We start from the raw sequence: 49,041 nt of genomic DNA, 5'->3' as shown, positions 1-49,041 counted from the left end.
CATTCGTTAACTAAAATGCACAACGCTGATTTGAGTAAAACAGCATAAATTCATGGTTTAATGCGTGCTTAGAAATCAGTTGTTAGACAGTCTGACGTACGGTGGTGTGAGAGGTCGGGGACTAGCCGTCCCCTCCTACTCGATTCAATACTAAAGGCAGATCTATCAGTGATCCTAATGTTTCAAAAACGCTTACTAGCGGGATTCTTATATCATGGAGGTGGTTCTAGTTAAAAACCGTGATACGTGGTAATATCTTTTTTGAACGGGGGGGAGACTCGATGAATTTAAACTCAATAGCAGCTCGCTTCAAACAAGTCACTTTTAAGAAAAGAATTATTTCTATCTTTCTCCTCAGCATTCTAATTCCTTTTATATGTCTTGGAGTTGTATCTCTCTACACGATTAATTCGATCATTACCAATAAAGTTGAAAGCTCCATCCAAAGCAGCTTGAAGCAGGAAGTATTGGCAATGGAGAACACATTGAATAACTTAAATCATGTTTCTCAGCAGATCGCTTTTGGTAGTGGGAGCAATCGACTGTCTGAACAGCTGCAGCATCAGATCGACCCTTATGAGCTGATAAGGCTTCGTAATGAGATTAAGAATGAACTGAACGTGATTACCTTCTCTAATCCGAACGTAGGATTAACGATGTATTACTACTCGGATACGGGGACGTACGATTTCGAAAATTTTGCAGTCAGGGGTCAATTCAATCCGGAGCAGCTTCCAATTATGTCGAAATATCCGGAAATTACTTACTATGGTCCTCACAAAAGTTACAACAGATCCATTAATCAGTTGGTCTTTAGCACAATGCGGAAAGTAAATTTACCGGAACAAAACGTTTATTTATACATTGAGACAGGTTTTAACGCCACCAAAAATTTATTTGCTTCTGATAGTCAGCAAAATAAATCACGACGGCTGATTATTCTAGATAATGACGGAAGAATTGCTTTCAGCCAAGATAATCAAAACTTCCATGAGAATAGTTTGTTTCCTGATTATAGCCCAGAGGACGAATCAGGTTCTTATGGTCAATACGTGTGGTATAAAGAAACAAGTAATCAAGGCTGGAGCATCGTTTCAATTCTCCCCAAGAATGTATTGAATCAGGAAAAGAACCAATGGTTATTTCAAATGACCGGTTTCTTCTTGATTTTCGTTCTAGCAGCGGTCTTGATGGCATGGTTGTTGTGGAAAATGCTATATAAGCCATTGGACAAGTTCAATACGGAAATTAAGACCTTTATTCAGTCCAATTCCGAGGAACGCACAGATTTAACGTTTATACCAGAATTTGATTATTTGCTCTATCAAATCCGTAACATGAAAAGGAAAATATGGGAATTATATGGGGAAATTGAACAGAAAGAAAAGCGGAGAGCGGATCTTGAGGTTGAGAAGCTATTGTATCAAATTAATCCCCACTTCCTAATGAATACGTTGGATACCGTCCATTGGTTGGCTATGATGAATGGGCAGAAAGAAATCGATAAATTAGTTCTCTCCTTAAATAAACTGTTGAATTATAATCTTGGTAAAATGGGAGAAGCAACTACCATCGGCGGTGAGATTCAAGCCTTAAAGGAGTATCTTCAACTGCAAAAAATTCGATATGATTTCCAATTCGATGTCGACATTGATGTAGATGATGATGCGATGGCGTTATCGATCCCCCGTTTTATCCTGCAACCTTTGGTAGAGAATGCTCTTTACCATGGTGTTAGCGATGATGGATATATTCATGTATCTATCCAGTTAAACGATGTGCTTGAGATTACCATCCAAGATAATGGCGCAGGAATGTCGCAAGAGAAGATCGATCAGTTGCTGCGGGATGATACGATGGAAAGCCAAAAAGTAGGAATGGGAATCGGTATGAAGTACGTGAAGCGCATCTTGGAAGCAAACTACGGGGAAAAGTCAAGATTTGAAATTAAAAGCGAGATTGGAAAAGGGACGGTCGTTTCTCTACGCGTTCCTGTTTCAGGAGGTAATTAAAACTATGATTCGCGTGCTGATCGTAGACGATGAGAAGATTGTTCGTAAGGGACTGGTCTCCTTCATGCCCTGGCAGGATTTCGGAATGGTTGTTGCAGGTGAGGCCAATAATGGGGAGAACGCTCTGCAATTCATGGAGACCAACAGGGTTGACTTATTGCTTACAGATTTGTCTATGCCTGTTATGTCTGGGATCGAATTAATGAGGGAAGTGCGGCAAAGACATCCACACATTCAGATTGTGGTTTTGACGCTGCACCAGGATTTTGAATATGTGCAGGAGGCACTACGGCTGGGGGCCATCGATTATATTGCAAAAACCCAGTTGGAGAAAGAGCAGTTTGAAGACGTATTGCGTAGAATTGCTTCGCTCATGGATAAGAAGGATTCGTTCAATAGCCCTCCTATTCAACAGTATGAAATCGGCCGCGTGGATGAATTGTTTGTTTTATACGCCTTACATCAACAAAGCGATGAAATGAAGTCCGGTATTTCCCTGCCTCTAGGAGCAGTTGAGGCAGATGTTGGCGTATGGTATTGGACGGACATGCTGCCGAATGCTATCTCGCCTAATCCGAATTATGCTCTTATTTGCTTCAAAGATCTGAAAGATATGGACCGGAAATCGCTGTTACGGCTTCTTCGGGTCTATCGAAAGAACGACTTGTTCTATGACTATGATCCAACGCAATCCCTTCAGTTCGTTCACAGCGGAAGCATACTGAGTCGGGGAAATGATGAAACAGGTTATGAAATGAATACCGTTAAGCAAAGATGGTTATCCTCAGAATGGATATTGGACGATCAAGTTTTTGACCATATGATTCAAGAGCTAAGAGCGATGAAGCTTCAACCTATAAGATTGACTCGAATTTTCTTTAGTTTAACGGATGAATGGAACCGACTGTATCATCAAATTCTTTCTAACCCCATCGTAGTGGAAGATTTCTTCTCCAGTTGGGTTCAATTTGAGGCATGGTTAAGAGATTCAAGGGAAACGATTCGACAAGCCAATTCAAAGCCTCAATATTCTATTGAGATTCAGAACAGCATTGCGAAGGCGATGACTTTGGCACAACAAATGATGGATCAGCCTGTCAGCGCTGGGGAAATGGCGAAGATGGTCAATATGAGCAGCAGCTATTTTAGCCAGTGTTTCAAACAGATCGCAGGACAAAACTACACCGATTATATACGGGATATACGTATGGAGAGAGCAAAGGAATATTTGAAAAATACAACAAAAACCATACAATGGATTGCGGAACAGATCGGTTACAATGATGAAAAGTATTTCAGCCGTTTATTTCGAGATCAAGTAGGCGTGCTGCCAAGTGATTATAGACAGAGAAAATAATGATAGGGTAGATATTCGTCCGAAAAAGAGGTAGAAATCTTTCGGGCGTTTTTTCTATTTTTATGTAATTGTCGACCTCATTAAATAGGATCATCTAACTTAAGAATATGTGTCCAATGATAAAATGAGATTGTAAAGATCAATCGTTAGAGGGGGAAAGGCAATGAAAAGGATTGTAATGACGATAATAGCTGGGCTGCTGGTAACGACAAGTTTAAGCGCTTGTACTGGTAAAGATCAGAGTACGAGTCCAAGCAGCAGTCCAACAAGTAAAGATAACGAGGTTAAAACGGATCTCATGGCCAAGTTCCCTGAGCCTGTGCAAGTTGCAATAGGTAGAGGAATTGACCCGAATTATAAGTATGGGGGCAGCGATACTGCAGAAAGCAATGTTTACACGCGATGGATGAAAGATACGTATAACATTGCTGTCACTCATGCGTGGGAAGCATCAAATGCAGACTATAGTCAAAAAGTAAGCTTGGCTATCGCCAGCAATGATCTGCCGGATGCGATGTTGGTTAACGAATCCCAAGTAAGGCAAATGGTGAAGTCAGGACAATTAGCCGATTTATCGGAAGTTTACAAGAAGTATGGAACCGATAGATTGAAAAAAATCTATGATTCAAATCCAGGACTGCTGGATGGAGTGACCTTTGACGGCAAATTGTATGCACTTCCAGAAACTACGCTGCCTTCGGCACCGATGACTTGGATCAGGAAGGACTGGCTCGACAAGCTGGGGCTCCAGCCGCCTAAAACACTGAAAGATCTTGAGAATATTGCGAAAGCATTTATAGACAATAAAATGGGCGGAGACAACACGCTTGGTATCGTTGGAACTCAACAGGGAGGGGCTCTATATGCAAACTTTCTTTCATCTGGAGACCATTATTTAAATTTCTCGCCGTTGTTCTTTGCCAATAACGCTTACCCGGGTATCTGGGTCAAAGATAAAGACGGTAATGCGGTTTACGGATCCACCCTGCCTGAGACTAAACAATCGTTAGCCACAATGCGCGACTGGTATGCCAAAGGAATCCTGGATAAGGAAATGGGACTTCGGAAAAGCACGCAGGAGGTCATCTCAAGCGGGAAAACGGGGATTTTCTTCGGGCCTTGGTGGTCACCCTACAATTTGACGGATTCGATCAAGAACGATCCGAACGCCAACTGGCGGCCATATGCGGCTCCATTGGACGCAGCGGGGAAATTTAACTCCAATCAAGCAACGGGCAGTTCATTTATCGTTGTGAAGAAGGGATATAAGCATCCAGAAGCCGTTATGAAAATGCTCAATATCCATGTAAACGAAAAAGATCCTAGTTATAAAACGGCTGTCGGCAAAGAAATGACTTCCCAAGAAATTCCTTTGTTCCTTATCATGGGTCATGGCGATCAATTGGAATATGCGGTCAAATCCAGCCAGAAGGTTCTAAAGGGCGAGATGAAGCTGGAGGAAGTAGATAAGCTGAACTACGGTTTTGCTTATGAACTTGCTTCTCATGTCAAAGGTGTTAAGAAAGAGCCGTTTGACAACTATGACATACCAAATTGGAATCAAAAAGATGAGTTCTTCACACACCTGTATGCGCATTTGAACGGTGGATCCGCATTCGTTGATGCTCTGCCCAAAATTAATTGGGTGAAAAGCCTTACAACGGCCCAAACGAAAACGATGCAATCCAGATGGACCAATTTGAAGAAGATCGAAGACGAGATGTTTCTGAAGATCATTATGGGAAGCGCTCCAATCGATGAGTTTGATTCATTCGTGAACAAATGGAAGGAACAAGGCGGAGATCAGATCACTAAGGAAGTAAATGAGTTGAAATAAAAATAGAATGAACAAGACGGGTGCCTTGCTCACTCGTCTTGTTCGATCTATTAAGGGGAGATTGACATGTTAAACCGAGGAGTCTACAAGCATTACTACCTCATGCTTCTGCCTGGATTGTTATGGCTTTTCTTTTGTAATCTGCTCCCAATGTATGGAATACTGATTGCATTTAAAGATTTTAATCCAGGCATTGGCTTATGGAAGTCTTCGTGGATCGGACTGGAAAATTTCCGTTATATGTTCGAACTCGATGATAGTAAACAAATATTTCAGAATACGATTTTTATTGCTTTAATGAAAATGATTGGTAACTTGATCGTTCCCTTAGTATTTGCCCTTATGTTAAATGAAGTGAAAAACAGGCTGTTCAGCCGTTCGGTTCAAACGATTGTGTATCTGCCTCACTTTCTATCGTGGGTCATTATTGCTGGCATCATGCTGGATATTTTCTCTCTGACAGGCCCGATTAATCAGATGTTGTCTGGTTTCGGCGTTGATCCAATTCTGTTCTTTGCCAATGCCAATATTTTCCCTGGTCTTATTATTGCAAGTGATATTTGGAAGGAATTTGGTTTTGCCGCAATTATTTTTTTCGCGGCCCTGACGTCCATTAACCCTGAAATGTACGAAGCCGCAGCCATAGATGGGGCTTCCCAGTTTAAACGATTGATCAGCATTACACTTCCGAGTATATTACCGGTTGTTGTTCTGTTGGGCACATTAAGCTTGGGAAATATTCTCAATGCCGGATTCGATCAAATATTCAATCTTTATAATCCGACCGTATATTCGACAGGTGATATTATTGATACGTGGGTCTATCGGGCAGGCTTACTTGATATGCAATATGGATTGGCTACAGCGGTTGGACTTCTTAAATCCGTTGTCGGTCTAGTCTTGATATCTCTCTCTTACGGATTAGCCTACCGTTTTGCGAATTATCGAATTTTCTAATAGATAGGTGTGATGATGATGATTGAAGAACGTTCATTACTTTCTAGGATAGGAAATGGTTTTAATATACTCCTTCTTATATGGATTACGCTCCTTTGTATTTTACCCGTGTGGTATACGTTAGTAGTCTCACTGAGTGATAAAGCGGCTGTAGCTGCAGGGCAAGTGTTTTTTTGGCCTCAAGGTTTTACCTTTGGCTCGTACCTAACGATTATAAATGACGAGCAATTTTTTAGATCGTTCTTTATTTCTGTACAACGTGTACTCTACGCAGCCGTTATTACATTTTTCGTTGTGTTATTAATGGCCTATCCGCTCTCCAAAACATCGAATGATTTTAAACCGAGAAATGTCATCATGTGGCTTCTGATTTTTTGCATGCTATTTAGCGGTGGGTTGATTCCCTGGTATATGACGATGAAAAACCTTGGTATGATTAATAGTATTTGGGGTCTTGTACTTGGAGGCGGCTTACCTGTTTTTAATGTCATACTGGTCATGAATTACTTCCGGAACTTGCCGAAGGAAATGGAAGAATCCGCGCTGATGGATGGTGCCGGACCGTGGCGTATTCTGTTCGGCATATTTTTACCTTTATCTACGCCTGTGTTAGCCACGATCCTAGTGTTTACGATTGTAGGTCATTGGAATGAATTTTTTCAAGCTCTAGTATTAATGACGAAGAATGAGAATTACCCTCTGCAGTCCTATATTCGACAAGTGGCGCTCGTGATTGATCCTTCCAAAATGGATGCGGAATCCGCCAAGAGACTTACAACCTTATCCAACCAGACGTTGAATGCGGCGAAAATTTTTATTTCTATGCTTCCTCTATTGGTGATTTATCCGTTTTTTCAAAAATACTTTGTTAAAGGAATAACGCTTGGTTCCGTTAAGGGCTAAAAGTTGTTCCGAAGGGGATATTCCAATAGTTCAATGGGAACTAGACGAATATTCCCTTTTTGAGGCATATTTAATGTGAGGAGGGCAGCCAACCAACAATCTGTAATACCGTTAACACGACCTCAATGACGATAAGAATCACGACAATCCATTCTACGAACAGACCTCGGATCGAATGACTAATCGTCGAAAATCCTTCTAAGATATGATAAAGAATATCTGTTTTACTTTTCAAGATGGTATAGCGGTCATTTAATTCAAAAAACACGATCATCTCTTCGTAAAACTGGCTTGCTGAGCTATGCGTCCAAGTCAACTCAGGTTTATCCAAAATCATGATATAAGCTAGCGTATTATACTCATGGCGGACGATCTTGGCGGTCGTTCTGGCCAATTCCTTGTTGCCAACACGAAGCTTTCCTTTTTCCAATCTATCAATCATGATTTCGAGGTTATCTTGAATCTTCCCGAGTTGGTCCTCGCTTCTCTCGAGTGCCACGGATTTGGCGAGAACTGTCGCGATCATTTCAGGTAAAAAGAACTCATACTCCGAGGTGACCACATATTCATCCGTCAAGGTCAAACTCTCGTTTTCGTCGATATGCAGACTATAGTCATCTGTGAATTTATCGGCTCTTTCGAGTGCGATATCAGGCTCGAAAGATTGAATAAACTTCAATAAAGCCGTGATTTCATCCTGATGTGTCAGATTCACGAAGACAACACTTCCAAAGGAAAAGACCAGCACTTGCTGCAAATCATCTAATTCCTTTTGATAGATCTTTTGAAGAACTTTATGCCTCAGGATTAATGGCTGTTCCCATGTGTACTTTTTGGGAATGCCACTATGAATCGCAATTTTGTTCAGATCAATTTCATTGGTAATCGCCAAAGCCTTAAACGTAATATCTTTCATGGTTCACCACTCATCATCTAACTAGCATATATACTCGCTAGTATTAGCAGTAAATGGTAAAAATACTCCTGTATCAAAACTACAGAATTCTCCCTAACAGGGTTCCAGCTTGTTTTGCAATTACTTGAGGCGGGTAAGGCATTCCGTTTCGGATCCACCATTCAATTATTCCTACATAAGCGGTACCCGCAAATTGCAACATGACATCTTCTTCAATGAAATCCGCATTTCTTCCGCCTTCTCTGTCAATCTCACCTTTGAATCCTTCAATAAAAGAAGCAAGAAGCCGAGTTCTGAAAGCTGACGGGACACCTGTACTCGCTAACATGGTTGAAAAAAACAAATGATTTTTCTCGAAATATTCAAAGTAAGGTACAAGAGCCTCGTTCCAATCCATCTCACATGCCCATTCATCCATCTCTCCTAATTCATTAAGATGTGTTTCTATGAGTTTATCCAATAAATCAAATTTGTCCTGATAATGAAGATAAATGGTTCCACGATTCAAATTTGCTCGGTCAGCAATATCTTGAATTGTTATATCATCGAAATTTTTTTCAGTCATCAGTTCAATAATAGCTTTTTTCAAAGAATCCTGTGTTTTAAGAATTCTCCGATCCACTTTAGCCATCGTCTATTCACCAAACTTTCTAAGATAATTAACACTTTCAGTACTTGTGTTGAGATATCAACAAATCACGTTTCTTTAACCATTGAATTTATGTACTTGATTATATAATAATAGACACATGTTGGCTAATCAAATACTTTTGGTTAGTCATCTTAATCTGATTTATGAAAAAGGAGACAACACCCATGTGCAAAACTCACGTTCTACGTGTTCCGGCTGCCAAAGCGCCATTTGAAAAGGTTATTATTGAAAGAAGACAATTACGTCCGGATGACGTCTTGATTGATATTAAGTATAGCGGTATTTGCCATTCTGATATTCATAGTGCATACGGGGACTGGGCTGGCGGGATTTTCCCTATGGTGCCTGGCCATGAAATCACCGGGATTGTAACGGCAGTAGGGGAGAAGGTAACGAAATTTGCTGTAGGCGATCGCGTTGGTGTAGGCTGCTATGTGGACTCTTGCGGAGAGTGCGAGTACTGCCTACGAGGAGAAGAACAGTATTGCTCCAAAGGTTTTGTAGCCACCTATAACTCCTTGGACTATGAGGGCAATCCAACCTATGGCGGTTACAGCCAAAACATTGTCGTTACCGAAAGATTCGTTGTGCATATTCCGGATCATATGGAGTTAGATGTAGCCAGCCCACTTTTGTGTGCCGGAATTACCACCTACTCCCCTTTGAAACGCTGGAATGCCGGTCCGGGTAAAAAGGTAGCTATTCTAGGGATGGGGGGGCTTGGACACGTTGCGATACAATTTGCGCATGCGATGGGTGCTGAAGTTACAGTATTAAGCCGGGCAAAAGATAAGGAAAACGAAGCGTTGAGCTTTGGCGCAGATCAGTATTTTTCAACGCTTGATCCTCAAACCTTTAACACGTTAGCCGGTCGTTTCGATCTGATTCTAAACACCGTATCCGCCAAGATTGATGTCGATTCGTACTTATCGCTGCTTCGCGTAGACGGGACACTTATTAATGTCGGCGCACCGGCGGAACCAAGTCAATACAACGTATTCTCCCTAATCATGAGTCGTCGTAGTATTGCGGGGTCTTTAGTTGGTGGACTTCCGGAAACGCAAGAGATGCTTAATTTTGCCGCCGAGCATGGCATTACGCCTCAAATCGAGATCATCCGTGCTGAGCAAGTAGACGAAGCGTATGAGCGAATTTTGCGGAGCGACGTGCGCTACCGATTCGTTATCGACATATCAACTTTATAGAGTTCCTATTGCGTCTTCATTAGGAAAGTGTAGACTGTAAGCGATGGGAACAACAGCGCAAAAACAAATACGTAACTTTATCGGAGGAATTTATAAAATGGAAATCAGAAGAGTTGGATCTCAAGCTTCGGGAAAAGGATTGTCTGAATATTTTACCGGCACGGTTCGCATTGATCCACTGTTTGAAGCAGCCGAGCCTGCACGCGTAGCTGGAGCCAGCGTTACGTTCGAGCCAGGTGCACGGACAGCATGGCATACTCATCCGCTCGGTCAAACGCTGATCGTCACGGCAGGCAAAGGGCGGGTTCAACGCTGGGGTGGTCAGATCGAGGAAATTAGTCCCGGAGACGTGGTCTGGTTCCCGCCGGGCGAGAAACATTGGCATGGAGCTTCGTCCACCACAGCTATGACTCATATAGCCATTCAAGAACGTCTTGACGGCCAAGCGGTTGAATGGATGGAGAAAGTCAGTGACGATCAATACCAGTCCTAAGATCGTTCTCGTCAGAAAGAAGTTTTTTACAATAAGACAACAACCGAGGGAATTTTATACAAAAACAAGTGAAACCCTGCTATAATACAAAAAGAGAAAGGATGTGCAGATTTTTGCCTTACGTGGCACCAGCTCAGGATGTATCTTATAGCGATTTAAATATTTTCACTGCATATAAAATTTATGAGGTTGTGAAAGAAAATCAACATACTTTTTTATTACTGAATGATAAAGGCGAATTAGATGAACTACATAAATCATTGATTCGTGGAAGGTATCCCACTTATAAAATGGCTGTCATACATAATAATCTTTTTCTTTGGATATGCGTTAAATTCATTAAAACAATTGTGCCAAGAAAACAAATAGCGAAAACTTAGAATCAGAAGATAAACCTATTCTTTTCCCTTTCACCTGAGAGGAAGAATAGGTTTTTTTTCGTTTCCGGGAGTGTGACATTTTTCACATACAGATTTGCGTACTCGATCCTGCTGATGGATATGAATATGGTATCCAAGGTTCATAACGGGATGAAGGCTTACATGCGGCATATTTCTGCGGGGCAGTTCTCGCAGTGACAGATATCTCGGAGGTACGTCACATTCTTAATGACAATTTGCCCATGATCAAATGCAACAGCATCTTCCTTCTTCATATCACTTAACATGCGATTGACACTTTCCCGCGTAGCCCCTATCATATCAGCCATTTCGGTATTGTTAATCTTATAGTTAATGTGGATGTGGTCACCTTGGGGTACGCCATACGAATTACTTAACCGTATTAATAATGAACAGAGCGCCCCAGGCTTGCCGTACATCATTAAATCGCGAAATTTCGTTTCTGTCATTCGGTGCATAAGTCCCATCCATTTCATGAATTCAATGGCGAGGTCTCCGTGCTGCCATAGCAGGATCTCGAGGTCTTTTCGCTGAATCACACCAAACTCACAATCCTCAGTCACTTCGCCGCTAAAGCTTTGCAAAGAGTTCTGAAAAGGATCAATTTGCCCGAATAAATCACCTGTTTGGTGAAGATACAGAATGAAGCTTTTACCCGATTCAGATAGCTTGGTGATCCGCACCCCGCCTTGGATGACATAATACAACCGATCTGCGAGATCGCCTTCCCTGAACAAGAAATCCCCCTTTGCAGCGTGTTTCCGATACATGATGCTTTGCAGTCTATCGAAATTTTCTTCAGAAAAGAAATTCATTATACCAGTAGGTGCTTTCGCTTCTTTCAAGACCATAGGGACCAACTCCTCGACGGTTCGTTATTATCTTTATCATAACGTCTTTGGTTAATGTTGGTTATCGGGAGTTCTACTGATCTTTGAAGGCAATAATCCCCATCTTCTGTGAGGAAAATCACACTGAGAATCCCTACTCCCCTGATCATTTACTAAGGGAATAAACTGTGAATTCACATAATCTCCTGATAGGGAAATCAGGGTTTTCCCTGACTTACAAGATGTTTATTAACATCTACAATGATAAGTAAGGAAATTCTGCACTGCCGCGTCAAAACGGAGGTGGCCCAAATGGCGATAGACGATGCAACCATTTTAGAAAAGCTAGAGCGATTACGAAGTTTGACATCTTGCGATTTCATAGCACTGGCGCTTCTTCAAGAGCATGCTGGGTGCAACCGCTGGCAATATGTAATCGGCAACAGTAATGATCGATATCAACAAATGGTGATCAAAAAAGATCAGGGATTAGCTGGCTCTGTTCTGCGTTTAGGCAGATGGGTGAAACTTGATGATACTCATCCCAAGCGTCATCAAGAAAGACTCCATTGTCCGCTCATGCTCGCCGAACAATTGCAGACGGCAGCCGTATTTCCACTCATGCCTATCGTTAGCTCGCAGATCAGGGGTTTGCTTTTCATCGGTAAACGAGAACAAACCAGTTTTGAACACGATGAATTGCTAGCGGTTCAATATAACATCGACACGTTGGCGTCTTATCTTTTTGTGGCGGAGGGCGGCGACGCGCATGAGTAAGTCGATGAAATCGACTTACAGCCGTCCAGAGTGGCCGACGCGCCCGCGTAAGTCGAAAAAATCGACTTACAGCCGTCCGAAGTGGCCGACGCGCCCACGTAACGACTTACWGCCGTCCGAAGTGGCCGACGCGCCCACGTAAGTCGAAAAAATCGACTTACTGCCGTCCGAAGTGGCCGACGCGCCCRCGTAAGTCGAAAAAATCGACTTACWGCCGTCCAGAGTGGCCGACGCGCCCGCGTAAGTCGATGAAATCGACTTACAGCCGTCCGAAGCGGCCGACGCACCCGCGCAAGTCGGATGAAATCGACTTAGGGCCGATCGAGCCCGCCCTTACGGGGATTCATTTATTTTGTTATGATGGGATGAAAAGGGGGCGGGTACGCTGAAAATTCTTGTAGTGGATGATCACGCTGTAGTTAGATCCGGCTTAATGATGCTGCTCCATGGCAAGCATAATATGGAAGTGATCGGAGAAGCAGCTGACGGTGAAGAGGGGATTGTGGCGGCGGGGCGGCTGAAGCCGGATGTGGTCTTAATGGACCTGAACATGCCAGCTGGCATGGATGGGCTAACTGCGACGGCGGAACTGCGGCGATTAATGCCCGACTTGGCAATTCTGATATTAACGATGCATGACGATGATGAATACTTATTTAGAGCCATTCACGTTGGCGCTTCGGGGTACATTTTGAAAAGTGCACCGCACGAGGAGTTACTGACAGCGATCCGCTCCGTTGCAGCGGGGAATGCCTATCTATATCCTACGGCGACGAAGCGGCTCATGAATGAATATATAGAACAGTTAAAGCAAGGAGAGAATGTCGACACGTTCGGGTCACTTTCGGAACGTGAACGGGAAGTTCTGGCTCTAATCGCCAAAGGATTCTCCAATAAAGAAATCGCGGAACAATTGGTGATCAGCGTCAAAACCGTGGAATCACATAAAAGCAACGTCATGGAGAAGCTAGGCTTGAAGACAAGACCGGAGTTAGTGAAATATGCGGCGAAGAAAGGATTGTTGAACTTTGAGTAAGGATTTGAACCGGGAATATCCGGAAGTCATCGGCGAAAATGTAACGGAATTGTTAAGTCGTCTTGATGAACATATCACGGACTCGTTGTTTGAACAGGATTTGAGACAGTCGCTGAAACAATTATCCAATGTTAAATTTGCTCTCGATGAATCCTCGATTGTAGCGGTTACGGACCATAAAGGAAAAATTCAATATGTGAATGATAAATTTTGCCAAATTTCCAAGTTTGCGCGAAGTGAGCTTCTCGGTTTAGACCATCGAATAATTAATTCTGGTCATCATGGAAAAGACTTCATGGCCGACTTATGGCGAACGATTTCCTCGGGGGACGTATGGCGTGGCGAGATTAAAAATAAAGCCAAAGACGGCAGCTATTATTGGGTAGACACTACTATCGTGCCCTTTGTCGATAACCAGGGCCGGATCCATCAATATCTGGCGATTCGTAATGAAGTCACACAACTAAAACGGGTGGAAGAAGAGCTTCAGCTGATGATGTCACAGGTGATGCATATTCAAGAGGAAGAACGAAGGAGATTTTCCCGCGAGCTGCATGATGGGATTGGACAAAGCTTGTTCTCCTTATTGATACAGATGGATCGACTTATCGGAGAAGGTGAGACGGATCAGACCGAGCTGACGCGTCTTCGTCACAATGTAACCGGGATCATCGAAGAGGTGCGAAGTCTAGCTTGGCAAATCCGTCCTTCCGTTCTGGACGATCTAGGTGTCATACCTGCTATTCGTACGTATATTGAGAATTTCACGGATCACCATGGCATTCGGGTAGAGCTGAATAGCCATTTGCGCAGACGGCTTGGAGCACTAGAAGAAACCACCATCTATCGTGTGATCCAAGAGGCACTTACGAATATTGCGAAGTATGCGAGCGTATCAGAGGCAAGTGTTGCCGTTAATGAGATGGATGGCTTTGTTGTCGTGCGAATAATCGACAGAGGACATGGTTTTGCCAGAAACAGTAGTGCTAAAGGAGTAGGCCTATTTAGTATGGAAGAGCGAGCAAAGAGTATTGGCGGCAAAGTCACAATTGACTCTGTAATAGGAGAAGGGACTACCGTGACGCTGATGGTTCCAATGAAGATATGAAGGATGTGTCTCCTGGTTTGTAAAGGAGGCATGTCCTTTTTTCTATTATTAGAGGTCTGTGACATATGTCACAGAGAACATTTGGAAAAAGGAGTACATTTTACGTATAGGAAGAGGAGTTGAAAATAAATGATCACTTGCGAACAATGCGGGGAGACGAATGGTTCAAGAAAGCTAGGCAACAGTTGGATTTGTGGGGACTGCAAAATAGGTGATGTCAAAACGACCCTTAAGAACAAAGCGGGCAAAGTTACGATGGTTATTGAGAAGATAGTGGGCTACGAAGGCGAAGACGAAGGTGCTCATTCATGAATTTGAGTTTAGTCAAAAAAATAGTAGTTGGTATTGTTATTGTATCGATCGTCACCTATGGCTGTAGTGCGCTATTTATTTTCTATTTGAAAGACATCATCGCGCCAAGTATGGCAGATTGGCTATATCTCTCCATCATTATGCTGCTCGGCATTTTTTGGACAGGTTTATTAGGATGGTTTGGCGCCACCTGGTTTACAAAACCACTTCTCAGATTGACTGACGCCGCAAACGAAGCCGCTACCGGTAACTTGCAAGTGGAAATTCCATGGTACCAATCGAATGACGAAATTCGCTTGCTTAGTGTATCTTTTGAGAAAATGATAGGGAATTTGCGGCAAATGATTACGGATATTTCTGCTAGTGTTTCGTTTACGGACAGCCATGCAGGTGTACTACGGAGTGGTATGGAACAGGCAGCCAAACAGATCGAGCTCACAGCCGGTGCTGTTGAAATGATATCGAACGGTGCATCAGAGCAAGCAGCATCCACGCAAGGAACGTTAACGGCAGTCGTGCAGATTAAACAAGCTGCGGATGAAATCGGGGCCAAGGCAGGAGATTCACAGACCATTTCGCAAGAAACGTTGACAACCATCAAGGAGAGCGAGGTTATCGTGCGGTCACTGGTACAAGGCCTACTGAACTTGGCTAATTCCAATCTGGAATCCATTGGTGTCGTCAGGCAGTTACACGATAATGCGAAGGAAATCGGACTTATAACTCGAGTTGTTGGCGACATTGCCGAGCAAACGCACTTGCTTGCCCTAAATGCTTCCATTGAAGCAGCAAGAGCAGGAGAGCATGGTGCAGGTTTCATGGTCGTAGCTGGGGAGATTCGCAAATTAGCCGAACAAAGCGCCAAAGCGGTGAAGGATATCAACCAGTTGACCACACGAATTGAATTGGATGTAGCGGGAGTTGTAGAGAAAATAACCGATCAAGAACAACTCGCAAGCCGCGAAGTTGGCAAGGGTGAGGAAGGAAAGAAGGCACTGAATCGAATCAACAAGGCTGTCTTGGAAACCGCACAGACGGTTGAAAATATTGTAGGTTGTGTAACCGATCAGATTCAGAAGATTGGAAGTGCCTTAATTCAAACGAACGAAGTGGCGGAGATTGCAACCCAGATTTCGAAGGAGACGAAACATGTATCAATGTCCGTACAAGAACAAATGGCTGTTATGGAAGAACTATCTTCATCTTCGGAAATGTTGCGATGTCAGGCCGATCTACTGAAATCCAAGATTAATATTTTCCAAATATAAGGGATCATTCGCGATAACAGATAACCGAAATGAGAACGTTCGCAGTTTACATAAAAAAGCCATGATATTCAATCGAGTGAATGTCATGGCTTTGTTTTATTTTCTAATGTTGAAGCCGATAAAAGCTTTGGTGTTGAAATCGAACACTGCCGTCAAAGGTCCAAGGAGCGCATCCTGGTCTGTGTTGTAAGTAACCGTTATGACATTGCCTTGCGCAGCTTGAACGTCTGCAAGCAATTTCTTCTGCTCGTCTGTAGAAGCCATTACACCAACCTCGGTAGAGGAAACGATTTGAACGACTGCCTCATCTTGCTTCGTTGTAATATGGGACGCTTGCTCTTTCACTTGCGCCCATGCCAAGTTACGATATTCCTGTGCTGCCTCTGGGGACATTTTCGGCGTGCCGACTACAGGCGATTGAGTCTGAACAACGAGAAGGTACACAGGGCTTTGTGGAGGCAGGCTTTTCGTTTCAATTGGACCATAGTAGGCTTTTACTTTCGTACCAGCTTTCAGGTCTTCCCATTTCACGGATTCACCTTGTGACGTCAGGACACGAGTTTCCTTACCGCCATTAAGTACCAAATTGTCTACTTGAACTTGCCAGCCATCATCCGTATGTTTCACTTCTTTAATTGTATCTTCTTTAACTAAACGGTCCGCGTGAACATGAATGTTGACAGCTTGTGCTTGACCTGGAAAGCTCATCAACATGGCTGGTCCGAACTCGGCATCAATTTGAGTGCCAGCTTTAAGATCAGCTGCAGTTAGCGTTTTGCCGTCAAGGCTCTTAATCGTAGTTGATTTGTCTACGGTTAAAATGACCCAAGTGCTGCCGAGCAGCTCGATGCGGGTATTACCGTCGTCCTTCGTCTGTACGCTTACGATCACACCGGATGCAGGCATCAGGGCAGCTTCTTCGGCTTCGTCCAGCTCGATCTCTTTATTCGCTTCATCGTAATTTACCGTATAGCCAAGCTGAGTAGCAGCGTCACGTACGGGTAGGTAGGCTTTGCCATCAATATAGACAGGCGTTAGCTTGCTGTCTTGTCCGTTAACAACGATTTTTACATCCTTTTGCAAGTAACCTGTAACCTTTTCTACGAAATCCTCAGCTCCGACTGCAGCTGTTGTGCCGAGGATCCCAACCAAACTTAATATGACAGTTAATTTTTTCTTCATCTGATAAATCTCCTTCCGATATTTGAAATGTAGCGTCAATCATGTTGACAATCCATCAGACGGTGGTTGGAAGGAATAGGTTGCAGTCGTCCAAGAATTTGTTTGTCCCCAAACAAACATTGTTATAAAGATCGCTCGATAGTTTTCTACAAAATTTGCTAAAGTTATAAATTGTATCTAGAATATAGGTAGCATTTAAATTAAAATAATGGAGGTTTCCCCTATGAGTATAGGATTCAAATCGTGGTTGCAAAATTCGAAACAAGGCTTGACTGAACAGGTCAAAAAATTCAAGAATAAAGACTTTATGGATGCCGTAGTTGCCGGATGTACGATTGTAGCTGCAGCTGACGGAACCATCGATTCTAATGAAAAGCAAAAAATGGCTGGATACATGAGCCGGAGTGAAGAACTAAAAGTTTTTGATATGAGCGATGTTATTGCTCGCTTTAATCACTATGTTGGCAACCTTGAGTTTGATGCCATGATTGGCAAACAAGAAGCGCTTAAGTCAATTGCCAAATTTAATAATAAGCCTGAGATTGGGCGGGTCATTGTTGGTGTATGTAGTGCAATCGGAGCTGCAGATGGTGACTTCGATGATAAAGAGAAAGCCGCGGTTCGTGACATTTGCAAATCGCTTGGATTAAATCCTAGCGAATTCAGCTTATAAGTAAAAAGAAAGAGCTCTTAGGCTATCTAAGAGCTCTTTCTTTTACTTAACAGGGTTAACTTGTTAAGACAAACATTGTGTAATTTGTGGTAAAATCGATTACATAGAAACAATGTAGGAGGAATGAATAACGTGCGTTATGGAGCTATTGAAGCGGGAGGAACCAAATTCGTTTGTGGGATCGGAAATGAAGAAGGTATCATTGAGGATCGGATTAGTTTTCCAACGGAACATCCCGAGCAGACAATGCAGAAGGTAATTGACTATTTTGCAGATAAAAATGTGGCAGCGATTGGCATCGGATCATTTGGACCTATAAATGTCGATCCAAGCAGCCCCTTATATGGCTATATCACAACAACTCCGAAGCCAGGATGGGGCAATTACGATGTATTGGGGAAACTGAGACAATCCTTCGATGTTCCTTACGGCTGGGACACGGATGTCAATGCTGCCGCTTTCGGAGAAGCCAAATGGGGAGCGGCACAAGGGCTTGATAGTTGTGTCTACTATACGGTCGGTACTGGGATTGGCGTAGGCGTATATATGGAGGGCCGCTTGGTCCATGGTCTTGTTCATCCTGAAGGTGGCCATGTCATGATCAGACCTAGTTCGGGTGATAGCTTTCAGGGGACATGCCCCTATCATGGTGATTGCCTAGAGGGAATGGCCGCGGGGCCAGCCATCGAACAACGCTGGGGAGTGAAGGGCAGTGATTTGCCCGTAGACCATCCAGCTTGGGATTTAGAAGCTTACTACCTAGCTCAATCCATTAGTTCAACGATATTGATGATGTCACCGAAGAAGATTATTCTAGGTGGCGGCGTGATGCAGCAAGCACATCTATTTCCATTGATTCATACCCATGTTCAGAAGATATTGAATGGTTATATTCGAACGGAATCCTTGTTAGAGGACATACATAACTACATTGTGCCTCCAGGGTTAGGAACGAACTCAGGCTTGAGAGGATCTCTTGCTCTTGGTGTAGAAGCGAAACGTAATCATCAGTAATGTTGGCATGCATACTAATAATCCCCCCCAAGCTTAATTCTTGGGGGATTTGTGCTGTCTATCTGGACGTATGTAGGGTACAAAAGTGCAGGAGCATTCTTGAAGAATTAATAGTTGCAATAACATCCTATTTATCATAAGATGAAATTAGTTGCAATAGCATCCTATCTAGAGGGGGAAGGTAAACTGAGTCAACTATGGAGCAACAATGAGGAAGAAATGCCAACAGAATCACACGGTCAGTATATTTCGGCCATTTACCGCCATATGCAGATAGCGATCTCAGCCGAGTTGGCGCCATATCGAATCGGAAGCGGGCAATATATTTTTCTCATGGCGATCGCGTTTGGGCAGCCCATTACTCAGAAAGCACTGAGCGAGAAGCTGCTCATTGATAAGACGACTACCGCGAAAGCTATTTCTAAGCTTGAAGTGGAAGGTTATGTACGAAGGGAAGTCGATACCTCCGACAACCGCTATCAGTTGTTATTTTTGACGGAAGCGGGGCATGAGGTAGTACCCAAGGTACAGGAAGCGCTGGCACGTGTAAAAAATAAAACTAGAAGGGGCATTCCTGATGAGGAGTATGACCGGATGCTAAGCCTCCTGAAAATTGTGCTTCACAATCTGACCGATCAGGAGCAGGGTGGATCTGAATAGAGCAAACAACTGTGAGGAGGATGTATATGATGAAAGCTATTCCTTTTATCGTGGTGGATAACTGCAAGGATGAGATCAAGTACTATCAGGGCATTTTTGGTGGCGAGATCACGATATTGCGCAAGCAAGGGGAAGAAGTGCTTAATGCCGACCTACATGTCGAGGGGGCCATCCTTAAGTTTGCTGACACGCTAGCGGCAAAGCCAGCACTGAAAGGCGATTACGTGAGGGTGTTCGTAACCATCGAGAGAGAGGAAGCGTACCGAACCATTTACAGTGAGCTTGCGGCTAGTGGTTCTATTAACGTGGACATGTATGAAGCACCTTTCAACGGACTGCTTGCCATCGTTACGGATCGAAACGGCGTGTGCTGGGTGTTGTCCTATTATCGAACGTAATGCTCTGAATCCGTGATGCGGAGTTGCTTGATTATCCGCTATAAACCCAAGAAGCACATTCGTCTTCCGAATGTGCTTCTTTCATTTTTTTTCATGCAAGGAAGACTTCCTAATAGTAAGTGTAATAGAACCCATGTCAACCATATTGCTTACGCTACATGTTCATTCCATCCCTCCTCATGTTATGTTAAGCGTTTACAAACAAATATGAAACGCTACACCTTTAGCTTGAAACATGTAGTAGTTTTACTGAATCATGGAATATTTTTACTTCTGACAAAAGATTTACGGGAGAATGAATTTATGTTTCCATGTAGTAAAAAGATTCTATCTTTTAGTAAAGCAATTACATTCTTCGACAGCTCCTAAAATCGTATGATATGACATGTAAGCGGTTTATAAATAGCGGGCAGCCAGCAGATTCCCAATCACCTAAGACGGCTGCAGCCGAGAAAATGAAGATCTCCATGTGGTCACAGTTCTCTGACCCTAACTCCAAAGACGGCGGATTCATCGGCTTCTACAAAGTGTTGGATGCGACGAAAGCCAAGTTTCCTAATGTAGAAATCGAACATACGGGAATTGGTGGAGAAGCTTATAAAACGAAAATTAAAACAGCTTCAGCCGCCAATGAATTGCCAGATATTTTCTTCTCATGGGGCGGAGGCTTCGCACAGCCGTTCGTCGCAGGGGGCCGCATTTTACCGTTGCAGGATCTTGCCAAAGATGGAACCATCGACAAGCTAGTCGCAGGTACGACAGACAATTTCACGTTCGATAGTAAGCTCTACGGGCTTCCGACCAATATCGCAACGGCGAACCTTTATATCAATACAGAGTTGTTCCAAGCCGCAGGCGCTAAAGTTCCGGCCACTTGGGAGGATCTACTTCGCAACCAAATTCCGAAAACAAGAGAGATATCCTGCACTTACGCATCAATGCCGTCTGATCTCAGCATTCGTAGTACTCATTACAGTGCAAAAACCTTCACACCATAAGGAGCTATCTCCAGCTCCCCAACACTAACTTGTTCACCTTCCAACAAGTCTTCCAGCTCCTGCAGCAGATTAGCTTTGACTGGTTTGCCGGTGTAGTTCAGGATAAAGGCAAAGCGACGATCCTGTTTCACTCGGATCGCAACTTCCACCTCAGGCGGCAGCTCCGCCCAGCCTGTCGTAGCAGGCGCAAGTCCAAGGCGGCGGATCAAGCCATCCGCAATTTCGCGGCTGAACGCTGCCCCGAAATAATAGGCTTCACCGCTGCCATAGGGGTTGCGGGTAAGCGCCGGTTTGCCGGCATAATAGTCGCCGTCAAACAAGGCTAGCGTCTGTACGTTGTCGTTCTCTGGGTGGAGAATGTCGTTGAACAGACGGGCAGGCGTACTGGCTTCGTCCCCGCCATCGATCCAGCGCATGTGAGGTGTTGTAGCTTCATTCAAGACGAGCGTAAAGTCTTCCATGGTTATGCCGCACAGTTCTGCGACGAGACCTGGGAATGGCGTCATACGGCAATGTCCGCGTTGGTCTTTATAACCAGAGCGAGCTCCGAAGATCAGCTTGCCTCCCCCTGCTACATACTGCTTAAGCAGCTCCGCCGTTTCCTCCGACATGATAGCTGGATGAGGGTAGATAAGTACTTTGTAACGAGATAGGTCCCCCAGGGTAGTCTTCTCTTGCACATACAAATAATTGTATGGAATATGGCTGAACTGCAGGGCTTTGCCCCAGCTGTACTCGCTTTCTTTCGTCAGAGGCCCGTGCCAAATGTCGAACTCTCCGTCCCATTCATTGTCATAATCATGTAAAATAGCCACTTCTGCTGTGAACCGAGATCCAGCAATAAGCTCCCCGATTTTTCCCAACTCGCGGCTAATGGTTGTGGCTTCGGCCACCCTGCGGTTCGGACGGTTGTGGTAATCGTTAATCCCATGCCAATAAATTTCGGTACCAAACGTAGCCGTTCGCCATCTAAAATACAAGAGCATATCGGCCCCGTGAGCAACAGATTGATACGTCCATAATCGCATTTGGCCTGGTTTAGGGGCAGATTGTCCCATTGTATTCACCCAACCGCCAGGACCGGATTGTTGCTCCATCACGCAAAAAGTAGGGGAGATCGAGCGGATTTTAGTGAGCTGGTTGGAATAGCTGCGGTCCATGAGCGGATCCCTGCGATCGGCATCGTTCCAAATCGTTGTGAAGTTCGGGTACGAGTCATATGAAAAGAAGTCGAGCAGCTCATCGGTCAGGGCATGGCTATCCAGATGACCGAACATCCCGTTCGTTGTAATCCATTGAGCTGGTGCAAGCTGCCGCAAAATGTCTGACTGCAAACGAGCAAATGAAATCGTATTATCCGAAATAAAGCGTTTTTCATCCAGCGCTTGATGCGGATTCGCAGATTTGGTAGGCGCAGGTCGAGGCAGGTGCACTTGCTCCCAGTCCGAGTAGCTTTGGTTCCAGAAGACAGTCCCCCATGCCTGATTCAATGCGTCTAAGGAACCGTATTTCTCCTGCACCCATGTTCGAAACGCTTTGTGGTCGGCTTCGGCATAGAAGACGTTCACTTCGCAGTTAAGCTCATTGTCAATCTGCCAGCCAACTACGCCTGGGTGGTTCGCATAATGAGTAGCCATAGCCTCGGTTATCTTCGCGCAATAGTCGCGATAAATAGGGCTGCTGTAATTGTAGTGACGTCTCAGTCCGTGCTGATACTGCACACCCTCAAATGTAGCATTTAGAATTTCGGGGTATTTGTAGGTCATCCAAGCGGGTGGTGTTGCTGTCGGCGTACCAAGAATAACCTGCAGCCCATGTTCGTGAGCAAGATCAATCGCGCGGTCGAACAGATCAAAGGTGAATACCCCTTCTTCTGGTTCAAAGAAATTCCATGCAAACTCACCCATCCGCACGATGGTAAAGCCGATTTCTCGCATTCTCCTATAATCATCCGCCCACATAGCCTCTGGCCACTGCTCAGGGTAGTAGCATACGCCTAGATCAAATTTCTCTCCCGGAATCGTCTTTTCCATGAGTAATAACATCCCCATTTCTATGGATATAGTAATTTTTTGTTGTTAAAATACTTTATGTACTCATTATATTTCTTTATAATATAATGTATATAACATCATTTTGCTCCATGTATCAAATTCTTGCGTTTTGGAGGACATATGCGAATTCATTATGTATTACCAGAGCCTATGTACAAACACTACACGGTGTATCCGGATATGATTGGCCAATACGAGGATTTCCCGGAACATCAGGAGTGGCGGTCTAAGGGACAGTTACAACAAGCAAATTTACATATTGTGTTAAGAGGTAAGGGATATGTCAAAGCGAACGGGAAGGAATTCGGTCTGGAAGCAGGACAGGGTTTCTATTACGGGGCAGGTCTTGAGCAGGAGTATCGAACCGATCCGAATGATCCTTGGCAAGTTTTCTGGGTACACCTTGCAGGAGAGGGGCTCGATAGACTGTTAAACGATCAAGGAACTTCAGCTGTATGGTTGTTTACGTATGGTGATGTACCCAAGCTCAAACAACTGATCGCGGGCTTATTGGAACTGGCATCTCCGTATAATCGGAACGAGGTGCAATTGGCCGTAAAGCTCTATGAATTGATGGCTGAGCTTGCTTTACGTGCGGAGACGCATGGAACAGTAACGATCCTAGATAAGCGTGCACGGATGAGAGAGGTTGCGGAATATATTCGTACGCACTGCACGAAGCCGCTTACCCTCCTTCAGATGGCCGAGCAGGCAGGCTTCAGTACCTATTATTTTAGTCGGATGTTTCACGAAGTGATGGGGCGGACTCCGATAGAATGGCTCTTTGAATGCCGTCTTGTTGTAGCCAAACAGCTGCTTATGTCTACGGAATGGACAATTAAGCAAGTGGCAGAGCATATCGGATTTTCCCAGAGCAGCTACTTTATTGCACGATTCCGGGAGCATACCGGACTGACACCACAGGAGTATCGGCGGTTGTATAACACGTAAGAAGTAGCAAAGTATAGGATAATCAACGTGTTCACTATATGTATGCGCTTTCATTGACTGCCAAAGTCAAATCTGCATAAATTAAAGGCGAATCTACGTTTTACAATCGGTTGAGATCGGCGTAAGATTCATTACGACAAGTTGATTTTTTGTGAGAAAACCTCTATCGAAGCCACTCGAAGATGAGCGACCGCGTTTAGAGGCAGGTTTTATCGCCAATAAGAAAGCTATTTTCGGGAACCGAAAACTTATACTTTCTTATGTGGTAAAAATAAACCACTTAATTCCCAGTAGGGAAACGGGGGAACCAATCGAAGCCGTCCAAGCAATAGATGGCTTCATGGGGTGAATCCTGATGCTCGCAAGCATTAGGTAGGACGCTCTCAAGTCCGAATCCGACAGCTAACCTCGTAGTGCATTGAGAGAGAACCGCACACTCGCCTTCTTATGTGAAGAAGCCCGAGCGTAGAGATTCTCTATGCTTAGGGCTTCTTTTTGTTCGCTTTTAACCTTATAAATTGGAGGAGGCCTTGCCATGCATGCAATTGAAATCAACAATTTGACCAAAACCTATGGGAATGCAAGAGGCATCACGGATGTTAGTTTTACGATCGAAGAAGGGGAGATCTTTGGGTTCATTGGACCGAATGGGGCAGGGAAATCAACGACGATTCGAACGCTGCTGTCTCTGATTTTTCCAACTAGCGGCAGTGCAAAGATTTTCGGGAAAGACTGCATCCAGTTTGCACCAGAGATTAAGAAGGAAATCGGCTATTTGCCGTCGGAAGTTTTTTATTATGACAACATGAGGGTAATTGACCTACTTAAGTACTCGGCTAGCTTTTACAAGAAAGATTGCACCAAAAGAATCAAAGAGCTTGCTGACATCATGGATTTGGACGTTACGAAGAAGATTGATGATCTATCCCTGGGGAACAAAAAGAAAGTGGGCATCGTTCAAGGGTTGCTGCACGATCCTAAGCTCATTATCCTGGATGAACCGACGAGTGGGCTGGATCCGCTCATGCAACAGAAGTTTTTCGAATTGCTCGAACAACAGAATCAAAGGGGAGCTACGATTCTTTTTTCTTCTCACATATTGAGTGAAGTGCAGAGACTTTGTGATCGCGTTGCGATTATTAAGGAAGGCAGGATTGTGACGGTTGAGAAGATCAGCACGTTAAAAGAAAACAATTTTAAGCGTTTTAAAATAGACACGACACAAGAGTTGGACCCGCATTTCTTCAGGATGATCGGAGTCAACAACATTGAAGTCCAAGGACAGACAACCAGCTTCTTATTCAAAGGCAACATTAATCAAGTAATGCGAAAAATTGCCCAAATTGAAATCGATAATCTGTGGATTGAAGAGCCTGATTTAGAGGAGATCTTTATGCATTACTACGAGAAGGAGGCGTAAGAGGAATGAATATTTTCCTGCATGAATTGCGAGCTTATCGAAAATCCACAATCACGTGGACGTGCTCCTTAATTGCTGTCATCGTCTTATTCTTATCCCTTTTTCCTTCGGTCTCTAAGGATTTTGCTGAATTTGCTAAAATATTAGAAGGGTATCCCGAAGGGGTCAGGAAAGCGCTGGGTATTGAAATCGAAACGTTCGGTACGCTGCTGGGATTCTACGTGTATATCTTCATGTACATTACGCTTTGCGGAGCCATTCAAGCCATGGTTCTGGGAACGTCGATCCTCTCCAAGGAAGTTCGTGAGAAAACAGCAGACTTTCTACTTACGAAGCCCGTTACGCGCACGAAAATCTTGACTTCCAAGCTATTAGCGGCTGTCGCTTCATTAGTGATAACCTGTGTGATCTATATCGCTGCAGCCTATCTGATGGCGCTTCAAGTAAAAACGGTCGATTTCGATGTGAATCTCTTTCTATTAATTTCATTCACCTTACTGTTTATCCAGTTGATGTTTCTAGCTATAGGATTCATCGTTTCAGTTGTTTTTGCTAAAATCAAAGCCGTCTTATCCGTCAGTCTTGGCACGGTGTTTGCCTTTTTCGTTATCGGGATGGTCGTTGCCGTAGATGGGGAGGGAGCTAAAAGGTATTTCTCGCCATTCAAATACTTTAACGGGAAATACATGCTTGCGCATACGAGCTATGAAGCGTCTTATGTCATTGCAGCCCTTGCGATTATCGTCGTTTCGATTGCGGCAAGCTACTTCATCTACACGAAAAAGGATGTTCATGCCGTATAACATGCAGGTGAAAGGAGGGAACAGCCAATGAATATATTTTGGCGAGAACTGAAAACGTATCGAAAATCGATGATTTTCTGGAGTCTTGGACTCATTTTTCTAGTCGCAAGTGGCATGAACAAGTATCAAGCAACGGCAGCGGATGGTCAGATTAATGATCTTATGGCAGAAATGCCGAAGTCCTTCCAAGTGATCATGGGTGGCGGTGCGTTAGATTTATCAAAAGCTAGCGGCTACTTCGGCATCCTGGTGCTATATTTCTTGTTGATGGCAACCATCCATGCGGCAATGCTTGGCGCCAATATCATTGCGAAGGAAGAGCGGGATAAGACGGCTGAGTTCCTATTCGTGAAGCCTTTGTCGAGGCATGGCATCATCACGTGGAAGCTGCTAAGCGCTTTCGTGAACATACTTATTTTTAACCTCGTGTCATGGATTTCGAGTGTGTTGATTGTTGGGGCTTACAGCAAAGGTGAGGCCGTAAATGGTGACATCTCCATCGTCATGCTGGGTATGTTTATCTTGCAACTGCTCTTTCTGGTCATTGGAACTTCCATTGCAGCCGTGTATCGAAATGCCAAAAAATCAGCCTCGCTCGCAACAGGCATCATGCTCATCACGTTTATCTTATCCATTGCCATTGATTTCAACGATAAGCTGGCATTTTTGAAATATGTAACCCCGTTTAAATTTTATGAGGCTAAACTTATCATGTATGGCGGTGGATTGGATGCCGTTTATGTCGTTATTTCCGCAGTCCTAATTGTCCTGCTAACGGTTGTCACGTACGTCTCCTTTAATAAACGAGATATGCACGTATGATATGAAGAAAGACCTTTCACCCTATCCATAGCTGGATGCGGACAAAAGGTCTTTTTTATTTATTTCTTCAAATCCAAACGCACATCGCGACCATCGTCTTGTACAGACAGCTCTTTACCAGCCGCCTTCAGGGAATTGACGCGATTCACCCAAGCGTCCAGCATGATGGATCCGTCTTTCCAATCCTTCACTTCACCAAATACCGTAAAGCCATCGCCACTGCCAGTAGCCATGAAATCATTGGTTGTTACTTTGAACGTGCGGTCTGTATTCAACTTGCCATCGACATAGATCGGAGTGCCATCTGCCAAAGTGATTTTGGAATATTTCTCACCAAGTGGCTTTGTGTTATCCCATTCGACCTTCAGTCCTGAGAATTGAATAGCTGGGAGACTTGTATATTTGTCTGTGACTTCGAGTGCTTTTTTGATTTGTGCAGCAGTCATTGTACCCGTTACATTGTAATTGCCAAAAGGGAGCACCTCGAACATTTCGCTGTAGGTTAGCTCACCTTTGTCAATATCCGTGCGAATACCGCCAATATTCGTGAAAGCAATATCGGACTTCTCAGAAGCGCGCATCGCATCTGTGATGCTGTTGCCTAACTGTGTTGCGCCGTCACGATCAGCCCCGCCATTCGCTTCAAAGCGGAAAGATTTACGATTTAGCGGCTCTGCAACTACGACTTCTACTTCACCGGATTTCCCCGAAATTTTGGCTTTATACTCTTCAACCGTCTGGTGAATGCCCGCGTCAGCTGTCGTTAGGTTCGTATAGGTTTCTAGCAAGCTTGCATTGGAGGAAACGACTTGCTTGGTTGATTTGTCTACAAAAAGTTGAATATGCCCAACCGCGTAAAGCCAGCTTTGAGCTTCAACTACGGGAATACCATTTACAATTCCAGCAACACGCATGTGGGAGTGACCACCAACAATGGCATCTAATGTGCCATTCCCAGTACCTTTTGCAAGATCAGCAAGCTCACTGATGATTTCAGCGGATTTCTGGTTTTGCTCACCTGGGAGGTGGGAGGTAACCATGATGATATCAACACCTTTAGCACGAAGCTCAGCTGACAATTCTTTGGCCAAAGGAACTGGATTTACAAAGGAAAGGCCTTCGATGTTCGTTGATTTCGTTGTAGTTTTCGTTTGTGGTGTTGCGAAGCCGATGATGCCGATTTTCAGCCCCTCTTTTTCAACAATCACATAGGGCTGTGTCCAGTCAACGCGTTTACCTGTTTGATCATCAATAATATTAGCTCCAAGGATAGGGAATTTAGCATTCTTAATATTATCGATTAGAACATCGCGACCGAAGTCGAATTCATGATTTCCGATAGCTGCAGCATCATATTGCACTTGCGCCATCGTATCCATTACGGATTGGCCATTCGTTGTATTGGAAATCAGCGTACCTTGCCAAGCGTCACCGCCGTCCACAACGACTGTTCCTTTGGGATTTACAGCACGGAAATCGGAGACGATGCCGCCAAATGTTTCGATACCGCCTTGACTTTGATTGCGCTTTTTATCGAAGCCGACTTCGATTTTACCGTGAATATCGTTCGTTGTTAAAATATCAACCACTTTAAATAAAATAGGCTTAAGCGCCTTAGCTACTTCATCACGCGTTACTTCAGCAGTAGGGTTGAAGTTACCGTCGAGGGTAGGTGTGAAAATTCCGCTAATGACGGCATAAGCGACATAATGGCGGGAGTCTTTCGCGATGGATGCGGAGTCTTTGAAGTAGTTCAACACATTCTCATTTACTTGTGGCAGTTGGCCGCCAGTTACGACTTTCACGATTAACTCAGCAAGCTCTTGACGAGTTACGGCAGCATTCGGATGAAATGTACCATCAGCAAAGCCGCTAATCAGTTTAGCTGCAACGGCATTCGCAACTGCTTGCTTTTGCCAAGTCGCAAGGTCCGTGAAAGTAACATTACTAGCATCTGCACTTTGCAGCTTGGCAGCACGATTAACCATGGTTACCACTTCAGCGCGAGTAGCGATATTTGCGCCACGGTAGTCTGTATCACCGTAGCCTTCCACAACGCCGTTATCAATGGCGAGACGCATATCTGATTTCATTGAAACAGGTGTCGAGGGTGCACTTGTTTCGGCAAATGCTAGGCTGCTAGCGAAGGAGCTTGTAAGAACCGCCACAAGAGCAAGAGCAGTAAAGCGAGTAGTAAATGTTTTTTTCATGTGTTAATAATTCCTCCTCCAAAGTAATAGAACTATGGTTAATAACCCATCTATTAGTATAAAGGGAATGCTAGATTTTGAGAAGTAAAGAAATTATTGTTATTTTATGTAGTGAAAAACTTAACTTCCAGTAAAGACTGCAACCTCTTAGCTCGTACGGGGATAGTGGAGGATAGAGATAGAGATAGAGATAGAGATAGAGATATGATTGCTCAGACAGAATGGTGAGTTTGATCGGAGGGAAGTTTCGTAGATCTCCTGTGCGCCAGGTGAATAAATGGATTTTCTACAGTTAAATTTAGGGGTTATTCATTCAAACGCAGATTAGTTGGATAACGTACAGTTAATTTCAACCATTTTAGCCAATTCGAACAAAAGAGGCTGTTTTACCTACATGTTTTACAGTTAAATCAATTTTTTCGAGGTAATTCCTCGAAAATAGCTGTACATTTTCCAGTTAATACAAGTTGAGTAGAGTACTAGCACCTCCGAGCGTCCGCATCCCGCATGCGGCGCTTCCCACGCATCCCGCGGGCCCCCTGTCCACGGCCAAATTTACAAGTATAGCAGCGGATGCACCAGCAAAAAACCAGTTAGCATCTGCACAATGGGATGCTAACTGGTTTATTTATTACACGCTCTGAGCTAAGCTCATTTCGACACACATAAGAATAAAGGCGCCAGCACCATGCAAATCGTTCTCGCTTGTAGGACGTGCGATGTAGTGGGCGTAGTCTCCGATCCCCGTACCAATACAGATCTGGCCAATGATCACATGACCGTTCTCATCAAACTTCAGTGTATCAATGACCCCTTGATATCCTTTCCACGCATAGGTCAAATACTTAGCATCCAAATAACCGAATCGCACGGCTTTGGCAATGGCATGCACATACAGTGCGGTACAGGAATTTTCGAGCCAATTATCCGAAATGTCTCCTTTGTCCACAACTTGATACCATAAACCTGTGGCAGCATCCTGATAGGGGATCAAAGCGATGAGCAGGTCTTGAAGGATGCTCGTCAACTCAGCTTTATCCTTGTGGTCCGCAGGAAGGTATTCGAACATTTCCAGTAATGCAACGGGGTACCAGCCGATCGCGCGTCCCCAGAATTCTGGAGCCAAGCCTGTTACAGGATCAGCCCAAACAGCAGCTTTGGTTTCATCCCACCCATGGTACAGCAGGCCAGTGTTAGGGTCCTTGGTATGCTTCTCCATGAGAATTGCCTGATAGGTCATCATGTCAAAATATTCGGCTTCGCCGAAGGTTTCACCGAATTGAACAGCAATCGGTCCAGCCATATACAGTCCATCCAACCACATTTGATTCGGATATCGCTCCTTGTGCCAGAAACCACCGGATGGATTGGTTTTCCATGATTTTAGAAGGGGAACCAATGTGTGCAAGGCTTTTTTATACCGTTCATCGCTAGTTTGCTCATACAGGTTATAGAGCAGCACGCCAGGTTGAATGTCATCCAGTTCTTCGGGATTATATTTTTTGATGCTGCCGTCAGCAAGAATCTGACTGTCTACCCACCGTTTAATATACGTATAGTATTTATCATCGTTAGTTTCTCGCCAGCATTTCTCCATACCTGAGAGGAAAACACCCTGATGATAGTGGAAACGGTCTGGGGGAAGCTGTTCGGGTTCAAATTTGGCCATTAACGCTTCACAGGCCTTCTCCGCCCATTGGATGGGCGTTAGTGTGTCTTGTTTCATGTTAGTGATTTGGATGTTGTTTTCTGAAGTTTGCATCTTTGTTATTCCTCCTTCAATCTACTAAGCTTATCTTAGCAGAGGAATATGTACATTTTTTGCGCAAATATAGAATTTCTTCTTATATCTTGCAGTCTAACGGCAGAGGCGTATAATAAATGGCAAGTCAGATGAGAGGCGGAGATGAGGATGGGCGATTTTCAATTCAATAACCGTGAGGGTTCCTTCTCTATATCCTATCGGAAGGCGTTAAGTCACAATATGCCAGTCAACCATTTTCATAGCACCTATGAAATTTTCTATTTGATGTCCGGCAAAAGGACTTTTTTTATAAAGGACAGGACGATGATCATTGACGAGGGGGATATCGTCATCATCTCTCCGAATATCCTTCATCGGACCACCAACACCGAAATGCCCAAGCACGAGCGGCTCATCGTGAATATTCATGAAAGCTATATGGCATCGGTAAATAATGCTTATCGAGACATATTTCAGCCCCTTTTTGAGCATGCCTACTTGATCATCAAATGTCCGCTGCAAGACAAGCTTGCTATCGAGTCGGTTGCGCAAAGCATTATGCAGGAGATGCAGGAGAAGAAGCCTGGCTTCGAGATGTTTGCGCAGACGTTAGTGCTGCAGATGCTTATTATTTGCTGTCGCCATGCCAAACAAAATGCGCTGGAACTGCTGGAACCTCCTAGTGCCATGCACGAGCGAATCTTGGAGGTTGTTCGTTATATGAACACCCATTACATGCAAGAGCTGCCGCTGCATCTGCTGGCGGAGAAATTTTATGTCAGTCCCTATTACCTAAGCCGGTTTTTCAAAGAAGCGACGGGGTTTACGTTCGTGGAATACTTGAATAGTGTCAGAATTAAGGAAGCGAAAAAGCTGCTGGAACAAACCTCCATGAAAGTTAGTTTGATTGCCAAGAAAGTTGGCTTCGGGAGTGTAACGCATTTTGGCAGAGTGTTCAAATTAGTGACGGGACATGCTCCGTTGTATTATAGGAAGGTCAAGTAAAAGGCATTCACCTCTTTCGGTGAATGCTTTTTTTAAAGTTCAGAATTTATACGCTTTGTGTTTTGTGGTTAGGCGTTGCTCTTGGTGCTCGTGTAGAGTGTAGCAGACGCATCAGCGCCAACCACAGGGCATCCTGACCAAGCGAATAACTGGATTTCCTACAGCTATTTCAAGCGAAATCATAGCATTTTGCAAAATAACTGGATTTTCTCCCGTTATTTCAGACCAATTTCGTCAGACATCCATTGTCCTGATGATGACCGACTCCGAATGAAGCCTGGCCGTGGCTGATCCTACCTAGAAGCAGATTTAGGCGATTGAGCCGGAGATCGATTTGCCGGATAACGGTTGATTATGAGAAATGCTGTGTTTCACCACAATAAACTAATACTCTCACCAACATTTTCTAATATTAATCTAATAGTATTGATTTACTATACAGATATAGGCCAACTAACTAATCAATATAACTAGAACGGAGATGGATACGATGGAATCAAAACTTCAAGAAAAAATTGACAGCCTGCGATTCGAAATGATCAATCAAGCGGTGATCAATGGTAGCCTGACACATGAGAAAGTCGTATCCGTTAGCCAGATGTTAGATAGATACATTGTGCTATACCAGAAGCTTATTCTCAAAAAAGCAAAATTAAAGCTAATTAGTTAAGGTTAGCCTTGGCCGCGTCATGTTAGAAAAAGAAATTAAAAATAGGAGTTGGGGGGTGCGCTTAGGTTGTGAGCGTGCTTTTTTGTTTTTTTGGCAATAAAGTAGGCTGACTTGAAGTAGAAGAATCTACGACAGGTCAGCCTACTAGAAACCTAGGACATGCTAAGGCATTCATAACGATAAGCTACTCATTTTGTGAATCTGGAACAGGTTGTTCTTCGGTTGCAGCGACTTCATCATTCGCATCTTCATTTACTTCTTCGTTCACTTCAATCACTTCACTTACTTCTGCCTCAATGCTGTCGCTTTCATTCTCGCTTGGAGCTGCATGCTCACCCGCAAGTTGTTGAAGCGCTTCTAGTCTGCTGCTCAAGCTCTTAATTCTTTCATCCGCTTGGTTGCCACCAGATAGTTGCTGTGCATGGCGGAGCAAGGATTGTACTCTTTTAATTTCGGCTGTATGTGCCATCGTTATGTTGCCTCCCCATAGTCTCGTTCATTTTATCTAACACCAAGGAAAACTATCATCCATAGAAAAGTGTATACTTTTCTATCTTTTACTACAAGAGAAATTAGCATAGATGCCCATAGGTCAGAAGGATGAAAGCATTCCGTTTATGGTAAAATAGTTAAAAAGATATCGAATGCCTGCATCCATCACTGTTTACATGGAGGAAGGAGATTGACGATTGGCTGTCTCGCAGAAAACGTTAAGAATTTGCAACAAAGGACACAAGTACTATAAGAGTACCGACTGTCCGACCTGCCCGACTTGCGAACAAGAGCTGAAGCCTGAATCCGGGTTTCTTTCAACACTCTCAGCACCGGCCAGGCGAGCTCTGGAGAACAATGGCATTACGACTTTGTTAGAGCTATCCAACTACAGCGAAGCTGAGATTCTAAAATATCACGGCATGGGTCCAGGTTCGTTACCTAAACTTCGAGCAGCTTTGCAGACGAATGGACTGTCATTCAGAAGTTAATCTATGGTAGCACACCGAGCAAATCGATGCGGCCCCTTTCTATGAGGAGGTCGCTTTTTGTGCAGAGTGTTTGTAGGGGGCGTGCTGACCTAGTTTTGTAACAATTGAATAGGAGAAAAGATATGTTTTATATTATAATAAAAAAGACCGTACGGTTCGGTTTTTTGACGTAATAGAAAGTATAAATTTCAAAGAGCAGTCCCGTCGGCCATCGCAGGCTAGCGCACAAATTAGGGAAGGATGAAGGTATGTCCACTAGTAAAAAGGCTTACTTATTGATGTTGTCAATTACAGTTATATTTATCGTGTATGTCTTGTACACCAACTTTGTTCAGGATCCGCAAGCAACCGCTTTTCTAAGCCATAAAGCAACGCTCAAACGTGTATTACATACGGAAATCTGGCTAAAAGTGATGAATATACACGTCATTTTCGCATGTATGGCTATGATCTCGGGGGCTGTTAATTTCTCTACGGCCATCTTAAAAAAGTATCGTAAATTCCACCGTATGAACGGTTATTTCTACTTGTTGTCCGTGCTCATCGTTGACGTCACTTCCGGTTATATGGCGCCCTATGCGACAGGTGGGAAAGCGAGCAGCATGGGATTTAATTTAATGAATATTGTGTGGCTGGTTCTGACGATCATTGCCATCGTTAAGATCAAGAATAAACAGGTTAATCAACATCGCAAGTGGATGACGAGAAGCTATGCTTTCGTTTTTACAAATCTCACGATTCATGCCATTACTTCGCTGCTCCATGATGGGGTCGGGCTTGCGTATACAACTAGCTACACAATTGCTGTATATGGATCTATCATCTGCCTGATAGCAGCTGCTGAGATTGTTATCCGAACTGTTTTTAGAAAATCTAGCACAATGTGCTAAAGAGCCTTGTAGGTCAAGAGCAGCCGTTCAATATGTTGCATGGCATAAGCGACATGACGATTGTCCTTCGTAAGCCTGCTGGACATAATGCCGCCTTCAATGGTTGAGAATATAAAAGAAGCCACAGATTCCAATTCCATCTCCGGTTGCAATTCTCCATTACTAACCCCTTGAGCCAGCAAGGATTGAATGAACCCCAGCATTTGCGTGTACGCCAGGGCAGCGTGATCTCGAAGAACCGGGAAGGAATGGTCGCTTTCGACCGCTGTATTTAAGAAAGGACATCCGCCTTGTATCGGAGGGTTATGGACGGTGTCACGGTACACATCGCACATGGCTGCAATTTTGCCGATTGCTGTGTCCTGAAGTTCGATTGCTGCTGAGAAATGCTGCCATAAGACTTGTCCAGCATATTGGAAAGCTTCAATCGCAATTTCGTCCTTGCTGGTGAAGGTGCGATAGATCGCTCCTTTGGTTAAGCCAGTGGCGTCCATAATATCTTGCATCGACGTGCCTGTATACCCTTTATCGTTAAATAGAACAGCCGATTTCTCAATGATTCGGAGCTTCGTTTGTTCACCTTTGCGCATGGGAGAATTCCTTTCTAGCGAAACTGACAATTTTAGAATAATTATAGCACGATAACACATCAAAACTCACCTGATCACCCGTTCACAGCTCCACTTGTATGAAGGCAAGTAACCCCCCAAATGGCATCCTATATTCTTCCAAAAAAATGATTGCAAAGGATTTAAATCCGATGTAAGATACAAATAAAGGGAAGCAAGCGCTTACAATAAATTGTATTAAACCGGTTTAACACAATCGAATATGAAAGTTTACATAATTTGTAGAAGTAGTTCATACCATGTTTAAAGCGCTTACAATTTCTATTAAAACGGTTTAACCACATACAACTCGATAAGTTTAATTTCCTTTTTAAACCGGTTTAAAGTTATTTTACCTTGGAGGTGAAGGGAACCAATATCCAGTTAAGAGCTAAGGAATATTGAAGTACCCGTATAATACTTTAAAACCATGGAGGGGATTGGCTTGCAGAAGAACAGGTTGTTTATGGCGATGATGATGTTGATTTTTGCAGTTGTTTTTGCAGCTTGTGAGAGTGAAAGTGAAGGTCCAAAAGCAAGTACAGCAGTTGTGAAGGAGACATCGGGTCCAATTGCATCAGCGCCTACAAAGATAGAAGGATACAAAGAAGCTCCGATGTTAACTAAGCTTGTAAGTGCAGGAACGCTTAAAGCAGTAGCTGAACGGATGCCGGCTAAAGAAGATATTATGGTCGAAAAGGTAACAGATGAGATTGGCAAATACGGCGGTGACTGGAAAATGCCTTGGGGTGGACCTAATGATCGTTGGGCTGTTGGTCAACCTACGGAGGAGGCGTTATTTCGTTTTAATAAGGACGGAAGTGCGGTTGAGCCTAACGTTGCCAAAAGCTATGAAGTCAACAAAGACTCAACTGAATTCACGATCCATTTGAGAAAAGGCATGAAATGGTCAGATGGTGTGCCTTTTACAGCTGACGATGTCATTTTCTATTGGGAGCATATGCTCACGAAAGAGACTTTCGGCAAGAAAATTTATGATGCCTATTACTCCGTCGATCCTGTATCGGGAGAAAAGGCTTTAGCCACAGTGACCAAAGTGGATGATTTCACCTTTAAAGTTACTCATAAGTATCCTAGCGTACAATTTCTGGAGCGCGTTGCCATCGATAATAAATGGTTCTTTGCACCAGCACATTTCCAAAAAACGATATTGCCTGAATTCGTAGGTGAGGCGAAGGCGCTTGAAATTGCGAAGCAATGGGGCTTTGCAGATGTGAAATCGTTCTTGGTAGCAACGGGCTATTATTATTGGGTTAACCCGCAAATCCCAACCTTAAGAGCTTGGGTGGCTAAAAACGATCCGAATAGTGATCAATTTATTATGGAACGCAATCCTTACTTCTGGAAAGTGGATAGCGCTGGAAATCAACTGCCTTATATGGACCGTATCGTTGCTACCAAAGTTCAGGATCCAGCACAAAGAGTTCTTGGCGCATTAGCTGGTGATTATAATCTGCTTGGTTTTGATTTTAAAGATTTCACGGTACTCAAAGAAAATGAGAAAAAAGCAGGCTACAGTGTATTGGCTTGGACAACAGCAGCTTGGTCAAGTACGGGTCTTCAATTTAATCAAACCATTGCTGATCCTAATCTTCGTAAACTGTTCCAAGACATTAAATTTAGAGAAGCTGTTTCTGTTGCGGTCGACCGCAAAGAGATTTCAGAAATTGTTACGAACGGATTAGGGGCACCTATACAAGCTTCCGTTCCCGAAGGCTTGGTTGGCTACCAAAAAGGCTGGGCGGATCAATGGAGTAAATTTGATCAAGCACGTGCGAATCAGCTTCTGGATGAACTTGGTCTGACGAAACGTGATAAAAACAATTTCCGTTTAAACGCGGATGGTTCTGATTTAACCATTACGGTTACTGAGAACACGACGAATACGGCAACTTTCTTGGAATTGGTCAAAAAATATTATGAAAAAGTGGGTCTAAAGGTAGACGTCAAAGTTGTAGATGCCGGCACGCATAATGATCTCAAATACGCAAATAAGATTGCAGCAACGACAGAAAATATTTCGCTTGTCAATGTAGCTTTTAGACCGGATACACTTGTACCGCTGCGCGTATTAACACCATGGCTTGGAAATTATGGCTTGTATACGTCTTCCAATGGCAAAGAGGGAGTTAAACCGGAAGGTGACATCGCGTTAATTATGGATTACTGGAATAAAGTTAAATCATCGACAACTAAGGAAGATATTACGAAGTGGAGCAATGAAATCATTAAACTGAATCAAAAGAATCAATGGCTGATTGGTTATACGGGCCCAACACCAAATCTGATTGTTGTCTCAAACAAGATGGGCAACGTGCCTAAGAATTTAATTTTTGCCGATGAATTCCGCAGCTTAGGCCATGGACATCCTTCTCAATTCTATATCAAACAATAGGTCGCTGTGAACGACATACTGGGGAAAGTCAATTTCCCCAGTATGCGTTTCAAGAGGACATCGAATTAACCGGAGAGGACAGGATCGAGATGCTCCAATATATTTTAAAAAGAATTGTTTTGGTCATACCCGTCGTTTTTGTTATATCCGTTATTGTCTTCTATATCATTCAGTTGCCACCTGGTGACTACGTTTCATCTTATGCGGCGAAGATGTCCGCGGCAGGTGAGATCATGACACAACAAGATATTGCCGAAATGAGATCGGCCTTGAAATTAGATCAACATTGGTTTATCCAATATACGGTATGGATGAAAAACATTTTCACTGATTTTAACTTCGGATATTCGTTTAGTTTTAACAGGCCTGTTATGGATGTGATCTCGCAATATATGGCGTTAACGCTGATCGTCTCTCTGGCAACGATGGTATTTACGTACGCGGTGGCGATACCAATCGGGATCTATTGTGCAGTAAAGCAATATTCGATTGGTGATTATATTTTCTCTGCATTCGGTTTCCTTGGCATGGCTACACCTCACTTTTTGATGGCGATCATTCTCATGTATCTGTCCTATGTGTATTTTGGTGATCCGTTGTTAGGTCTGTTTTCAAATGAATACGCCAGCAGCGCATGGTCAATGGGTAAAGTTCTTGACTTGCTGAAGCATATGATTATCCCGGTTATTGTCATTGGTTTGGCGAATACAGCAGAGCTCATTCGAGTGATGAGGGGGCAAATGCTGGACGAATTGAATAAGCCGAATGTGGTGACGGCACGATCGAAAGGCTTATCAGAAACGAAAATCTTACTGAAGTATCCGACGCGCGCTGCGCTCAATCCCATCGTAAGTACGCTTGGATGGTCATTAACGTCCATTTTTACAGGTTCGACAATTACGGCGATTGTTCTGAATTTACCTATTCAAGGTCCAGTCATGTATAACGCCTTACTAGCCCAAGATATGTATTTGGCAGGTACATGGTTATTGTTTATGGCAGTGTTAACAGTTGTAGGTACCTTGATTTCGGATATATTGTTGGCATGGCTCGATCCCAAAATTCGCACGGCATTCAGAGGTGTATGACCTATGAAACCAATGACATCAATAGGAAAACAACTATCGACCAGATTCAAGCGGCCCCCAAACAACGATGTCTACTACAGCTCACAGTGGCGTCTTATTTATCGCAGGTTGAAAAAACATAAATTAGCTCGTGTCAGTTTAATTATTTTGGCTGTATTCTACATAGCGGCGATCTTTGCTCAGTTTCTTGCACCCTATAGTTTAGAAAGCTACGACAGCAAATATGTCAACGCCCCTCCAACGAAATTGAGCTTCAAGGACTCGGAAGGCCATTTTCATATCATACCTTATGTCAATGAGCTGAAGTCAGGCAGAGATCCTGTGACACTCCGTAAGGTTTTCGTTCAGGATGAGAGTGCACGCCATCAGATACGTTTTCTTGTAAAAGGTGAGAGCTATAAATTTCTGGGCTTATTCTCAACGACTACCCACCTTTTTGGCGTAGATGAACCTGGTCGTATATTTATGTTTGGTACAGACGGAATGGGCAGAGATTTATTATCGCGTGTCGTCCTTGGTAGTCAAATTTCACTAAGTATCCCTCTCATTGGCGTATTCATAAGTTTTGTCCTTGGTTTATTTATCGGCGGAATATCCGGATATTTCGGAGGATGGATTGATTCAGTTATTCAGCGGTTTATTGAAATCATTCGTTCCTTTCCGACGCTTCCTCTATGGATGGCCTTATCAGCTGCAATACCAGCCCGTGTTCCCGTAGTGACCATGTATCTGTATATCGTCATCATCTTTGCATTTATTGGTTGGACGGATTTAGCGAGGGTTGCTAGAGGAAAGTTCATCTCGTTAAAAAATGAAGAATATGTGCTTGCAGCCAAAATAGCAGGTGTGAGTGACGCAAAAATCATTATCAAGCATCTCTTGCCTGGATTTATCTCCTACTTGGTTGTGGCGACGACATTAGCAATCCCAGGTATGATTCTTGGCGAGACGGCCATGAGTTTCCTAGGGCTCGGGATACGTTCTCCAGCTACAAGTTGGGGGGTACTCCTTCAGGAAGCTCAACAAATTGAAAATATTGCTTTGTATCCATGGAAGTTAATCCCTCTCGGATTCGTCATTGTTACCGTATTAACGTTTAACTTTCTAGGCGACGGATTGCGTGATGCAGCCGATCCCTACAAGAAATAAACCAAGGTAAGGCGGGGAATGTCATGACATTAGAAGCTGTTATTGATTCACAATCCGAACTACCCCTACTGTCCGTTCAAGACCTCAAGATTCGTATTCAGATGGATAATGGGGAAATGAGGGCCGTAGATGGCGTTGATTTTGATATAAAAAAAGGAAAAACACTTGGGCTTGTTGGCGAGTCTGGCTGTGGGAAAAGCTTAACGAGTAGAGCCATTATCTCCATTAATCCAAAAGAGTGCGAAACTTCCGGCAAAATTGTTTATCACTCTACGTCGGAGAAGGCGCTCAACAAGCTGGACCTGCTTTCGCTAGATACAAGGGGCAAACAGATTCGTTCCATTCGCGGTCGCAAGATTGCGATGATCTTTCAAGAGCCGATGACGGCATTTTCACCGATGTATACGATTGGCAATCAGATCATGGAATCCATCCTCATTCACCGGACGAAGGATAAGAAAGAAGCGAAGAAAATTGCGCTTGAAATGTTAAGTAAAGTGGGCATTTCGGATGAAGCGAAAAGATTTGACCAGTACCCGCATGAATTCTCTGGAGGTATGCGTCAACGGGCGATGATCTCCATGGCCTTATCCTGTAATCCGGAATTGTTAATTGCCGATGAACCTACGACCGCGCTCGATGTGACCATTCAAGCCCAAGTGATGGAGCTGATGAAGGGACTTCAACAAGAGTTCGGCATGGCGATACTGTTGGTCACGCATGATCTAGGCATCATTGCAGAGATGTGCGATGAAGTCGCAGTCATGTATTTAGGGAAGATTGTGGAGCAATCTACCGTAGGTGAAATTTTTAAAAATCCCAAACATCCCTATACCAAAGGCTTGCTCAATTCGATGCCGAAGTTAGCTGGCAACCGAAATAAACGGTTAGAATCGATCGAAGGGACCGTTCCGATGCCCATCGATATGCCGCCAATGTGCGGATTCTATGATCGTTGCAAGGATCGGATCGAAGGGGTATGCAACACACAAGCTGTGCCGAAAACGCGAATATCCGACAACCATATGGTTAGATGTTTTCTTTACAAGGGTGAAGGTGAGGAGAAAACGTATGTCTAAACCTATTTTAAAAGTAAACAATCTAACCAAAAATTTTGAAGTGAAAGACAAAAATAAGTTGTTCAGTAAGCCTTCCTCCGTTCGTGTGTTGAACAACGTTTCTTTTGACCTTATGGAGGGAGAGACGCTAAGTATTGTTGGTGAATCGGGCTGTGGGAAGACGACACTAGGTCGTTGTATTGTCAGGGGAATGAACGCATCGTCTGGGGAAGTGATTTACCATACAGAAGGCGAAGAGCAAGTTGATTTCTTAGGTCTTCGAGGTAAAGAGTTCAAGAAATATAGAAAAAATATTCAAATGATCTTTCAAGATCCGTATTCCTCACTAAGTCCGAGAATGAGTGTGTATGACATTATTTCCGAGCCGCTGCTCGCCAACTTTAAGCTAACGAAAGCGGAACTGGATGAGAAAGTGACCTTAATCGCTGAAAAAACAGGCTTGAATGTCAGCTACCTCAAGCGGTATCCGCATGCCTTCTCCGGAGGGCAAAGACAGCGTATCGCGATTGCGAGGGCACTTATTTCCCAGCCTCGACTCATCGTCTGCGATGAAGCGGTATCGGCCTTGGATGTTTCGATCAAAGCGCAAATTATTAATTTGCTGAAGGATCTGCAGCAGCAGCTTCAGATTACGTATATTTTCATCTCGCATGATTTATCTATCGTACAAAATATTTCTGACCGTGTGGCGGTGATGCACTTGGGGCGGATAGTCGAGTTAGCACCTGTTGATTCGCTATTTCAAACACCTAAGCATCCGTATTCAGAGGCGCTTCTGTCGGCCGTACCTGAGCCTGATCCCGATTATAAGAAGGACCGAATCATTCTCGAAGGTGAAGTGCCGAATCCGGCTAATCCTCCGAGCGGCTGTCATTTTCATCCTAGGTGTATGTATAAGACCGACAAATGTGTGAAGGAAGAACCGCAGCTGCAGGATTTAGGTAACAAACATTACGCAGCTTGTCATTATGCTGATCAACTAAACCTAAGAGGTGTCGTAAATGAGTAAACCAACAACGAAAGATCATATAGCGATTGATCCCAATGCGAAGAAGTTGATTGTTTTCCTAGACTGTGGAGATACCATCATTGATGAAGGAACCGAAATTAGAGATGACCATGATATTGTGATTAAAGCGGATTTGATTCCTGGGGCGGATAGGATGGTGAGGACACTTGCCGAACGTGGCTATATACTAGCTCTTGTAGCTGACGGGAGAGCACAATCGTTCAAAAATATGCTAACAGATCATGGCTTATATGATTATTTTACGACGATGATATATTCAGAAACGATTAAGGACTCGAAACCAAGCCCTCGTATGTTTAAAGCCGCGATGGGTGCGTTAGAACTGACTGAGCAGGACTGCTCAAGAATTGTCATGGTCGGTAACAACCTAAGCCGAGACGTCAAAGGCGCGAATCAAATGGGGATTACGAGCATTTTCTTGAGCTGGACGCCAAGATATCCGAAGGTGCATGAAGACGAAAGCCAAAGGCCATCTTATACCATTAGCAATCCGGTAGATTTAATTGACTTGGTCGAGAAGCTTAATGCACAATTGGAATGAATAAACGGACATTGTAACGAAGGGATGTTTACCCGAAGATGGCAAAAATTGATGATGTTGCAAGGCTGGCGAATGTCTCAAAAGGGACAGTTTCTAATGTCTTTAGCCAAAAAAGACCGACAAGCAACGAAGTCAGAGAGCGTGTGATGAGTGTTTCTAGACAGTTAAATTATGTCCCTAATCATACTGCGCGAAGCTTGGTTACGAAGAAAACGATGGCCATCGGCTTAACCATACCGCACGGCAGCTTCTTCTTTAGCGCATTTCATACGCAGTTTATCAATGGGGTCATTCTGGAAGCAGCTTATTATGGGTATAGGGTTCTGTTAGATATTATTCCTGTCCATGAGGTGAAAACGCCATTCTTGACGAGTTATCCGATAGATGGTGCTGTTGTGATGAGGCCTACAGCCAATGATGAACGTATCAACCTCATGCATATGGGACAGATCCCTTTTGTGACGGTAGGTCATGTGATGAATGAAAACATAGAGCATTCTACAAGCGTAGATAACGATAATGTACAGATGATGTCCAATATTTGCGAGTATTTAGTCGGCAAAGGCCATAAAGATATTATGTTTTTGAATGCGAATGAGCATATGACCGTATCGATTGATCGGAAAGCTAGCTTCATTCAGGCCATGAAGGTTCGTGGGCTAGATGTGAAGGAGCACATGATTCATCATAAACCGGAGCTGAACTCAAGTGATTATATGGATTATGGCTATGAAGAGACGATCGATATTATCGGTCAGCAGCAGAAAAAAGTAACCGCCATTATTGCCGATGATGATCGCACCGCATTCAGTGTTCTTAATGCCATTAAGGATCTTAATCTAAGTGTACCTGGGGATGTCTCTTTATTTGTGATCTGCGGAGATAACTCAATGATGGTGCAATCGAACCCGTCTTTGACAAGCATGGATTTGCAGCCATCCGAATTAGGTGCGCAATCTGTCCGATTGTTAATGCATCAATTAGGCGTGCTGCAAGGAAATTATGATGAAAATATCATTGTTGAAGGCAAAATTATAGAGCGAAATTCAGTCTCGACGATTGATCACGAGGAAGATCGCAAATAAGGGAGCGAACATGATGAGCGTTAAACAATGGAACGTAGGCATTATTGGCCTTGGCGGGATCGGCGATTACCATATGAACAATCTTGCGAAAATCACCAATACAAGCGTTGCCGCCATCTGTGATGTGAATGCGAAAGCGGTGGAACAGGTCGGGGAGCGTTTGAATTTGCCAGCTGAGAAGCGATACACGGATTATCGAGCCATCATCGCTGATCCTGACATCGACTTCATTATTTCTGGCGTATCTAATCAATTCCATTGTGACATCTTGAAAGCGGCGATTGCATGCGGTAAACCGATATTTTCGGAGAAGCCCTTTACCCGAACAATGGAAGAGGCGGATGACTTACTAAAGTTGTATGACGCAAATCCGGTACCATGCATGATCGGCTTCTCGTATCGGTATAGACCTTGCTTCCAATATGTGAAACAGCTTGTTACGGACGGTGCTTTAGGCCGGATCCGGCATATCGCTGCGCATTATTTGCAAGAGGAAAACGCGCCAATGTTTAACAAAGAGTACACATGGCGATTTAATAAAGCCATGGCAGGTTCCGGCATATTAGCGGATATAGGCTCGCATATGGTGGATGCGGCACGCTTTTTTGTAGGCGAATTTACGCAGGTGTCAGGTATGATGGCCACATTCACAGATCGCCGATTGGATAAACGAACAGGGGAATACGCCGAAGTTGATGTGGATGATTTTACTGGCTTCCAGTGTGTATTAGAAGGCGGCGTGATGGGGTCCTTTTATACCCATAAAAATGCGATTGGTACGGGTAATCAATTCAACGTCACCTTATTTGGTGATCTGGGAACGGTCCGAATGTCAGTCGAAAAGCCGAATGAGGTTCATTTGACACTCAGATCGGGTGACAATCTACAACTGACCGAGTCCGTCATTCACTTGGATACGAAATCGGTGAAGCCAATGCTGCAGGATTTTGTAGATTATTTAGAGCAAAGGCACTCTGCTTCGCTTCCGACGATCATCGATGGTTACCGTAACCAACAAGTGCTGCAAGCCATCATAGATTCAGCGCAAGACGGCGTAACGAGAAGCTTATAAATGCTTTCGACTAGCATAAGGGAGGGCTCGTATGATCAGAGTAACGATTTGGAATGAATTCCTTCAGGAGCAGAGAAAAGAAGAGGTTGCGCGGATTTATCCCAAAGGCATGCACGGAGCTATTGCTGATGGAATAAGTCAGGATGGCTTTGAAATTAGTTGTGCAACCTTCAATGAACCTGAGCATGGATTAACCCAAGAAAAGCTGGATCAGACGGATGTTCTGATTTATTGGGGACATGTTGAACATAAAGGCTTTCAGGATAACGTCGTTGATCGCATTTGTAAACGTGTACATGAGGGTATGGGGCTGATCGTACTTCACTCAGGACATCATTCCAAATTGTTCCGCAAATTGATGGGCACTTCCTGTGATTTGCTATGGCGAGAAGCGGATGAGAAAGAGCGACTGTGGGTTATGGATCCGTCCCATCCCATCGTAGAGGGGATTGGACCTTACATCGATTTGGAAGAGGAAGAAATGTACGGAGAGCATTTCGATATCCCTACACCAGAGGAATTAATCCTTGTCAGTTGGTTTCAGGGGGGAGAGGTGTTCCGCAGCGGATGCACGTATCGTCGAGGCCAAGGGAAAATCTTTTATTTCCGTCCAGGTCACGAGACGTATCCTACCTACCACAATAAAGATGTGCAGCGTGTCATTGCCAATGCTGTGAAATGGACAGCCCCGATTCAAAGGGAAAAAACATTCTATGGTCATCACGCGCCGCTTGAAGAAATTAGGAAGTCGTGAGTTCGTGGATAAAAGCTTCTTTCATGTTGAAAGAAGCTGTTTGGTTTGCGAATTCAGTCCCGTACAAGGCATGAAATTCACAACTATGATTCTTAGTTGAGGTGAGATTTAATGAAGACATATCCATTACTTACTGCACACACGGGGTGTATGGGCACACCAGATAACAGTCTGCTTTCCATAGAAACGGCGCTTCTTAGCGGGGCAGATATCGTGGAAGAAGATATCTTGATCACGTCGGATGGGGTCCTTGTGCTTGCTCACGACGACAACGTTTACACTGTAGATGGAACCGAATATCGGATTTCCCAAATGAGCTATGGGGAATTGAGTCAGTTGGCTATCAAAGCCCATAACGGGTCACCTGTTGAGACCATTCGGATCTTATCATTGGCATCCGTTATGCCGATCTTGCTAGCCTCAGGCAAGACAATCAATTTGGATATTAAATCGGATGGCTGCGTTGAGCCTATTTCCCGATTCGTTGACATAAACGGACTATTCGAGGGGGTCATCCTAAGCGGATGTGAGTCCATAAGAGCCCACTATGTAAACAGCATCAATCCACGATTACGCAAACTGCTGAACGTAGATACTTCCTTATTTCAAACAGGAAATTACATGGAGGCAGTCCAAGTCAGTTGCGAGCACGCTTTGAGCGCGAATTGTTTTGGTCTCAATGTGAATTATCGTGTTGTAGAGCCAGAGCTCCTTCAAGCAGCAGCCCGCCATGAGTTGGATGTCTACATCTGGACGGTCAATACAGAAGCGGAGATGAAGCACTTTATGGAGATGGGTGTTGGGTCGATCACTTCTCGTAATATCTCGGCTTTGGTGCAAGTCAGGGAGGGAGCTAGAGGATGAATTCAAAGCGAACAGCTCATATCATTTCCCATACCCATTGGGATCGGGAATGGTATTTACCTTATGAAAAGCATCATGTGCGTCTCGTCAAACTCGTGGATGAGCTGCTGAATAAACTGGATCAGGATCCGAATTATCGCAGTTTTTTCTTAGACGGACAAACGATCATTCTTGAGGATTATTTGCAGGTTAGACCCGATCAGAAGGAGCGATTATCCCGGTTGATTAGGGACGGCCGGATTATGATTGGTCCCTGGTATATCCTGCAGGATGCCTTCTTAACCAGCGGTGAGGCCAATGTAAGAAATATGCAGATTGGGCACCAAGACGCGATGAAATATGGGCCTGTATCGAAAATTGGCTACTTTCCCGATACCTTCGGTCTGGTAGGGCAGACCCCGCAATTGATGCGGCAGTTCGGGATTATGAATGTATTCTTTGGTCGTGGTGTTAAGCCGACGGGGTTTAATAATACGGTGTCTGACGGTGATTACGAATCTTCCTTCTCGGAGTTGATGTGGGAAGGACCGGATGGTTCTCAGGTACTCGGCATTTTATTTGCCAATTGGTATAACAATGGATGGGAGATTCCTGTTGATCGCGATGAAGCGAAGATGTACTGGAAGCAGAAGCTGGCGGATGCGGAGAAATATGCGTCGATGGGCGAATTGCTCTTCATGAACGGCTGTGACCATCAGCCGATTCAATTGGATTTGTCCGATGCACTCCAAGTTGCGCGCGAGCTCTATCCAGATACAGCCTTTATTCATGCCAACTTTATGGATTATGTGCAAGCTGTTGAGCGTTCCATAACCCAGGAGCTTTCCACTATAAAAGGTGAGCTTCGCAGCCAACGTACAGATGGTTGGAATACGCTCGTGAACACCGCTTCTGCCCGTGTTTATTTGAAACAAATGAACCAGGTAGGCCAAGCGATGTTGGAAAAGGTGGCAGAGCCTTTGGCCGCTTTGGCGCACGTACTTGGAGCCCAGGAGACATACCCGCATCATCTAATTACCTATTCGTGGAAAACATTGATGCAAAATCATCCGCATGACAGCATATGCGGATGCTCGATCGATGAAGTGCACCGAGAGATGGTCACGCGGTTTGAGAAAAGTCGGCATGTGGCGGAAGCGATCATCGATGAAAGCAAGCGAGCTATTGCAGTCATGATCGATACATCGGGCTTTGCCAGCATAGGAGCAAATGCGCTGCCATTCGTGGTTATGAACACGTCCGGTTGGGAACGCAGCGGAGTCATAACCATCGAACTGGAGGCCTTACGCGTTTACTTCCGTGATGGATGTACACCTGAGGAAGCAAGCGAAGTCATCCTAGCCATGGATCTGTCAGGCATGACGCTGATGGATGAACACGCGAATGTCATTCCGTGTACTTATGAAGATCTCGGTCTACAGTTTGGCTATGATTTGCCGGAAGATAAGTTCCGTCAACCTTATATGTGCCGCAAAGTGAAGCTTACCTTTGAAGCGGAGCAAGTGCCCGCATTAGGGCTGAAAGCTTATGCATGGGTGGAACATGAGGCGGGGATGCCTGACTCCTCGTTATTAGCTGGAGACCGAGTGTTGGAAAATGAGACGATCAAGATTGAGGTCAGCCCAAACGGTTCTTTCCACTTAACTGACAAGACGAATGGCCGTGTCTATCGGGATTTAGGCATCTATGAGAATACAGGGGATATCGGCAATGAATACATGTACAAACAGCCGGATGGTGAAACACCGCGAACGACCTATGAGGTGGCTGCGCAAATTCGGGTAATAGAAGATACGCCATACCAAGCATCCATTGAAATCGTGCATGAGTGGGAAGTGCCTGCATCAGCAGACGCTATGCTAGAGGAAGAGCAGCGGAATTTGAGCTACTTCGGGACTCGAAAAGCACAGCGGTCGATGCACATGGTGCCCATGCAGATCCGCACGGTTATCAGCTTGAGCCGCAGAGGGCAAGGAGTAGAGATAACAGCTGCCTTTAACAACCAAGCGAAGGACCATCGTTTGCGGATGCTCTTCCCAACGGATGTGATCACGCAGGTTCACCGTGTCGACACGATGTTTGAAATCCCGCAGAGGGACAATGAACCAGCGGTAGAATGGCAGAATCCAAGCAACACGCAGCATCAGCAGGCATTCGTTGACATAAGTGAGGCTGGGGCAGGCTTAGTTATCGCCAATTTAGGACTGAACGAATACGAGGTTCTGCGTGACGGCCGCAATACGGTTGCGATAACGCTGCTTCGAGCAGTTGGTGAGCTTGGCGACTGGGGCTTGTTCCCAACGCCAGAAGCACAATGTCTGGGGGAACACACAGTTCGAATGACTGTCCTTCCACATCATGGGGATGGAATTCAGTCGGGCGCTTACGCGGGAGCCTATCAGTTCCAAATTCCATGGACATCCTGCCAGACAGATTCCCATCCTGGAAGGATTTCACCTTCGTTTGCCCCCTTCCAGTGGGAAGGGCGTGAGATGGCATTTTCCTCTATGAAAATGAAGGAAGGAACAGACGATTTGCTGCTGCGGTGGTACAACATGAGCAACGAAGAGGCAAGCTTGCAGCTCAGTACTAACCTTTCATATAACGAGTTCTACAGGAGTTCAATCAGCGAAGAGCACAGTTCACGCATCGAAGCTGAATCTAATGATCACATTCATTTGTCGGTTGGCCCATGTGAAATTGTGACGATCGGTATTCATCGATAATTTATAGATATCGGAGGAGAGAACAGTGAGGCAACTAGAGAAAATATATGTTATTTTTAAAACTCATGTAGACTTGGGTTTTACAGAC

48 protein-coding genes and 1 riboswitch (1 of these 49 only partly in view) are annotated in these 49,041 nt (G+C 44.2%); of the genes, 39 read left to right on the top strand and 9 right to left on the bottom strand.

All coding sequences use genetic code 11. The features are described 5' to 3' along the window. Positions 1 to 281 precede the first annotated feature (281 nt). The 5 genes from ASG89_RS03830 (at position 282) to ASG89_RS03810 (ending at position 7,066) form a co-directional block, all read left to right on the top strand. The gene (locus ASG89_RS03830) at positions 282 to 2,012 is read left to right on the top strand and encodes a sensor histidine kinase (RefSeq protein WP_057308975.1); all 1,731 of its coding nucleotides are present in this window, start codon (positions 282 to 284) and stop codon (positions 2,010 to 2,012) included. Between the two features lie 4 nt (positions 2,013 to 2,016). Then, positions 2,017 to 3,369, top strand: coding sequence for a response regulator (locus ASG89_RS03825; RefSeq protein WP_057308974.1), 1,353 nt, complete (start codon positions 2,017 to 2,019; stop codon positions 3,367 to 3,369). Positions 3,370 to 3,532: 163 nt separating this feature from the next. Further along, the gene (locus tag ASG89_RS03820) at positions 3,533 to 5,206 is read left to right on the top strand and encodes an extracellular solute-binding protein (RefSeq protein ID WP_057308973.1); all 1,674 of its coding nucleotides are present in this window, start codon (positions 3,533 to 3,535) and stop codon (positions 5,204 to 5,206) included. A 66-nt stretch (positions 5,207 to 5,272) separates the two neighbouring features. After that, the gene (locus ASG89_RS03815; protein WP_057308972.1) at positions 5,273 to 6,163 is read left to right on the top strand and encodes an ABC transporter permease; all 891 of its coding nucleotides are present in this window, start codon (positions 5,273 to 5,275) and stop codon (positions 6,161 to 6,163) included. An 18-nt stretch (positions 6,164 to 6,181) separates the two neighbouring features. Beyond that, positions 6,182 to 7,066, top strand: coding sequence for a carbohydrate ABC transporter permease (locus ASG89_RS03810; protein WP_057308971.1), 885 nt, complete (start codon positions 6,182 to 6,184; stop codon positions 7,064 to 7,066). 70 nt (positions 7,067 to 7,136) lie between these two features. Here the strand turns inward: ASG89_RS03810 and ASG89_RS03805 are convergent, their stop codons facing one another. Continuing rightward, a complete protein-coding gene (locus ASG89_RS03805) occupies positions 7,137 to 7,982 on the bottom strand; it encodes an RMD1 family protein (RefSeq protein WP_057308970.1) in 846 nt (281 codons plus the stop codon). 79 nt (positions 7,983 to 8,061) lie between these two features. Then, a complete protein-coding gene (locus tag ASG89_RS03800) occupies positions 8,062 to 8,613 on the bottom strand; it encodes a TetR/AcrR family transcriptional regulator (protein WP_057308969.1) in 552 nt (183 codons plus the stop codon). Between the two features lie 185 nt (positions 8,614 to 8,798). On the opposite strand from ASG89_RS03800, the gene ASG89_RS03795 reads away from it, so the two are divergent. From ASG89_RS03795 to ASG89_RS03785, 3 genes are all read left to right on the top strand, one after another. Next, positions 8,799 to 9,839, top strand: a complete 1,041-nt coding sequence (locus tag ASG89_RS03795) for an NAD(P)-dependent alcohol dehydrogenase (RefSeq protein WP_057308968.1) — start codon at positions 8,799 to 8,801, stop codon at positions 9,837 to 9,839. Between the two features lie 97 nt (positions 9,840 to 9,936). Continuing rightward, positions 9,937 to 10,332, top strand: coding sequence for a cupin domain-containing protein (locus ASG89_RS03790; protein WP_057308967.1), 396 nt, complete (start codon positions 9,937 to 9,939; stop codon positions 10,330 to 10,332). Positions 10,333 to 10,445: 113 nt separating this feature from the next. Next, entirely contained in the window at positions 10,446 to 10,712 is a 267-nt protein-coding gene (locus tag ASG89_RS03785; RefSeq protein WP_057308966.1) for a hypothetical protein, read from the top strand. Positions 10,713 to 10,870: 158 nt separating this feature from the next. Here ASG89_RS03785 and ASG89_RS03780 read toward each other — a convergent pair whose 3' ends face one another. Beyond that, positions 10,871 to 11,584 (bottom strand): Crp/Fnr family transcriptional regulator, encoded by a 714-nt coding sequence (locus ASG89_RS03780; RefSeq protein WP_057308965.1) that lies wholly within the window; start codon positions 11,582 to 11,584, stop codon positions 10,871 to 10,873. A 291-nt stretch (positions 11,585 to 11,875) separates the two neighbouring features. Between ASG89_RS03780 and ASG89_RS03775 the strand changes: the two genes are divergently transcribed. The 5 genes from ASG89_RS03775 (at position 11,876) to ASG89_RS03755 (ending at position 16,064) form a co-directional block, all read left to right on the top strand. After that, positions 11,876 to 12,340 carry a GAF domain-containing protein gene (locus tag ASG89_RS03775; RefSeq protein WP_057308964.1) on the top strand — a complete coding sequence of 155 codons (465 nt, stop codon included), beginning with the start codon at positions 11,876 to 11,878 and terminating at the stop codon, positions 12,338 to 12,340. 400 nt (positions 12,341 to 12,740) lie between these two features. Next, positions 12,741 to 13,376, top strand: a complete 636-nt coding sequence (locus ASG89_RS03770; protein WP_321166468.1) for a response regulator transcription factor — start codon at positions 12,741 to 12,743, stop codon at positions 13,374 to 13,376. Next, a complete protein-coding gene (locus ASG89_RS03765; protein WP_057308963.1) occupies positions 13,369 to 14,484 on the top strand; it encodes a PAS domain-containing sensor histidine kinase in 1,116 nt (371 codons plus the stop codon). Before ASG89_RS03770 ends, ASG89_RS03765 begins: the two co-directional genes overlap by 8 nt. A gap of 129 nt (positions 14,485 to 14,613) precedes the next feature. Beyond that, the gene (locus ASG89_RS03760) at positions 14,614 to 14,796 is read left to right on the top strand and encodes a hypothetical protein (protein ID WP_057308962.1); all 183 of its coding nucleotides are present in this window, start codon (positions 14,614 to 14,616) and stop codon (positions 14,794 to 14,796) included. Next, positions 14,793 to 16,064, top strand: a complete 1,272-nt coding sequence (locus ASG89_RS03755) for a methyl-accepting chemotaxis protein (RefSeq protein WP_057308961.1) — start codon at positions 14,793 to 14,795, stop codon at positions 16,062 to 16,064. Before ASG89_RS03760 ends, ASG89_RS03755 begins: the two co-directional genes overlap by 4 nt. 96 nt (positions 16,065 to 16,160) lie before the next feature. Here the strand turns inward: ASG89_RS03755 and ASG89_RS03750 are convergent, their stop codons facing one another. Beyond that, the gene (locus ASG89_RS03750; RefSeq protein ID WP_057308960.1) at positions 16,161 to 17,246 is read right to left on the bottom strand and encodes a stalk domain-containing protein; all 1,086 of its coding nucleotides are present in this window, start codon (positions 17,244 to 17,246) and stop codon (positions 16,161 to 16,163) included. A 223-nt stretch (positions 17,247 to 17,469) separates the two neighbouring features. On the opposite strand from ASG89_RS03750, the gene ASG89_RS03745 reads away from it, so the two are divergent. The 5 genes from ASG89_RS03745 to ASG89_RS03725 all read left to right on the top strand — a co-directional run bounded on the left by ASG89_RS03745 (position 17,470) and on the right by ASG89_RS03725 (position 20,989). Next, positions 17,470 to 17,919, top strand: a complete 450-nt coding sequence (locus ASG89_RS03745) for a tellurite resistance TerB family protein (protein ID WP_057308959.1) — start codon at positions 17,470 to 17,472, stop codon at positions 17,917 to 17,919. Between the two features lie 132 nt (positions 17,920 to 18,051). Further along, complete coding sequence (locus ASG89_RS03740; protein WP_057308958.1) at positions 18,052 to 18,933, top strand: ROK family protein; 882 nt, start codon at positions 18,052 to 18,054, stop codon at positions 18,931 to 18,933. Positions 18,934 to 19,074: 141 nt separating this feature from the next. Beyond that, a complete protein-coding gene (locus ASG89_RS03735) occupies positions 19,075 to 19,593 on the top strand; it encodes a MarR family winged helix-turn-helix transcriptional regulator (protein WP_235549584.1) in 519 nt (172 codons plus the stop codon). 29 nt (positions 19,594 to 19,622) lie between these two features. Continuing rightward, a complete protein-coding gene (locus tag ASG89_RS03730; protein WP_057308991.1) occupies positions 19,623 to 19,991 on the top strand; it encodes a VOC family protein in 369 nt (122 codons plus the stop codon). A 380-nt stretch (positions 19,992 to 20,371) separates the two neighbouring features. Then, entirely contained in the window at positions 20,372 to 20,989 is a 618-nt protein-coding gene (locus ASG89_RS03725) for an ABC transporter substrate-binding protein (RefSeq protein WP_082592700.1), read from the top strand. Here ASG89_RS03725 and ASG89_RS03720 read toward each other — a convergent pair. Continuing rightward, positions 20,962 to 23,022, bottom strand: a complete 2,061-nt coding sequence (locus ASG89_RS03720) for a beta-galactosidase (protein ID WP_057308955.1) — start codon at positions 23,020 to 23,022, stop codon at positions 20,962 to 20,964. The genes ASG89_RS03725 and ASG89_RS03720 overlap by 28 nt on opposite strands. Before the next feature lie 141 nt (positions 23,023 to 23,163). On the opposite strand from ASG89_RS03720, the gene ASG89_RS03715 reads away from it, so the two are divergent. From ASG89_RS03715 to ASG89_RS03700, 4 genes are all read left to right on the top strand, one after another. Next, the gene (locus tag ASG89_RS03715; protein WP_057308954.1) at positions 23,164 to 23,994 is read left to right on the top strand and encodes a helix-turn-helix transcriptional regulator; all 831 of its coding nucleotides are present in this window, start codon (positions 23,164 to 23,166) and stop codon (positions 23,992 to 23,994) included. Between the two features lie 267 nt (positions 23,995 to 24,261). Then, a riboswitch (cyclic di-AMP (ydaO/yuaA leader) is annotated at positions 24,262 to 24,426 on the top strand. A 103-nt stretch (positions 24,427 to 24,529) separates the two neighbouring features. Next, positions 24,530 to 25,414: an ABC transporter ATP-binding protein gene (locus tag ASG89_RS03710; protein ID WP_057308953.1), complete on the top strand. Its 885-nt coding sequence runs from the start codon at positions 24,530 to 24,532 to the stop codon at positions 25,412 to 25,414. A gap of 5 nt (positions 25,415 to 25,419) precedes the next feature. Further along, a complete protein-coding gene (locus ASG89_RS03705) occupies positions 25,420 to 26,217 on the top strand; it encodes an ABC transporter permease subunit (protein WP_057308952.1) in 798 nt (265 codons plus the stop codon). Positions 26,218 to 26,244: 27 nt separating this feature from the next. Further along, positions 26,245 to 27,039, top strand: coding sequence for an ABC transporter permease subunit (locus ASG89_RS03700; protein ID WP_057308951.1), 795 nt, complete (start codon positions 26,245 to 26,247; stop codon positions 27,037 to 27,039). Positions 27,040 to 27,098: 59 nt separating this feature from the next. Here ASG89_RS03700 and ASG89_RS03695 read toward each other — a convergent pair whose 3' ends face one another. Further along, positions 27,099 to 29,249 (bottom strand): 5'-nucleotidase C-terminal domain-containing protein, encoded by a 2,151-nt coding sequence (locus ASG89_RS03695; protein WP_057308950.1) that lies wholly within the window; start codon positions 29,247 to 29,249, stop codon positions 27,099 to 27,101. Positions 29,250 to 29,716: 467 nt separating this feature from the next. Here ASG89_RS03695 and ASG89_RS37435 point away from each other — a divergent pair, with 467 nt between their 5' ends. Further along, positions 29,717 to 29,893: a hypothetical protein gene (locus ASG89_RS37435; protein ID WP_157276505.1), complete on the top strand. Its 177-nt coding sequence runs from the start codon at positions 29,717 to 29,719 to the stop codon at positions 29,891 to 29,893. On the opposite strand, the gene ASG89_RS03690 is transcribed toward ASG89_RS37435, so the two are convergent. Further along, entirely contained in the window at positions 29,881 to 31,011 is a 1,131-nt protein-coding gene (locus ASG89_RS03690; protein ID WP_063867661.1) for a glycoside hydrolase family 105 protein, read from the bottom strand. The two genes, ASG89_RS37435 and ASG89_RS03690, sit on opposite strands and share 13 nt — an antisense overlap. Before the next feature lie 150 nt (positions 31,012 to 31,161). On the opposite strand from ASG89_RS03690, the gene ASG89_RS03685 reads away from it, so the two are divergent. Together ASG89_RS03685 and ASG89_RS03680 are read left to right on the top strand one after the other, a co-directional pair. Then, the gene (locus ASG89_RS03685) at positions 31,162 to 31,998 is read left to right on the top strand and encodes an AraC family transcriptional regulator (protein ID WP_057308949.1); all 837 of its coding nucleotides are present in this window, start codon (positions 31,162 to 31,164) and stop codon (positions 31,996 to 31,998) included. A gap of 490 nt (positions 31,999 to 32,488) precedes the next feature. Continuing rightward, positions 32,489 to 32,668, top strand: a complete 180-nt coding sequence (locus ASG89_RS03680; RefSeq protein ID WP_057308948.1) for an aspartyl-phosphate phosphatase Spo0E family protein — start codon at positions 32,489 to 32,491, stop codon at positions 32,666 to 32,668. Positions 32,669 to 32,852: 184 nt separating this feature from the next. Here ASG89_RS03680 and ASG89_RS03675 read toward each other — a convergent pair whose 3' ends face one another. Next, on the bottom strand, positions 32,853 to 33,137 hold the full coding sequence (locus tag ASG89_RS03675; protein WP_057308947.1) for a hypothetical protein: 285 nt from the start codon (positions 33,135 to 33,137) through the stop codon (positions 32,853 to 32,855). Between the two features lie 220 nt (positions 33,138 to 33,357). Between ASG89_RS03675 and ASG89_RS03670 the strand changes: the two genes are divergently transcribed. Both ASG89_RS03670 and ASG89_RS03665 read left to right on the top strand, forming a co-directional pair. Continuing rightward, a complete protein-coding gene (locus tag ASG89_RS03670) occupies positions 33,358 to 33,651 on the top strand; it encodes an RNA polymerase alpha subunit C-terminal domain-containing protein (protein WP_057308946.1) in 294 nt (97 codons plus the stop codon). Between the two features lie 248 nt (positions 33,652 to 33,899). Further along, the gene (locus ASG89_RS03665; RefSeq protein ID WP_057308945.1) at positions 33,900 to 34,541 is read left to right on the top strand and encodes a DUF2306 domain-containing protein; all 642 of its coding nucleotides are present in this window, start codon (positions 33,900 to 33,902) and stop codon (positions 34,539 to 34,541) included. On the opposite strand, the gene ASG89_RS03660 is transcribed toward ASG89_RS03665, so the two are convergent. Continuing rightward, entirely contained in the window at positions 34,538 to 35,131 is a 594-nt protein-coding gene (locus ASG89_RS03660) for a TetR/AcrR family transcriptional regulator (protein ID WP_057308944.1), read from the bottom strand. The two genes, ASG89_RS03665 and ASG89_RS03660, sit on opposite strands and share 4 nt — an antisense overlap. 463 nt (positions 35,132 to 35,594) lie before the next feature. Between ASG89_RS03660 and ASG89_RS03655 the strand changes: the two genes are divergently transcribed. From ASG89_RS03655 to ASG89_RS03600, 12 genes are all read left to right on the top strand, one after another. Then, positions 35,595 to 37,565: an ABC transporter substrate-binding protein gene (locus ASG89_RS03655; protein WP_235549583.1), complete on the top strand. Its 1,971-nt coding sequence runs from the start codon at positions 35,595 to 35,597 to the stop codon at positions 37,563 to 37,565. A gap of 89 nt (positions 37,566 to 37,654) precedes the next feature. Continuing rightward, positions 37,655 to 38,653 carry an ABC transporter permease gene (locus tag ASG89_RS03650; protein ID WP_057308943.1) on the top strand — a complete coding sequence of 333 codons (999 nt, stop codon included), beginning with the start codon at positions 37,655 to 37,657 and terminating at the stop codon, positions 38,651 to 38,653. Positions 38,654 to 38,656: 3 nt separating this feature from the next. Next, positions 38,657 to 39,802: an ABC transporter permease gene (locus ASG89_RS03645; protein WP_157276504.1), complete on the top strand. Its 1,146-nt coding sequence runs from the start codon at positions 38,657 to 38,659 to the stop codon at positions 39,800 to 39,802. Between the two features lie 23 nt (positions 39,803 to 39,825). Continuing rightward, positions 39,826 to 40,881, top strand: a complete 1,056-nt coding sequence (locus ASG89_RS03640) for an ABC transporter ATP-binding protein (RefSeq protein WP_057308942.1) — start codon at positions 39,826 to 39,828, stop codon at positions 40,879 to 40,881. Continuing rightward, positions 40,874 to 41,890, top strand: a complete 1,017-nt coding sequence (locus ASG89_RS03635) for an ABC transporter ATP-binding protein (RefSeq protein ID WP_057308941.1) — start codon at positions 40,874 to 40,876, stop codon at positions 41,888 to 41,890. The genes ASG89_RS03640 and ASG89_RS03635 overlap by 8 nt, the downstream gene beginning before the upstream one ends. Continuing rightward, positions 41,883 to 42,452 (top strand): HAD family hydrolase, encoded by a 570-nt coding sequence (locus tag ASG89_RS03630; protein WP_057308940.1) that lies wholly within the window; start codon positions 41,883 to 41,885, stop codon positions 42,450 to 42,452. Before ASG89_RS03635 ends, ASG89_RS03630 begins: the two co-directional genes overlap by 8 nt. Before the next feature lie 38 nt (positions 42,453 to 42,490). Then, a complete protein-coding gene (locus tag ASG89_RS03625) occupies positions 42,491 to 43,537 on the top strand; it encodes a LacI family DNA-binding transcriptional regulator (protein ID WP_057308939.1) in 1,047 nt (348 codons plus the stop codon). Between the two features lie 10 nt (positions 43,538 to 43,547). Continuing rightward, entirely contained in the window at positions 43,548 to 44,609 is a 1,062-nt protein-coding gene (locus ASG89_RS03620) for a Gfo/Idh/MocA family protein (protein ID WP_082592694.1), read from the top strand. A 31-nt stretch (positions 44,610 to 44,640) separates the two neighbouring features. Beyond that, positions 44,641 to 45,363: a ThuA domain-containing protein gene (locus ASG89_RS03615; protein ID WP_057308937.1), complete on the top strand. Its 723-nt coding sequence runs from the start codon at positions 44,641 to 44,643 to the stop codon at positions 45,361 to 45,363. A gap of 111 nt (positions 45,364 to 45,474) precedes the next feature. After that, a complete protein-coding gene (locus ASG89_RS03610) occupies positions 45,475 to 46,227 on the top strand; it encodes a glycerophosphodiester phosphodiesterase (protein ID WP_057308936.1) in 753 nt (250 codons plus the stop codon). Continuing rightward, positions 46,224 to 48,953 carry an alpha-mannosidase gene (locus tag ASG89_RS03605; protein WP_057308935.1) on the top strand — a complete coding sequence of 910 codons (2,730 nt, stop codon included), beginning with the start codon at positions 46,224 to 46,226 and terminating at the stop codon, positions 48,951 to 48,953. The genes ASG89_RS03610 and ASG89_RS03605 overlap by 4 nt, the downstream gene beginning before the upstream one ends. A 25-nt stretch (positions 48,954 to 48,978) precedes the next feature. Beyond that, positions 48,979 to 49,041, top strand: partial view of a glycosyl hydrolase-related protein gene (locus ASG89_RS03600; protein ID WP_057308934.1) — the 5' end (the start) only. Its footprint extends 2,514 nt past the window's final position; only the first 63 of its 2,577 coding nucleotides appear in the window; its start codon is at positions 48,979 to 48,981; its stop codon lies off the right edge, out of view.

Origin of the sequence: Paenibacillus sp. Soil766 (assembly GCF_001428105.1) — a bacterium.
GTDB lineage: Bacteria > Bacillota > Bacilli > Paenibacillales > NBRC-103111 > Paenibacillus_E.
This window is presented reverse-complemented; position numbering and strand designations above follow the sequence as displayed.

What these genes read in the sequence shown, in the direction of transcription:
- ASG89_RS03790 (WP_057308967.1), top strand. Translation starts at nt 9,937, where the DNA reads ATGGAAATCAGAAGAGTTGGATCTCAAGCTTCGGGAAAAGGATTGTCT.
- ASG89_RS03830 (WP_057308975.1), top strand. Translation starts at nt 282, where the DNA reads ATGAATTTAAACTCAATAGCAGCTCGCTTCAAACAAGTCACTTTTAAG.
- ASG89_RS03640 (WP_057308942.1), top strand. Translation starts at nt 39,826, where the DNA reads ATGACATTAGAAGCTGTTATTGATTCACAATCCGAACTACCCCTACTG.
- ASG89_RS03605 (WP_057308935.1), top strand. Translation starts at nt 46,224, where the DNA reads ATGAATTCAAAGCGAACAGCTCATATCATTTCCCATACCCATTGGGAT.
- ASG89_RS03690 (WP_063867661.1), bottom strand. Translation starts at nt 31,011, where the DNA reads ATGCAAACTTCAGAAAACAACATCCAAATCACTAACATGAAACAAGAC.
- ASG89_RS03760 (WP_057308962.1), top strand. Translation starts at nt 14,614, where the DNA reads ATGATCACTTGCGAACAATGCGGGGAGACGAATGGTTCAAGAAAGCTA.
- ASG89_RS03700 (WP_057308951.1), top strand. Translation starts at nt 26,245, where the DNA reads ATGAATATATTTTGGCGAGAACTGAAAACGTATCGAAAATCGATGATT.
- ASG89_RS03680 (WP_057308948.1), top strand. Translation starts at nt 32,489, where the DNA reads ATGGAATCAAAACTTCAAGAAAAAATTGACAGCCTGCGATTCGAAATG.
- ASG89_RS03820 (WP_057308973.1), top strand. Translation starts at nt 3,533, where the DNA reads ATGAAAAGGATTGTAATGACGATAATAGCTGGGCTGCTGGTAACGACA.
- ASG89_RS03730 (WP_057308991.1), top strand. Translation starts at nt 19,623, where the DNA reads ATGAAAGCTATTCCTTTTATCGTGGTGGATAACTGCAAGGATGAGATC.
- ASG89_RS03705 (WP_057308952.1), top strand. Translation starts at nt 25,420, where the DNA reads ATGAATATTTTCCTGCATGAATTGCGAGCTTATCGAAAATCCACAATC.
- ASG89_RS03620 (WP_082592694.1), top strand. Translation starts at nt 43,548, where the DNA reads ATGATGAGCGTTAAACAATGGAACGTAGGCATTATTGGCCTTGGCGGG.
- ASG89_RS03625 (WP_057308939.1), top strand. Translation starts at nt 42,491, where the DNA reads ATGGCAAAAATTGATGATGTTGCAAGGCTGGCGAATGTCTCAAAAGGG.
- ASG89_RS03775 (WP_057308964.1), top strand. Translation starts at nt 11,876, where the DNA reads ATGGCGATAGACGATGCAACCATTTTAGAAAAGCTAGAGCGATTACGA.
- ASG89_RS03735 (WP_235549584.1), top strand. Translation starts at nt 19,075, where the DNA reads ATGAAATTAGTTGCAATAGCATCCTATCTAGAGGGGGAAGGTAAACTG.
- ASG89_RS03715 (WP_057308954.1), top strand. Translation starts at nt 23,164, where the DNA reads ATGCGAATTCATTATGTATTACCAGAGCCTATGTACAAACACTACACG.
- ASG89_RS03685 (WP_057308949.1), top strand. Translation starts at nt 31,162, where the DNA reads ATGGGCGATTTTCAATTCAATAACCGTGAGGGTTCCTTCTCTATATCC.
- ASG89_RS03650 (WP_057308943.1), top strand. Translation starts at nt 37,655, where the DNA reads ATGCTCCAATATATTTTAAAAAGAATTGTTTTGGTCATACCCGTCGTT.
- ASG89_RS03710 (WP_057308953.1), top strand. Translation starts at nt 24,530, where the DNA reads ATGCATGCAATTGAAATCAACAATTTGACCAAAACCTATGGGAATGCA.
- ASG89_RS03825 (WP_057308974.1), top strand. Translation starts at nt 2,017, where the DNA reads ATGATTCGCGTGCTGATCGTAGACGATGAGAAGATTGTTCGTAAGGGA.
- ASG89_RS03725 (WP_082592700.1), top strand. Translation starts at nt 20,372, where the DNA reads ATGACATGTAAGCGGTTTATAAATAGCGGGCAGCCAGCAGATTCCCAA.
- ASG89_RS03695 (WP_057308950.1), bottom strand. Translation starts at nt 29,249, where the DNA reads ATGAAAAAAACATTTACTACTCGCTTTACTGCTCTTGCTCTTGTGGCG.
- ASG89_RS03635 (WP_057308941.1), top strand. Translation starts at nt 40,874, where the DNA reads ATGTCTAAACCTATTTTAAAAGTAAACAATCTAACCAAAAATTTTGAA.
- ASG89_RS03750 (WP_057308960.1), bottom strand. Translation starts at nt 17,246, where the DNA reads ATGAAGAAAAAATTAACTGTCATATTAAGTTTGGTTGGGATCCTCGGC.
- ASG89_RS03665 (WP_057308945.1), top strand. Translation starts at nt 33,900, where the DNA reads ATGTCCACTAGTAAAAAGGCTTACTTATTGATGTTGTCAATTACAGTT.
- ASG89_RS03810 (WP_057308971.1), top strand. Translation starts at nt 6,182, where the DNA reads ATGATTGAAGAACGTTCATTACTTTCTAGGATAGGAAATGGTTTTAAT.
- ASG89_RS03800 (WP_057308969.1), bottom strand. Translation starts at nt 8,613, where the DNA reads ATGGCTAAAGTGGATCGGAGAATTCTTAAAACACAGGATTCTTTGAAA.
- ASG89_RS03615 (WP_057308937.1), top strand. Translation starts at nt 44,641, where the DNA reads ATGATCAGAGTAACGATTTGGAATGAATTCCTTCAGGAGCAGAGAAAA.
- ASG89_RS03610 (WP_057308936.1), top strand. Translation starts at nt 45,475, where the DNA reads ATGAAGACATATCCATTACTTACTGCACACACGGGGTGTATGGGCACA.
- ASG89_RS03660 (WP_057308944.1), bottom strand. Translation starts at nt 35,131, where the DNA reads ATGCGCAAAGGTGAACAAACGAAGCTCCGAATCATTGAGAAATCGGCT.
- ASG89_RS03795 (WP_057308968.1), top strand. Translation starts at nt 8,799, where the DNA reads ATGTGCAAAACTCACGTTCTACGTGTTCCGGCTGCCAAAGCGCCATTT.
- ASG89_RS03675 (WP_057308947.1), bottom strand. Translation starts at nt 33,137, where the DNA reads ATGGCACATACAGCCGAAATTAAAAGAGTACAATCCTTGCTCCGCCAT.
- ASG89_RS03745 (WP_057308959.1), top strand. Translation starts at nt 17,470, where the DNA reads ATGAGTATAGGATTCAAATCGTGGTTGCAAAATTCGAAACAAGGCTTG.
- ASG89_RS03645 (WP_157276504.1), top strand. Translation starts at nt 38,657, where the DNA reads ATGAAACCAATGACATCAATAGGAAAACAACTATCGACCAGATTCAAG.
- ASG89_RS03815 (WP_057308972.1), top strand. Translation starts at nt 5,273, where the DNA reads ATGTTAAACCGAGGAGTCTACAAGCATTACTACCTCATGCTTCTGCCT.
- ASG89_RS03780 (WP_057308965.1), bottom strand. Translation starts at nt 11,584, where the DNA reads ATGGTCTTGAAAGAAGCGAAAGCACCTACTGGTATAATGAATTTCTTT.
- ASG89_RS03755 (WP_057308961.1), top strand. Translation starts at nt 14,793, where the DNA reads ATGAATTTGAGTTTAGTCAAAAAAATAGTAGTTGGTATTGTTATTGTA.
- ASG89_RS03805 (WP_057308970.1), bottom strand. Translation starts at nt 7,982, where the DNA reads ATGAAAGATATTACGTTTAAGGCTTTGGCGATTACCAATGAAATTGAT.
- ASG89_RS03630 (WP_057308940.1), top strand. Translation starts at nt 41,883, where the DNA reads ATGAGTAAACCAACAACGAAAGATCATATAGCGATTGATCCCAATGCG.
- ASG89_RS03720 (WP_057308955.1), bottom strand. Translation starts at nt 23,022, where the DNA reads ATGGAAAAGACGATTCCGGGAGAGAAATTTGATCTAGGCGTATGCTAC.